The 56,413-nt window shown below is 64.2% G+C and carries 55 protein-coding genes (2 of these 55 running past the window's edge); 27 read left to right on the top strand and 28 right to left on the bottom strand.

Features of this window, described 5'->3' with window-relative positions:
- The 3 genes from RLDS_RS49930 to RLDS_RS49920 all read right to left on the bottom strand — a co-directional run.
- A protein-coding gene (locus RLDS_RS49930) for a DsbA family protein (RefSeq protein ID WP_021227953.1) crosses the window boundary here: on the bottom strand, window positions 1–48 show its 5' end (the start). The gene continues 720 nt to the left of window position 1, outside the view; the window shows 48 of its 768 coding nt (coding positions 1–48); it begins with the start codon at window positions 46–48; its stop codon lies off the left edge, out of view.
- A gap of 2 nt (window positions 49–50) precedes the next feature.
- Complete coding sequence (locus RLDS_RS49925; protein ID WP_021227952.1) at window positions 51–1,400, bottom strand: M48 family metalloprotease; 1,350 nt, start codon at window positions 1,398–1,400, stop codon at window positions 51–53.
- 124 nt (window positions 1,401–1,524) lie between these two features.
- Window positions 1,525–4,248, bottom strand: a complete 2,724-nt coding sequence (locus RLDS_RS49920) for an Rne/Rng family ribonuclease (RefSeq protein WP_236616913.1) — start codon at window positions 4,246–4,248, stop codon at window positions 1,525–1,527.
- A 509-nt stretch (window positions 4,249–4,757) separates the two neighbouring features.
- Between RLDS_RS49920 and RLDS_RS49915 the strand changes: the two genes are divergently transcribed.
- Window positions 4,758–6,035, top strand: a complete 1,278-nt coding sequence (locus RLDS_RS49915; RefSeq protein WP_031298909.1) for an N-acetylmuramoyl-L-alanine amidase — start codon at window positions 4,758–4,760, stop codon at window positions 6,033–6,035.
- 62 nt (window positions 6,036–6,097) lie between these two features.
- Complete coding sequence (locus RLDS_RS49910) at window positions 6,098–8,641, top strand: penicillin-binding protein 1A (RefSeq protein WP_021227948.1); 2,544 nt, start codon at window positions 6,098–6,100, stop codon at window positions 8,639–8,641.
- A 28-nt stretch (window positions 8,642–8,669) separates the two neighbouring features.
- Here the strand turns inward: RLDS_RS49910 and RLDS_RS49905 are convergent, their stop codons facing one another.
- Window positions 8,670–9,545 carry a class I SAM-dependent methyltransferase gene (locus tag RLDS_RS49905; protein ID WP_021227947.1) on the bottom strand — a complete coding sequence of 292 codons (876 nt, stop codon included), beginning with the start codon at window positions 9,543–9,545 and terminating at the stop codon, window positions 8,670–8,672.
- A gap of 104 nt (window positions 9,546–9,649) precedes the next feature.
- Between RLDS_RS49905 and RLDS_RS49900 the strand changes: the two genes are divergently transcribed.
- The 3 genes from RLDS_RS49900 to RLDS_RS49890 all read left to right on the top strand — a co-directional run bounded on the left by RLDS_RS49900 (window position 9,650) and on the right by RLDS_RS49890 (window position 12,356).
- Complete coding sequence (locus RLDS_RS49900) at window positions 9,650–10,057, top strand: DoxX family protein (protein WP_021227946.1); 408 nt, start codon at window positions 9,650–9,652, stop codon at window positions 10,055–10,057.
- Window positions 10,058–10,125: 68 nt separating this feature from the next.
- Window positions 10,126–12,174 carry a carbon starvation CstA family protein gene (locus RLDS_RS49895; protein WP_031298907.1) on the top strand — a complete coding sequence of 683 codons (2,049 nt, stop codon included), beginning with the start codon at window positions 10,126–10,128 and terminating at the stop codon, window positions 12,172–12,174.
- Complete coding sequence (locus RLDS_RS49890; protein WP_021227944.1) at window positions 12,171–12,356, top strand: YbdD/YjiX family protein; 186 nt, start codon at window positions 12,171–12,173, stop codon at window positions 12,354–12,356. Before RLDS_RS49895 ends, RLDS_RS49890 begins: the two co-directional genes overlap by 4 nt.
- 170 nt (window positions 12,357–12,526) lie before the next feature.
- On the opposite strand, the gene RLDS_RS49885 is transcribed toward RLDS_RS49890, so the two are convergent.
- Window positions 12,527–13,444 carry an XdhC family protein gene (locus RLDS_RS49885; protein ID WP_031298905.1) on the bottom strand — a complete coding sequence of 306 codons (918 nt, stop codon included), beginning with the start codon at window positions 13,442–13,444 and terminating at the stop codon, window positions 12,527–12,529.
- Between the two features lie 64 nt (window positions 13,445–13,508).
- Window positions 13,509–14,177 carry a S24 family peptidase gene (locus RLDS_RS49880; protein ID WP_021227942.1) on the bottom strand — a complete coding sequence of 223 codons (669 nt, stop codon included), beginning with the start codon at window positions 14,175–14,177 and terminating at the stop codon, window positions 13,509–13,511.
- A 119-nt stretch (window positions 14,178–14,296) separates the two neighbouring features.
- On the opposite strand from RLDS_RS49880, the gene RLDS_RS49875 reads away from it, so the two are divergent.
- Window positions 14,297–14,482 carry a hypothetical protein gene (locus RLDS_RS49875; RefSeq protein WP_021227941.1) on the top strand — a complete coding sequence of 62 codons (186 nt, stop codon included), beginning with the start codon at window positions 14,297–14,299 and terminating at the stop codon, window positions 14,480–14,482.
- Window positions 14,483–14,614: 132 nt separating this feature from the next.
- A complete protein-coding gene (locus tag RLDS_RS57315) occupies window positions 14,615–14,851 on the top strand; it encodes a hypothetical protein (protein ID WP_021227940.1) in 237 nt (78 codons plus the stop codon).
- 9 nt (window positions 14,852–14,860) lie between these two features.
- Here RLDS_RS57315 and RLDS_RS49865 read toward each other — a convergent pair whose 3' ends face one another.
- Together RLDS_RS49865 and RLDS_RS49860 are read right to left on the bottom strand one after the other, a co-directional pair.
- The gene (locus tag RLDS_RS49865; RefSeq protein ID WP_021227939.1) at window positions 14,861–15,772 is read right to left on the bottom strand and encodes a hypothetical protein; all 912 of its coding nucleotides are present in this window, start codon (window positions 15,770–15,772) and stop codon (window positions 14,861–14,863) included.
- A gap of 54 nt (window positions 15,773–15,826) precedes the next feature.
- On the bottom strand, window positions 15,827–17,053 hold the full coding sequence (locus RLDS_RS49860) for a TIGR04063 family PEP-CTERM/XrtA system glycosyltransferase (protein WP_021227938.1): 1,227 nt from the start codon (window positions 17,051–17,053) through the stop codon (window positions 15,827–15,829).
- A gap of 89 nt (window positions 17,054–17,142) precedes the next feature.
- On the opposite strand from RLDS_RS49860, the gene RLDS_RS57230 reads away from it, so the two are divergent.
- From RLDS_RS57230 to RLDS_RS49850, 3 genes are read left to right on the top strand one after another with little or no spacing between them, the layout of a single operon-like run.
- Window positions 17,143–17,265 carry a hypothetical protein gene (locus tag RLDS_RS57230; RefSeq protein ID WP_269078223.1) on the top strand — a complete coding sequence of 41 codons (123 nt, stop codon included), beginning with the start codon at window positions 17,143–17,145 and terminating at the stop codon, window positions 17,263–17,265.
- Window positions 17,258–18,622: a putative O-glycosylation ligase, exosortase A system-associated gene (locus RLDS_RS49855; protein WP_031298903.1), complete on the top strand. Its 1,365-nt coding sequence runs from the start codon at window positions 17,258–17,260 to the stop codon at window positions 18,620–18,622. The genes RLDS_RS57230 and RLDS_RS49855 overlap by 8 nt, the downstream gene beginning before the upstream one ends.
- Window positions 18,619–19,338 (top strand): hypothetical protein, encoded by a 720-nt coding sequence (locus tag RLDS_RS49850; RefSeq protein WP_031298901.1) that lies wholly within the window; start codon window positions 18,619–18,621, stop codon window positions 19,336–19,338. Before RLDS_RS49855 ends, RLDS_RS49850 begins: the two co-directional genes overlap by 4 nt.
- Here RLDS_RS49850 and RLDS_RS49845 read toward each other — a convergent pair.
- Window positions 19,298–19,852: a type 1 glutamine amidotransferase domain-containing protein gene (locus tag RLDS_RS49845; RefSeq protein ID WP_021227934.1), complete on the bottom strand. Its 555-nt coding sequence runs from the start codon at window positions 19,850–19,852 to the stop codon at window positions 19,298–19,300. The two genes, RLDS_RS49850 and RLDS_RS49845, sit on opposite strands and share 41 nt — an antisense overlap.
- Before the next feature lie 105 nt (window positions 19,853–19,957).
- On the opposite strand from RLDS_RS49845, the gene RLDS_RS49840 reads away from it, so the two are divergent.
- The 5 genes from RLDS_RS49840 (at window position 19,958) to RLDS_RS49820 (ending at window position 25,941) form a co-directional block, all read left to right on the top strand.
- Entirely contained in the window at window positions 19,958–20,965 is a 1,008-nt protein-coding gene (locus RLDS_RS49840) for a DNA topoisomerase IB (RefSeq protein ID WP_021227933.1), read from the top strand.
- Window positions 20,966–21,055: 90 nt separating this feature from the next.
- A complete protein-coding gene (locus RLDS_RS49835; protein WP_031298899.1) occupies window positions 21,056–22,222 on the top strand; it encodes a mechanosensitive ion channel family protein in 1,167 nt (388 codons plus the stop codon).
- A 79-nt stretch (window positions 22,223–22,301) separates the two neighbouring features.
- Window positions 22,302–22,691 carry a hypothetical protein gene (locus RLDS_RS49830; protein WP_021227931.1) on the top strand — a complete coding sequence of 130 codons (390 nt, stop codon included), beginning with the start codon at window positions 22,302–22,304 and terminating at the stop codon, window positions 22,689–22,691.
- Between the two features lie 135 nt (window positions 22,692–22,826).
- A complete protein-coding gene (locus RLDS_RS49825; protein ID WP_021227930.1) occupies window positions 22,827–24,119 on the top strand; it encodes a class I SAM-dependent methyltransferase in 1,293 nt (430 codons plus the stop codon).
- A gap of 43 nt (window positions 24,120–24,162) precedes the next feature.
- Complete coding sequence (locus RLDS_RS49820; RefSeq protein WP_021227929.1) at window positions 24,163–25,941, top strand: ABC transporter transmembrane domain-containing protein; 1,779 nt, start codon at window positions 24,163–24,165, stop codon at window positions 25,939–25,941.
- A 10-nt stretch (window positions 25,942–25,951) separates the two neighbouring features.
- On the opposite strand, the gene RLDS_RS49815 is transcribed toward RLDS_RS49820, so the two are convergent.
- The 5 genes from RLDS_RS49815 to RLDS_RS49795 all read right to left on the bottom strand — a co-directional run bounded on the left by RLDS_RS49815 (window position 25,952) and on the right by RLDS_RS49795 (window position 29,039).
- Entirely contained in the window at window positions 25,952–26,281 is a 330-nt protein-coding gene (locus RLDS_RS49815; protein ID WP_021227928.1) for a PilZ domain-containing protein, read from the bottom strand.
- A 201-nt stretch (window positions 26,282–26,482) separates the two neighbouring features.
- Window positions 26,483–26,905, bottom strand: a complete 423-nt coding sequence (locus RLDS_RS49810) for an ExbD/TolR family protein (RefSeq protein ID WP_021227927.1) — start codon at window positions 26,903–26,905, stop codon at window positions 26,483–26,485.
- Window positions 26,906–26,929: 24 nt separating this feature from the next.
- On the bottom strand, window positions 26,930–27,418 hold the full coding sequence (locus RLDS_RS49805) for an ExbD/TolR family protein (protein ID WP_021227926.1): 489 nt from the start codon (window positions 27,416–27,418) through the stop codon (window positions 26,930–26,932).
- Window positions 27,419–27,548: 130 nt separating this feature from the next.
- Window positions 27,549–28,304: a MotA/TolQ/ExbB proton channel family protein gene (locus RLDS_RS49800; RefSeq protein WP_031298898.1), complete on the bottom strand. Its 756-nt coding sequence runs from the start codon at window positions 28,302–28,304 to the stop codon at window positions 27,549–27,551.
- A gap of 72 nt (window positions 28,305–28,376) precedes the next feature.
- On the bottom strand, window positions 28,377–29,039 hold the full coding sequence (locus tag RLDS_RS49795; protein WP_021227924.1) for an energy transducer TonB: 663 nt from the start codon (window positions 29,037–29,039) through the stop codon (window positions 28,377–28,379).
- 254 nt (window positions 29,040–29,293) lie between these two features.
- Here RLDS_RS49795 and RLDS_RS49790 point away from each other — a divergent pair, with 254 nt between their 5' ends.
- Window positions 29,294–30,178 carry a hypothetical protein gene (locus tag RLDS_RS49790; protein ID WP_031298897.1) on the top strand — a complete coding sequence of 295 codons (885 nt, stop codon included), beginning with the start codon at window positions 29,294–29,296 and terminating at the stop codon, window positions 30,176–30,178.
- Between the two features lie 75 nt (window positions 30,179–30,253).
- The gene (locus RLDS_RS49785) at window positions 30,254–31,573 is read left to right on the top strand and encodes a homoserine dehydrogenase (protein ID WP_021227922.1); all 1,320 of its coding nucleotides are present in this window, start codon (window positions 30,254–30,256) and stop codon (window positions 31,571–31,573) included.
- A gap of 7 nt (window positions 31,574–31,580) precedes the next feature.
- Here RLDS_RS49785 and RLDS_RS49780 read toward each other — a convergent pair whose 3' ends face one another.
- A complete protein-coding gene (locus tag RLDS_RS49780; RefSeq protein ID WP_021227921.1) occupies window positions 31,581–32,015 on the bottom strand; it encodes a hypothetical protein in 435 nt (144 codons plus the stop codon).
- 101 nt (window positions 32,016–32,116) lie between these two features.
- On the opposite strand from RLDS_RS49780, the gene glpX reads away from it, so the two are divergent.
- Window positions 32,117–33,106 (top strand): class II fructose-bisphosphatase, encoded by a 990-nt coding sequence (gene glpX / locus RLDS_RS49775; protein WP_021227920.1) that lies wholly within the window; start codon window positions 32,117–32,119, stop codon window positions 33,104–33,106.
- A 27-nt stretch (window positions 33,107–33,133) separates the two neighbouring features.
- Here glpX and RLDS_RS49770 read toward each other — a convergent pair whose 3' ends face one another.
- The 7 genes from RLDS_RS49770 to RLDS_RS49740 form a co-directional block, all read right to left on the bottom strand.
- Complete coding sequence (locus RLDS_RS49770; protein ID WP_021227919.1) at window positions 33,134–33,511, bottom strand: MerC domain-containing protein; 378 nt, start codon at window positions 33,509–33,511, stop codon at window positions 33,134–33,136.
- A 76-nt stretch (window positions 33,512–33,587) separates the two neighbouring features.
- The gene (locus RLDS_RS49765) at window positions 33,588–35,372 is read right to left on the bottom strand and encodes a sensor domain-containing diguanylate cyclase (RefSeq protein ID WP_021227918.1); all 1,785 of its coding nucleotides are present in this window, start codon (window positions 35,370–35,372) and stop codon (window positions 33,588–33,590) included.
- Window positions 35,373–35,411: 39 nt separating this feature from the next.
- On the bottom strand, window positions 35,412–36,887 hold the full coding sequence (locus tag RLDS_RS49760; protein WP_021227917.1) for a glycerol kinase: 1,476 nt from the start codon (window positions 36,885–36,887) through the stop codon (window positions 35,412–35,414).
- Window positions 36,884–38,398 (bottom strand): glycerol-3-phosphate dehydrogenase, encoded by a 1,515-nt coding sequence (locus tag RLDS_RS49755; protein WP_031298895.1) that lies wholly within the window; start codon window positions 38,396–38,398, stop codon window positions 36,884–36,886. Before RLDS_RS49755 ends, RLDS_RS49760 begins: the two co-directional genes overlap by 4 nt.
- 90 nt (window positions 38,399–38,488) lie before the next feature.
- A complete protein-coding gene (gene clpS / locus RLDS_RS49750; RefSeq protein ID WP_009822770.1) occupies window positions 38,489–38,863 on the bottom strand; it encodes an ATP-dependent Clp protease adapter ClpS in 375 nt (124 codons plus the stop codon).
- A 149-nt stretch (window positions 38,864–39,012) separates the two neighbouring features.
- Window positions 39,013–39,813: a phasin family protein gene (locus tag RLDS_RS49745; protein ID WP_031298894.1), complete on the bottom strand. Its 801-nt coding sequence runs from the start codon at window positions 39,811–39,813 to the stop codon at window positions 39,013–39,015.
- Window positions 39,814–39,953: 140 nt separating this feature from the next.
- Window positions 39,954–41,693 carry a PHA/PHB synthase family protein gene (locus RLDS_RS49740; protein WP_031298892.1) on the bottom strand — a complete coding sequence of 580 codons (1,740 nt, stop codon included), beginning with the start codon at window positions 41,691–41,693 and terminating at the stop codon, window positions 39,954–39,956.
- A 142-nt stretch (window positions 41,694–41,835) separates the two neighbouring features.
- Between RLDS_RS49740 and RLDS_RS49735 the strand changes: the two genes are divergently transcribed.
- The 3 genes from RLDS_RS49735 to RLDS_RS49725 are packed head-to-tail and all read left to right on the top strand — an operon-like array spanning window position 41,836 to window position 44,130.
- Entirely contained in the window at window positions 41,836–43,047 is a 1,212-nt protein-coding gene (locus tag RLDS_RS49735) for an LL-diaminopimelate aminotransferase (protein WP_021227912.1), read from the top strand.
- A 31-nt stretch (window positions 43,048–43,078) separates the two neighbouring features.
- Window positions 43,079–43,573 carry a DUF2721 domain-containing protein gene (locus RLDS_RS49730; protein ID WP_031298891.1) on the top strand — a complete coding sequence of 165 codons (495 nt, stop codon included), beginning with the start codon at window positions 43,079–43,081 and terminating at the stop codon, window positions 43,571–43,573.
- Complete coding sequence (locus RLDS_RS49725) at window positions 43,570–44,130, top strand: (2Fe-2S)-binding protein (protein ID WP_021227910.1); 561 nt, start codon at window positions 43,570–43,572, stop codon at window positions 44,128–44,130. The genes RLDS_RS49730 and RLDS_RS49725 overlap by 4 nt, the downstream gene beginning before the upstream one ends.
- Window positions 44,131–44,154: 24 nt before the next feature.
- On the opposite strand, the gene RLDS_RS49720 is transcribed toward RLDS_RS49725, so the two are convergent.
- Both RLDS_RS49720 and RLDS_RS49715 read right to left on the bottom strand, forming a co-directional pair.
- Window positions 44,155–46,731, bottom strand: a complete 2,577-nt coding sequence (locus RLDS_RS49720) for an HWE histidine kinase domain-containing protein (RefSeq protein WP_021227909.1) — start codon at window positions 46,729–46,731, stop codon at window positions 44,155–44,157.
- Entirely contained in the window at window positions 46,724–47,263 is a 540-nt protein-coding gene (locus RLDS_RS49715) for a biliverdin-producing heme oxygenase (RefSeq protein ID WP_031298890.1), read from the bottom strand. Before RLDS_RS49715 ends, RLDS_RS49720 begins: the two co-directional genes overlap by 8 nt.
- A 240-nt stretch (window positions 47,264–47,503) precedes the next feature.
- On the opposite strand from RLDS_RS49715, the gene RLDS_RS49710 reads away from it, so the two are divergent.
- The 3 genes from RLDS_RS49710 to RLDS_RS49700 all read left to right on the top strand — a co-directional run bounded on the left by RLDS_RS49710 (window position 47,504) and on the right by RLDS_RS49700 (window position 49,858).
- Window positions 47,504–48,430 (top strand): RcnB family protein, encoded by a 927-nt coding sequence (locus RLDS_RS49710; protein ID WP_021227907.1) that lies wholly within the window; start codon window positions 47,504–47,506, stop codon window positions 48,428–48,430.
- A gap of 116 nt (window positions 48,431–48,546) precedes the next feature.
- Complete coding sequence (locus RLDS_RS49705) at window positions 48,547–49,236, top strand: prolyl hydroxylase family protein (protein WP_021227906.1); 690 nt, start codon at window positions 48,547–48,549, stop codon at window positions 49,234–49,236.
- 151 nt (window positions 49,237–49,387) lie between these two features.
- The gene (locus tag RLDS_RS49700) at window positions 49,388–49,858 is read left to right on the top strand and encodes an RcnB family protein (protein ID WP_021227905.1); all 471 of its coding nucleotides are present in this window, start codon (window positions 49,388–49,390) and stop codon (window positions 49,856–49,858) included.
- A gap of 218 nt (window positions 49,859–50,076) precedes the next feature.
- On the opposite strand, the gene RLDS_RS49695 is transcribed toward RLDS_RS49700, so the two are convergent.
- Window positions 50,077–51,657, bottom strand: a complete 1,581-nt coding sequence (locus RLDS_RS49695; RefSeq protein WP_031298887.1) for a lysine--tRNA ligase — start codon at window positions 51,655–51,657, stop codon at window positions 50,077–50,079.
- Window positions 51,658–51,785: 128 nt separating this feature from the next.
- On the opposite strand from RLDS_RS49695, the gene RLDS_RS49690 reads away from it, so the two are divergent.
- Genes RLDS_RS49690 through RLDS_RS49680 form a run of 3 tightly spaced genes read left to right on the top strand, consistent with a single transcriptional unit; the run spans window position 51,786 to window position 55,467 of the window.
- Window positions 51,786–52,133 (top strand): PilZ domain-containing protein, encoded by a 348-nt coding sequence (locus RLDS_RS49690; protein ID WP_031298886.1) that lies wholly within the window; start codon window positions 51,786–51,788, stop codon window positions 52,131–52,133.
- Window positions 52,134–52,174: 41 nt separating this feature from the next.
- Window positions 52,175–54,922 carry an ATP-dependent DNA helicase gene (locus RLDS_RS49685; RefSeq protein WP_021227902.1) on the top strand — a complete coding sequence of 916 codons (2,748 nt, stop codon included), beginning with the start codon at window positions 52,175–52,177 and terminating at the stop codon, window positions 54,920–54,922.
- Window positions 54,923–54,924: 2 nt separating this feature from the next.
- A complete protein-coding gene (locus RLDS_RS49680; protein ID WP_021227901.1) occupies window positions 54,925–55,467 on the top strand; it encodes a SixA phosphatase family protein in 543 nt (180 codons plus the stop codon).
- 17 nt (window positions 55,468–55,484) lie between these two features.
- Here the strand turns inward: RLDS_RS49680 and RLDS_RS49675 are convergent, their stop codons facing one another.
- The 3 genes from RLDS_RS49675 to RLDS_RS49670 all read right to left on the bottom strand — a co-directional run.
- On the bottom strand, window positions 55,485–55,826 hold the full coding sequence (locus RLDS_RS49675) for a MerR family transcriptional regulator (RefSeq protein ID WP_021227900.1): 342 nt from the start codon (window positions 55,824–55,826) through the stop codon (window positions 55,485–55,487).
- Between the two features lie 88 nt (window positions 55,827–55,914).
- Window positions 55,915–56,205 carry an integration host factor subunit alpha gene (locus tag RLDS_RS0128860; protein WP_031298885.1) on the bottom strand — a complete coding sequence of 97 codons (291 nt, stop codon included), beginning with the start codon at window positions 56,203–56,205 and terminating at the stop codon, window positions 55,915–55,917.
- A 94-nt stretch (window positions 56,206–56,299) separates the two neighbouring features.
- Window positions 56,300–56,413, bottom strand: partial view of a beta-ketoacyl-ACP synthase III gene (locus tag RLDS_RS49670; RefSeq protein WP_021227898.1) — the final stretch only. 867 nt of this gene lie beyond the right edge of the window; only the last 114 of its 981 coding nucleotides appear in the window; its start codon lies off the right edge, out of view; its stop codon occupies window positions 56,300–56,302.

The raw sequence follows: 56,413 nt of genomic DNA, 5'->3' as shown, positions 1-56,413 counted from the left end.
CCTGTTGGAAAGGGCGGCGCGAAAGCTCGGCCGGGTTTGATCTGTCATTGCTATCTTTTCTTCCGCTGCTGCTCGACCGCGGCACGCGACGTCATGGCGATATCCTGCGCGCGCAGATAGTCAACCGTGCCGGGCTGCAATCCCTGCACCGCAACGTCGGCGCTGCGCAGCGCCAGATTATGATCGCCCATCATCGCGTAGCGTTCCGCCGTGGCGAGCGCGGCGCGCGGCGTGTCGCCGCGCCGCTCATAAACGACGCCCAGCTGATACCAGGCGAAGGGATTTTCGCGGTCACGCTGTACCGCCACGCGCAACACCTGTTCGGCCTCCGCGAAATTGGCCGGGTCTTCGGTCGCGATGAGCGCATGGGACAGGAGGACGGAAATCAGCGGCTGATTGGTGATCTTCACCGCTTCGCGCAGCGGCGCGATGGCGTCGGCCGGCCGGCCGCTTTCCAGCAGGATCTGGCCCTTGAGTTCCAGGAAATAGGGATCATGCGGTTCCGCGGCGAGCAGCGCATCGGCCTCGGCCAGCGCCTTTTGCGGATAGGCGCTTTTGTGCCAGGCATAGGCGCGGGCATAATGGGCGGGCAGCGACTGGTCGCTTTCAGGATATTTGATGAGCGTCTGCTGCGGTTCGGACACGAAACCGATCAGTTTCGCCTTGATCCGTTCGAACCGCGCTTCCAGCTGTGGATCGACCGGCCTGTCCCAGGCGGGGTCGACTTCATAAACCTCCCGCAGGACGCTGATGCGCTCGCCCGATAGCGGGTGGGTGCGCCCGTAGCTATTGTCCTGCGGAATGGCGAGGCGATATTCCTGATTCTGCAGCTTCTTGAAAAACTCCAGGCTCCCGCGGCCGCTGATCCCGGCGGTGTGGAGATAGCGCGCGCCGGCAAGGTCGGCGGAGCTTTCCTGCGCACGGGAGAAAGCGAGAAACTTGCTCATCGCCGCCTGCTGGCCAAGGCCCATGATGCCCATGCCCGCTTCCGCGCCGCCTGCCGCGATCGCCGCCGCGCCAAGCACGAGGCTGAGCAGGGTGACGCTGGTCGCGTCCTTGATCCCCTCGCCCGAGCGGATGATGTGGCCGCCCTCGATATGGCCCAGTTCGTGCGCGACCACGCCTTGCAACTGGTTCACATTGTCCGCTTGGGCGATCAGGCCGCTATGCACCCAGACATATTGGCCGCCCGCGACGAAGGCGTTGATTTCCGGGTCGTTGATGACGAGAACTTGGACGTTCTTGGGCGTCATGCCCGCCGCCTTGACCAGCGGCGCGGACATGTCGGCCATGAAGGCTTCGGTCTCGGCGTCGCGCAAAATCTGCTGCGCGAGCGCCGGGCGCGACATCAGCGCAAACGACGCCAGCGCAAGGGCCAGGAACTGGAGCAAACGGGCCATGGATGCCAGCCCTTGCCATGGGCGTCCTGAACGCGCCGTGAAGCGCATTCCATGGAAAAGCGCCGCTGCGCACCGGTAAGGACCGGACGGGCAGCGGCGCTTCATCATTCAACCCTTCGCGTGCTTACTGACCGAAGGTGCGCTGCCACCAGCCGCGCCGGGGCGTGCCATCGGCATCCTCGCCGCCTGCGTCGTCGGCAGCGCCGGCTTCGGCTGGAACCGGGTCTGGCGAACCGGTCGGTTCGGACGGCGCGAAAGGCGCAGCGTCAACTGGGGCCTCCGGTGCGGCTTCGGCGGCTGGGTCTGCCGCTTCCGCTTCGGCAGCCACCACCTTCTTGCGACGCGTGCGCTTGGGCTTGGCGGGCGCGGCGTCCGCCTCGGCTGCTGGCGCATCTGCTTCAGCCGCCTCGCCCTCGCTCGCCACCGCCTTCTTGCGACGCGTGCGCTTGGGCTTGGCCGGTGCGGCGTCCGCTTCGGCTGCTGGCGCAGGCTCTTCGGTCGCGGCCGCGGCGACATCGGCCGGAGCCTCGGTCGCAGCCTCAGCCGTGTCAGCCTCCGCTTTCTTCCGGGCGCGCGGACGCCGACGCGTCTTGGGCGCGGGCTCGGCCGCTTCCTCGCTCACCGGCTCGGCGACAGGCGTTTCTACGGCAGCCGGCTCTTCAACCGGCGCCTCAGCATCGGCCGCAGCCGTTGCATCGTCCTGCTCGATCGCAGCGGTTTCGCCCGCTTCGCGCCGACGGCGGCCTCCGCGACGACCACGACGCCCGCGACGACGCGAGCCGCCTTCGTCACCGTAAGCGTTGCTTGCAGGCTCAGCGCCTTCGCGATCGTCGGCTTCTGCGCCTTCATCCGTATCGGTGTCGTCACCGGGCTCGGCGTCGCCAGCCTCGGCTTCGGACCCGGCATCGCGCGGCTCGTCGCGCTGGCCACCGCGGCGGCGGCGACGGCGACGGCGACGGCGGCCGCCTTCGCGATCCTCGTCCCCCCTATCGCCCCGCTCCTCCCGCTCGGCGCTGTCTTGGGCGTCCTCGACCTCTTCGATGTCGTCTTCGTCCTCTGGCAGGTCGATATCGTCATCATCCTCGACCAGCGGCGCATAGGTGACGACACGTTCCGGGCGCGGCCCGCTGGCTTCGACCGACATGCGCGCGCCTTCGATCTCGCCATCGGGCAGGATTTCGATACGCACGCCATAGCGCTGCTCGATCTCGTCGAGTTCGCGACGCTTGTTGTTGAGGACGTAGAAGGCCGCTTCCTGGCTGGCACGCAGGGTGATGAGGTTGCCGCGACCGCGCGCCGCTTCCTCTTCTAGCATACGAAGCGCGCTGAGGCCCGCCGACGACGCGGTGCGGACAAGGCCGGTGCCCTCGCAATGCGGGCATTGGCGCGTCGACGCTTCCAGCACGCCGGTGCGCAGACGCTGGCGGCTCATTTCCATAAGGCCAAAGCCTGAAATCCGGCCGACCTGAATGCGGGCGCGATCGTCCTTGAGCGCCTCCTTCATCGCCTTTTCGACCTTACGGATGTTGGAATTCATCTCCATGTCGATAAAGTCGATGACGACGAGGCCCGCCATGTCGCGCAGACGCAACTGGCGCGCGATTTCGCGCGCCGCTTCCAGATTGGTGGCGACGGCGGTCTGTTCGATGCCATGTTCGCGCGTCGACCGGCCAGAGTTGATGTCGATCGACACCAGCGCCTCGGTCGGGTTGATGACCAGATAGCCGCCCGATTTCAGCTGCACGACCGGATTGTACATCGCGGCCAGCTGATCTTCGACGCTAGCGCGCTGGAACAGCGATACCGCGTCGGCATATTGCTTCACGCGCCGGGCATGGCTCGGCATCAGCAGCTTCATGAAGTCCTTGGCGGCCTTGTAGCCATCCTCGCCCTCGACGATGACTTCCTCGATATCCTTGTTGTAGATGTCGCGGATGGCGCGCTTGATGAGGTCGCTGTCATTGTGGATCAGTTCGGGCGCAGACGCCTGGAGCGTCTTTTCGCGAATCTCGTCCCACAGCCGCGCGAGATAATCGAAGTCGCGTTTGATTTCCGGCTTGGTCCGCTGAAGCCCCGCCGTGCGGACGATGCACCCCATGGACGAGGGCAGGTTCATTTCCGCGATGATGGTCTTCAACCGCTTGCGATCGGCCGCGTTGCTGATCTTGCGGCTGATGCCGCCGCCATGCGACGTGTTGGGCATGAGCACGCAATAGCGGCCCGCCAGCGACAAATAGGTGGTCAGCGCCGCGCCCTTGTTGCCGCGCTCTTCCTTCACGACCTGCACCAGCAGCACCTGCCGGCGCTTGATGACGTCCTGAATCTTGTAGCGGCGACGCAGCGCCATGCGCTTGCGGCGCAGTTCGTCGGCGGCCTCATCGCCATTCTTCCCGCGCTTGCGGCGGCCACCCTTGGCGGCTTCAGGCGCTTCGTTCTCGGCGTCCGCCTCGGGCGCTTCCTCATCCTCATGATGATGGGTCGCCTCGACCAGTTCGACGCCGTCCTCACCCGCGTCCTCGTCATCCTCGATCTCGGCGCGCAATGCGGCCTCTTCCTCGGCATGGGCGCGCTCTTCCTGGAGCAGCGCCTCACGGTCCTCGCGCGGAATCTGATAATAATCGGGGTGGATTTCGCTGAAAGCCAGGAAGCCGTGGCGGTTGCCTCCATAATCGACGAAGGCGGCCTGAAGCGAAGGCTCCACGCGCGTCACCTTGGCCAGATAGATATTGCCTTTGAGCTGCTTGTGCTCGGCCGATTCGAAATCGAACTCCTCGATCCGGTTACCTTTGACGACCGCGACCCGGGTCTCTTCCCGGTGGCGCGCATCGATCAGCATACGCATTGTCATTTATAAGTCTCCGGCGTGCGCGGGCTGCGGCATGACGCCGCGCCGCCACGCGATAAGAAAAGAATATCTGCCTGCGCGCGCCATCGGGCGCGGCGCAGGCAGATATCCGGTTTTGAAGGAAAATCTGCGCGTCTGCTGCATCGGCAGGGCCGGATAAGGCGCCGGGCCGCACCATCCACGCCGCCATGCCCGTCACCGGGGCAAGCGTGGATGGAAATTCATGCCTCATGCAGCGTCAACCTGTTCTGTCTTACCCGCATAGCAGCGGGCGCTCGTTTCACCTGAAGACCGGTCGCAAAAACGACAATTCTTTCAGGAATGGGGATGGTTAGCAGTCAATAGCGCGGGCGGCAACGGCTGGTCGAAATATTATGTCCCGGCGCGCACCCGACGTTCGGACCATGGCCGGTCATGGTGAAAATGACGTTAACCAGCTCATTTTACCGGGTTAAAAGAGGGCGATGCTTAATCGGGTGTTCAGCGTGGGGACGCTGGACGGGTCAACGTCGATGATATTTGGCTGGACGGCCGACAGGCCTGCGGTGCACAAGCGGCGCATGTTGCAAAGCCTTGCCCTGGCAAGCATTCTTCTTTCCTCCCCCGGCCAGGCGGGCGGCATCGCCGGCGTCGATGTGCAGGGGGACCGGGTGGTGGTGCGTTTCGATGAGCGGGTGGAGGGCGCGTCCGCCTTCCTGCTCGACGGGCCGCAGCGCATTGCCCTTGATATCGATGGCGCGCAGACGGGCCGCTTTCCCTTTTCACCAGGCAATGGCACGGTCGCGGGCGTGCGGCAGGGGCAATTGAGCCCGGAGCGCGCGCGTGTCGTGCTGGACCTGGCAAGCCCGGCGACGCTGGCCGACGCGCGCATTGCACCGGACGGCAAATCGCTGAGCTTCGCGATCCAGGGCGTGAGCGACAGCCGCTTTCGCAGTGAATTGGGTCGCGGGCGCATGGCGTTCGATGCGCCGGCGGACATGGCCGCACGGCCGCAAAAGCGGTTGCATTCGATCACCGTGCCGATCCCACCCGCCGCGCGCGGCGTCGCCCTGCCGCCGGTGCAGGGCGTCAATGACGGCGCGCGGCCGCTGGTGGTGATCGATGCGGGCCATGGCGGCCATGATCCCGGCGCCATCAACAAGGACAATGGCAAACGCGAAAAGGACGTGACACTGGCGATCGCGCAGGCGATCCGCGACCAACTGGTCAGGGGCGGTCGGGTGCGCGTTGCGCTGACGCGGGACGATGATCGCTTTCTGGTGTTGCAGGAACGCTATGGCATCGCGCGCAAGATGGGTGCGGACCTCTTCATTTCGATCCATGCCGATGCGGCCGAAAATACCGATGCCCATGGCGCGACGGTCTACACCTTGTCGGAAACCGCGTCGGACCGGGAAGCCGCGCGTCTCGCCGCGCGCGAAAACAAGGCCGACATCATCAACGGCGTCAATCTGGGCGGCCAGTCGGGCGATGTGTCGTCAATCCTGATCGACCTGACGCAACGCGAATCGCTCAACATATCGTCCAGTTTCGCGCGGCTGCTCCAGCGTGAGGCTTCACCCTATGTGCCCTTCCGCAGCGCCTATCATCGCTTCGCTTCGCTGATGGTGCTCAAGGCCCCGGATACGCCGTCGATCCTGTTCGAAACCGGCTATATTAGCAATGAGTCGGACTCCGCCTTCCTGTCCTCGCGCGAGGGGCAGCAGAAGATCGCGCGCGGCGTTGCCAAGGCGATCGAGGTGCATTTCGCGCGCAAGCTGGCGATGAGCGGGGTTGCGGCGGGCGGCTGATGGCGCGGCCCGTCGAAACGCCACTGGCCTTGGCCGCGATTTGATCCTAGAGCCTCTTCCCCATGGAAGAGGCCCGTTCCGATACCGCCCCGACATCCTTCGCCTATCGCCTGCGCCGTGACGCGGGCGGCGTCATGGACCGGATACGTCCACTATGGGGCCGGAGGCTGTTTCGCTGGCTGACTATCCTGCTGGGCGGGTTTCTGCTGGCGATCTTCCTGTTCTGGCTGATTTTCGCGCGCGGCCTGCCCGATGCGGCGACCTTGCTGGAATATGAGCCGCCGCTCCCCACCATGGTGCGCGACATCAACGGGCAGCCGGTGCACAGCTATGCTCGAGAACGGCGGGTGCAGTTGCAATATAGCGATTATCCCCCGTTGCTGATCCGCGCCTATCTGGCGGCGGAGGACAAGACGTTTTTCGAGCATCATGGTGTCGATTTCCCCGGCTTTGCCGGCGCAGTCGCGGACTATGTCAGCAAGCTGGGGTCGGGCCAGCGCGCGCGCGGCGGGTCGACCATCACGCAGCAGGTGGCCAAGAACCTGCTGATCGGCGACGAATATTCGCCCACACGCAAGGTCAAGGAGATGATCCTGGCCTGGCGCATGGAAAATGTGCTGTCGAAACAGCAGATACTGGAGCTTTACCTCAACCAGATTTTCCTCGGTCGCAACGCCTATGGCGTGCAGGCGGCCTCGCGCGCTTATTTTGACAAGGATGTCGCTGACCTCAGCCTGCCTGAAATGGCCTATCTGGCGATCCTGCCCAAGGGGCCGGCCAATTACCGCCCCGAAAGCGAAACCGGTCACGCCCGCGCGATCGAGCGGCGCAACTGGGCGCTGGGCGAGATGGAGCGCAATGGCTGGATCACCGCCGCGCAGCGCGCGCAGGCGCAGGCGCAGCCTCTGGGCACCGTCACCGTGCGCGGTTCCAGCTTCGATGCGCGCGCGGGCGGCTATTATATGGAAGAGGTGCGCCGCCGCCTGATCGACCGGTTCGGCGAAAAGGCGGCGGACGGCCCCAACAGCGTCTATGCCGGCGGCCTGTGGGTGCGCAGCCCTTATGACCCGGTGGCGCAGGAACGCACCAAGGATGCGCTGCGAAACGGATTGCTGCGCTTCGGCGCGGGCCGCGGCTGGTCGGGTCCGGTCGGCCATATCGACCCCGATCGAGGCTGGGCGCGCGAACTGGCCGCCAGCTATGTCGGTGTCGATTATGAAGGCTGGCGCGTCGCCGTCGTCATCGATCGATCATCGTCTGAGGCGCAGATCGGCTTTTCCGACGGCAGCACCGGCACCCTGCCTGCGTCGATGGCGCAGACACCCTATCGCCGCACCGGTGGTCCCGCCTTTGCCGCGCTCAAGTCCGGCGACCTGATCGTCGTCGCAAAGAATGGCGCCGACTGGGCGCTGCGGACCATTCCCGAAGTGTCGGGCGGCATGGTGGTGCAGGAAGTGCATTCAGGCCGCATCCGCGCGATGCAGGGCGGGTTCGATTCGCGCCTCTCCTCCTATAACCGCGCGACCCAGGCCCAGCGCCAGCCCGGCTCCACGATCAAGCCCTTCGTCTACGCCGCCGCGCTGGACAATGGCATGACGCCCGCATCGATCATCGTCGATGGGCCGCTCTGCGTCTATCAGGGCGCGGGATTGGGGCAGAAATGCTTCCGCAACTTCTCAGGCGGCAGCGCCGGGCCGCAGACGATGCGCTGGGGTGTGGAACAGTCCCGCAACCTGATGACGGTGCGCGCCGCCAGCCAGACCGGCATGGACCGGGTCGTGCGCACGATCAAGGCGATGGGCATCGGCGATTATCAGCCCTACCTCTCCTTCGCGCTGGGTGCGGGCGAAACGACGGTGGAGCGGATGGTCAATGCCTATGCGACGCTGGCGAACCAGGGAAAACAAAATCCGTCCAAGGTCATGGACTATGTGCAGGACCGGCGCGGCAAGGTGATCTGGCCCGAACGCTGGCGCCCGTGCGACGGGTGCAACATGGCCAATTGGGACGGCAAGCCGATGCCGCGCTTTGGCTTTGAAGGGCGGCAGGTGATGAACCCGATGACCGCCTATCAGGTCGTGCATATCGCCGAGGGCGTGGTGCTGCGCGGCACCGCCACCGTGCTGGCCGATCTCAAGCGCCCGCTGTTTGGCAAGACCGGCACCACCAACGGCCCCACCAATGTCTGGTTCGTGGGCGGATCGCCCGATTTGGTGGCAGGTGTTTATGTCGGCTATGACAAGCCCCGGAGCCTGGGCGGATGGGCGCAGGGCGGCCGCATCGCCGCCCCGATCTGGAAGGCGGCGATGGCGCCGATCCTGGAAACCATGCCCAAGACGCCCTTCGTCGCACCGGCGGGCATCCGCATGGTCACGATCGACCGTCGTTCGGGCAAGCGCGTCTATGGCGTGTGGCCGACCAACGATCCCAAGCCCGCGGTAATCTGGGAAGCGTTCAAGCCCGAAACCGAGCCGCGCCGGTCGATCCGCAAGGAAGAGGCCGAGGCGCAGGCGAAGGCTGCCGATGCCAAGGCCGCGGCCGCCGTGGCGCGCGGGCGGCAGCGCACTGACGCCGACTTCCTGCAGGACCAGGGCGGGATTTACTGACGGGCGCCTTCGTGCGGTGGCGCCCGCTTCATTTGTACAGGATGGTGTCGGAACCGGACACCATCAACTGGGACAGTTCATATCCCGGCGGCGCATCCGTCAGGTCATGCTGGCGGCTGATGAGCGTCCATATGTCGCGCGAAAAGCCCGCGGCCTTGACGTCGCGATAGAACATATCGGCCGAATAGCGGTTCAGCGTCAGATATTCCTTCCACATATGGTTGAGGATCATGTCGGGATGAACGACGGTCTGCTCATGCGCCGTTCTTTCGATGATGGCGCGCATCGCTGCCTGGTCATGCGTCAGATGCGCGAAAGGCACAGGCACGAAGTCCGACAGATGACTACCGAAATAGGAATGAAACCAGGGAAAAACCTTGATGAAGGCGATGCCGCCTGTCTTGAGCACGCGCTTGATTTCGGCCAGCACGGCCGGGACATCGGCGACATGCTCCATCACGCCCCAGCAGAATATGATATCGAAATGCTCGTCCGGAAATGGCATGGATTTGCCGTCATAGACTGCGGCTGAAACGCGATCCCGATACTTAGCGGCGTCCGGGAAACCGCCATCGACCAGGGTCTTGAGGCTTTTGTCCGGATCCAGCTTGGTAATATCGAGACCGACAACCTCCTCTGCGCCGCGCGAGGCGAGGCCATAGGTCATCAGCATCTCGCCGCACCCCAGATCCAGGATGCGTTTCCCCTCGAGACTGCCGATGGCCGCCACGAATTCATCGACGACGCCGACATAATGGGTGCGGACCCATTCGTTCATGTCCGGCAGAAAACTGATATCGTCGTCGTTGCTCTTTGGCTGGCCGGAGACGGGCAGTTGCTCCGTTTTCGCTTCACCGCCCTTGAATTTGCGCGCAATATGCCGCCGTATTGATGATAGTCGCAAGTCGTCAGTTCCTTCGTGGCGCGCCAAAGACAGTCGGATACTCTAAATATGTCTCTGCCAGCCCCAGCATGATGAAGGATAGACCTTTTTTCGATCGGGATGGGATGATCGCTGATAGCCGCCCCCGCCGGATCGCCCGCGCCTTCCTGGCATTGGCCTATCTGATCGCAGGGGTGGCGCATTTGCGGACGCCGGGCGGGTTCATCGCGATCACGCCGGGTTGGGTGCCCTATCCCGCCACCGTTATCTGGCTGACTGGCATCGCCGAAATTGCCGGGTCGATAGGCCTCATGCTGCCGCCCTTTCGCCGCGCCGCGGGCATCGGGCTGGCGCTCTATGCGCTGTGCGTATGGCCGGCCAATATCCATCATGCGCTCAGCGACGTTCCGCTGGGCGGCGTGCACTTGAGTTGGTGGTATCATGGACCACGGCTGGCGCTGCAACCGGTCATCATCTGGTGGGCGCTGTGGGCGAGCGGCGTCATCGACTGGCCTTTTGCGCCGCGACGCTAAGGCGGTTGTCTTTGCCGCCCGCCCCCCTAGGGTGACGGCAAATCTGTGAACAAGCGGAGCGAGGCGGCGTGACCCGGCATATTCCCTGGATAGTGACAGCCATTATCGGCGTCGTGGCCCTGACCGTCGTGGCGATATCACGGGGGGAAAGCGTCAACGCGCTGTGGATCGTTGTCGCAGCGGTCAGCTGCTTCCTGGTCGCCTATCGCTATTATGCGCTGTTCATCGCCCGGCATGTCATGGGACTAGACCCTGCGCGACCGACGCCTGCCGTGCGCCGCGCGGACGGCCTGGATTATGTCGCGATCGACCGCAGCGTCCTGTTCGGCCATCATTTCGCGGCGATCGCGGGTGCAGGGCCACTGGTCGGACCCGTGCTCGCCGCGCAGATGGGCTATCTGCCCGGAACAGTGTGGATCATCTTCGGCGTGGTGCTGGCCGGGGCAGTGCAGGATTTCATGGTCCTGTTCATTTCCATGCGCCGCGACGGCAAGTCGCTGGGCGAACTCATCCGCATGGAAATGGGCCAGGTCGCCGGTACGATCGCCCTGTTCGGCGCGTTCATGATCATGGTCATCATCCTGGCGGTGCTGGCGCTGATCGTGGTCAAGGCGCTGGCCGAAAGCCCCTGGGGCATGTTCACCGTCGCGGCGACCGTGCCGCTCGCCATGGCGATGGGGGCCTATACGCGCTGGATCAGGCCGGGGCGGATCGGCGAGGTGTCGGTGCTGGGCCTCATCGGCCTGATCGCGGCGATTGTCTACGGGCAGGCCGTGGCGCAGTCCCCCATCTGGGGGCCGGCCTTCACCTTCACCCCGGTGCAGCTTTGCTGGATCCTGATCGGCTACGGCGCGGTGGCGTCGGTGCTCCCGGTCTGGCTGTTGCTCGCGCCGCGCGACTATCTGTCGACCTTTCTCAAGATCGGGGCGATCGCCGCGCTCGCCATCGGCATCGTCATCATGGCGCCGCCGCTCCAAATGCCGGCGCTGACGCGATTTGTCGCGGGCGACGGACCAGTCTGGGCCGGTAGCTTGTTCCCCTTCCTGTTCATCACCATCGCCTGCGGCGCGGTGTCGGGGTTCCATGCACTGATTTCCAGCGGGACCACGCCCAAGCTGATCGCCAGCGAAGCGCATGCGCCGCTGATCGGCTATGGCGCGATGCTGATGGAGGCATTCGTGGCGATCATGGCGCTGGTGGGCGCGTCGATCCTGGACCCGGGCATCTATTTCACGATGAACAGCCCGACGGCCCTGATCGGCACGGACGCGGCCAGCGCGTCCGCCGCCGTCACCGCCATGGGCTTTCCCATTTCAGCCGATAGCATCGCCCGGACGGCGCGGGATGTGGGCGAACATACTATCATCAGCCGCGCGGGCGGCGCGCCCACGCTGGCCGTCGCCATGGCGGAGATTTTCAGCCATGTCGTGGGCGGGCCTGCGATGAAGGCCTTTTGGTATCATTTCGCCATCCTCTTTGAGGCGCTGTTCATCCTGACCGCCGTCGATGCGGGCACGCGCGCGGGTCGTTTCATGCTGCAGGACCTGATCGCCCTTGTCGTCCCAGCCTTCAAGCAGAGCGAGAGCCACATGCCCGGCATCATCGCCACCGCCCTGTGCGTCGCGGCCTGGGGCTTTTTCCTCTATCAGGGCGTCACTGATCCGCTGGGCGGGGTGAATACGCTGTGGCCGGTGTTTGGCATTTCCAATCAGATGCTGGCGGCGATCGCGCTGATGCTGGGCACGGTCGTGCTGTTCCGCATGAAGCAGGACCGGTTCGCGTGGGTGACGATGCTGCCCACGGCCTGGCTGCTGATCTGCACCCTGTCGGCGGGCTGGCTCAAATTATTTTCCGCCGATCCCAAGGTCGGCTTCCTGGCGCACGCAGCCAAATTCAGCGAGGCGGCAGAGGCTGGCTCGCTGCTTGGCCCCGCAAAAACCATGGACGAAATGCAGCGCATCATCTTCAACGACCGGGTCGACGCCGCGCTGGTTGGCCTGTTCCTCGCGGTCGTTCTTGCCATTTTGTTTTTCGCCATCCGCAGTTGCACTGCCGCGCGCCGCAACGCCGTCCCTACGGCATGCGAGATTCCCACCAGTCTAGTTGCAGCGCAATGACGGATTTGTTCAGAAAGCTGCGCCAGGCGGCGCATATGATGGTTGGCATCCCCGACTATGACGCTTATTTGCGCCATATGGCCGATCATCATCCCGCCCAGCCGGTGATGGACCGCACCAGCTTTTTCCGTGATCGCCAACAGGCCCGCTATGGCGGCCGCAACGGCGGGCGTTGCTGCTGATCTTGCAATTATATTACAATATTTTGCAGTTTTACGCTCATAAAGTTTAATATCGTCGGCATTTTGCTATTGCTGTTTCCTGGCGCTCTGCTACGGGGCGGCCGTCTCTGGTGCCCGACAGCTTCAGAACATGCCCCCTGCCCACCCCTTGCGGCGGGGGGCATCCCCGATCATTTCCCAGCGTTGAACCCCGCGATCATGCCCGCCGTGATCGACAGGGCGATTTCCGCAGGCCCGATCGCGCCGATATCCAGACCCGCCGGGCCGTCGATCCGCGCCAGCGCATCCGCGTCAAACCCCTCGGCCGTCAACCGATCAAGCCGCGCCGCATGGCTGCGTCGCGATCCCAAAGCGGCGATATAGCCGGTCGGCGCGTTCAGCGCGGCGATCAACGCGGGATCGTCAATCTTGATGTCATGGCTCAGCGTCACGACCGCGGTCGATTCGCCCGGGTGGTGTGCGGCGATCGCCTCATCGGGCCAGCGGTCGTCCAACTCGGCGTTCGGGAAGCGCTCCGCCGTCAGGAAGCGGCCGCGTGGATCAATGACGATGGGCGTCACGCCGATCGCCTGCGCCAGGGGAACCAGCGACTGGGCGATCTGCACCGCGCCGACGATCAGCAACCGGCGCGGCGGATCATAGCGGTTGAGGAATGCGCCCTCCGCCTCCCCCTCGCGGGTTTGGCCAGTGGCAAGGTCGGTGGACAGTGTGACGGCCCGCCCCGCTTCGTTGGCCTTCGAGACCAGATCGAACAGGTGAGGTGGAAAGCCCGTTTCCGATATGGGCTGCACCAGCACGGCGATCTCGCCGCCACAGGGCAGCCCGACCTCCCACGCGTCACCATCGGCGACGCCATAGCGGTGCATATGGGCTGGCCGTCCAGCGATGACCTCTGCCGCGCGTTGCAGCACATCGGTTTCCACGCAACCGCCCGAAATGCTGCCTTCCAGCCGGCCGTCCTGATGCACCAGCATGTGGCTGCCGCGCGGGCGCGGGGCGGAACCCCAGGTGGAAATCACCGTGGCCAGCGCCATCGGCGCGCCCTGCCATTCGATTGCCTTGCGGATCACCGCGCCATTGTCGTTCAAAACATCATGCTCCCGGTTTGCGCCCATTGTCGCGCTACCGGCAAGCAATGGGGATGAAAGACGCCTAGTGCAAGCGGCGCCCCGTCCACACGACGCGCCCGACGATGTCGACCAGCGCCGGGTCGATATCTGTCCAGTCGGGATAATGCGCATTGTCGCTCAGCACGCTGAACCGGCCCCGCAGCGGTCCCATGGCGATGCGCTTCACCATCAGCACACCGTCCAGCCGGAGCACATAGACGCCGTCGCGCAACCGGTCGGCGTCATCATCATGATCCACCATGATGTCGTCACCGTCGCTCAGCGTCGGCGCCATCGATTCGCCATCGACGCGGATGATCGACACGCGCTGTGGCCGCACCCCCAGATGGCGCAGCCAGTGCGCATCGAAAGCCATCACGCCAGCCGCGCGTTCATCCTCATCCAACGTGCCGCCCCCGGCCGACGCGCCCAGCGCAAGTCGCGGAACGGAGACGACGGCGGGCAGGCCACGGTTGCGCGCAGGCGGCGGGGCGAGTGACGCAACGCCCCCCAGCATATCTTCCGAAACGCCGAAATAGCGCGCCAGCACGCGCCGGTCGTCCTCGTCCAATTTGCGCGGCGTGCCGCGTTTGATGAATTGCTGAATATAGGCGGCGTTGCGGCCGATCAGGCGGGACAGATCGGCATAATTGTCCCCTCGCTCGGCAATCAGCCGATCCAGCGTGGCGCGGGCATCCTGCGATTGGTCCATCATCTATCCATTATCGATAAGATTTTTCATAGACAAGTAGGAAAATAGGGGGAAGTAGATAGGAATATTCACATCGACTCGCATTGGGTGAGTCGCCTTCAACGGGGAGATACGGGCTAATGCTGCTGCCATTGATCGAAACTTTCCTGCGTCAAAATGACATGCCGCCTACGCGCTTTGGTCGCAGTAGCGCCCGCGATCCGCGGCTGGTGTTCGACCTGCGGCGCGGCCGCGAACCGGGAGCGCGACTGACGAAGCGCGTGGAACATTTCATGAACACTTATCGCAGGAGCCAAGGCCAATGACAAGCATGGATGCACATTTTGGCCGCGCCAATCTGCTCCGAAATAAAGCGATCGAGCGGCGCGGAACGGATCCCCTGCCGCTTCTGCTAGCGCAATTGCTGCTGCGGGCGGGCCGCCCGACGGTGGTCGACCGTGCAACCAGTCGCCCCTTGGGCCAGCGCCCTGTTCGAGGGGCGGCGGCATGCAATTCGCCTTCGCTTCAGCGGCCCCAAGGCGCAGGATCAGAAGGATCGATTGATCGCTGGCCTTGACGAAGCGGAATGGGCCTTGCCCGGCCATTTTGTCGCCGACATCACCGTCGATGCGCATGGTAATGTGGACGACGAACCATGGGTTCAGTTGTCGGCTTTGACCATCCGCGACTGGTAGGAACGTGGATCAGCGGCGGCGTGCGGCCATCGTGCGCAAGGTGCCAAGCGCCGCCCGCAATGCCTCGTCCGCATCGGGCGCCACGCTGTCGCGGACCGGCACGGCTGGCGCGACCGGCATGTCGGCCAGTACCGGCGCAGTGGTGGCGCGGCGGCGCGAGGCCAGCCCCCGTTCCAGTCGATCAGTCAGTTCGGCAACGGACAAGCCATGGGTAGGCAGCGGGGGCGGCGAAGGACGGACGACGTTAGCCGCCTCCTGCTCAACGCACCGTTCAGCCTCATCGCCTGCAATCTCTTCGACATCAGCCTCAAACGCCACCGGATCGGCGCTCGGCCCGCCTTTGTCGGCGGGGCGCGCAAAGGACGGTGTCGGCTGATCCGCTTCGCGCGCATGATCCGGCGACGGCCTGGCAACACCCTGCATCGGCACCACCGATTGCGATTCGGGTTCGGGCGCAACGATCAGGGGGCGCCGCTTGGCGTCAGGACGGGCGAAAATTTCCACGCCATCGAAATCCCGGCTGGCAAAGATCGGCGGACGCGGCGGTGCGTCGGGATGCGCATCGGCACGGCGAAGCGCCGGAGCGTCCGGGATTCTAATTGGTGCAGCGCGACCCCGCGCCAGGGCTGTCAGCTTGGAAAAGGCGAAACCCATCTGTCTTGCTCCCTGGGCGCTACGCTGTCGCCCGTCCATATCCTGTTCGTCATCCGCCCGGCGCGGATCGCGGACGCTTGCCGCCACTGCACCGGCTATCAACACACCTACAAACACCGCCATCGTCAGCCGGGCGGTCAAACCCAAAGGCGGGGCGGCGGCTGGCAAGGCTTCGCTCAGGCCACTCGACGCCACCAGCATTTCCAGCAGGCCGACCGGCGTAGCCAGCAAGGCCACGGCGGCCGCGACGCCCGCCAGCGCCGCCATGGCCGTTCCCCGTCTGGCGCTCGCCCTGTTCACCCTCTCGACCTTCGCTTCCGTTCACGCCGCCGCGCGACTCTCACGCGACCGTGCTAACAACAGTTGGTAAACAGGTTCGTAACGCAGTATGTTCGATGACCAGGTGCGTTCACGCTCGACATAGGCCCGCGCAACCTGGCGGCGCTCGTCCCATATCGTGCGATCGGCAAACAGCGTGGCAAGCGACCGCGCGATCGCCGCCGGATCGTCGGGCGCGAACAAGGCGCCCGTCACTCCATCCTCGATCAGTTCGCGATGACCGCCGACGTTCGATGCCGCCACCAGCCTGCCCTGCGCCATCGCCTCCAGCGGCTTGAGCGGGGTCACGAGATCGGTCAACCGCATCGCCTTGCGCGGATAGGCCAGCACATCGACCTGCGCATAATAATGTTCGACCTCATCATGCGGCACGCGACCGACGAAGACGATATGATCGGCAAAGGGCGACGCCATCGCCTGTGCCCGCAGCGCCTGCTCCATCGGTCCGCCCCCCACCAGCAGCAGCTTGGCCCGCGGCCGGGCGCGCACGAGTCGCGGCATGGCGGCGATCAGGTCGTCCAGCCCCTCATAATCATAGAAGCTGCCGATGAAACCGACCACGTCGGCTCCCGCCAGCCCCAGCTTCGCCGTCAATTCCGGATCGCGCGGCACCGGCGCGCCGAACTGATCCATGTCGACGCCATTGGGCGACACGATGATCTTGGCCGGATCAATGCCCCGCGCGACCAGATCGCCGCGCAGCCCTTCGCATATCACCGCGACCGCATCCGCCTCGCGCACGGCGCGGGTTTCCAGTTGCCGCGTCAGCCAATAACGGGGGCTGCCTTCGCGCCCCGTACCGTTGCCGACCGCCGCATCCTCCCAGAAAGCGCGGATTTCGTAGATCAGAGGAATGCCGTGCCGCCGCGCGACGCGCTGTGCGGCCATCGCGTTCAGCACCGGCGAATGGGCATGGATCACATCCGGCCGCCACCGCCGCACCAATGCCTCGATCGCGTCCGCATGCGCGGCGATATCGCGCCATTCACGCACAAGCGCATTGCCGGTCGCCGGCGGTCCGGCCGTGCGGTGAAAAATCAGACCGTCCACCATTTGCTCGTCCGGCCCGGCCGCGCTGTGCCGCCGCCCGGTAATGCCACGCACATCCCACCCCTTGCCAATCTGCGCACGCAGAATCGCCCGGGTCCGGAACGTATAGCCGCTGTGCATCGGCAGACTGTGGTCCAGCACATGAAGAATGCGAGTCATAGCCAGCCCTTTTTGCGGCAAAAGGTTTAACGCCCCGTCAACTCTGTCAGGCTAGGACATAAGTTCCGAAGCGATAGTCCAAGCGAGCCATGATAGACACTTTGTCCCTGCTGATCAGCCATGGCGTGATCCTGCTCGCTGCGTGGCGGCTGTTGCCGCGCGCCGGTCTGGATCGCGATCCGCCGGCGCAGGAGCCGCATGGCGATGCGTGACCTGTTCTTCATCGCGTTTCTCGGCCTGTTCGGGTTGATGGGACTACGGCGGCCGTTCCTGCTGGTCGCGGTCTATGCCTATATCGACATCGTTTCGCCGCAGCGACTTTCCTATTTCCTGCTCAATTCGATCCCGATTTCCGCGATCGCCTTTGCCATGATGGTGGGCGCGTGGCTGCTGGTCGATGACAAGAAGGATTGCCGCTTTTCCGCGCGACAGGGGCTGATGCTGCTGCTGCTCGCCTGGTGCGGCTATACCACGCTGACGGCCGATTTCCCGGTTGAAGCGCTGACCAAATGGAATTGGGTGTGGAAGGCGATCATCGCGGGCGTCTTCTTGCCGCTGGTGCTGCGCACAAGACTGCGAATCGAAGCGCTGGCGCTGTTCATGGTGCTGTGCGCCAGCACGATCATCATCAATGGCGGCATGAAGACGGCCCTGTCGGGCGGCGGCTATGGCGTGCTCAACCTGATGGTGGAAAACAACAGCGGTCTCTACGAAGGCAGCATCATATCCTGCGTTGCGATCTCGCTGATACCGCTGATCCTGTGGCTGTCGAAACATGGCACGGTCTTTCCGCCCGACTGGAAGGTGAAGACGTTTTGCTATTGCCTGTGCCTCGCCTGCCTGCTGATGCCTGTGGGCACCGAAGCGCGTACCGGCCTCGTCTGCATCGTCATACTGGCGGGGCTGATGCTGATGCGCTCGAAGCGCAAATTCGTTTACGGCCCACTGATGCTGCTGGCGGCACTCATCTCCATCCCCTTCCTGCCGGCCAGCTTCACCCAGCGGATGCAGACGATCGAGAATCACCAGGGCGACGAAAGCGCCTCCACGCGTGTCGCGGTCTGGATGTGGACGCTCGACTATGTGAAGGAGCATCCGGGCGGGGGCGGCTTCGACAATTACCTCCAGAACAGCTTCACCTATTTTGCCCAGAGCACCGTCACGGACGGCGGTGGCACGCGGGTCGAGCGCCGGCTGGTGACGGACCGGGGGCGCGCCTATCACAGTGCCTATTTCGAGCTGCTGGGCGAACAGGGCTATTTCGGCTTTGCCGTCTGGGCGCTGCTGCACCTCATCTGCTTCATTCGTACAGAGGCTATCCGCCGCGCCTATCGCAAGCGCGACGGCTCGGACGAGGCGTGGGTCGCGCCCTTTGCGCTGGCCCTGCAACAGGGACATATCATCTACATGATCGGATCGCTGTTCGTCGGCATCGCCTACCAGCCCTTCATCTTCATGATGCTGGCATTGCAGATCGGGCTCGATACCTATCTGACGCGCAAGCGCAAGACAGCCGCCAAACAGCAATTGGACAGGGCCATCGCCTTGGGCAATGGGGCCATCGCATGAAGAGGGAGATGGCGCCGCTCAATGTGACGCATGGACTGGTGCTAGGGCTGTTTTTGGCGCTGCCATGGCTGGGGCGGAGCGAATGGCTGCCATGGGGCGCGGAGGCGCTGTTCCTGATCGGAGGGTTCCAGTTGCGGCTGGCGGATCGGCGATGGAACGCGCGGAACGGCGCGCTGGACTGGATCAGTCATATCCGCATGGCGCCGGCGCGGCTGATGCCCTGGGGCGCCATGGTGATCGTCGCGATCATCGCGCACCGGCCGCAGGATGCGCAAGCGATAGGCCTTGCAGCAATTGTCAGCGAGCTGCTGCTCTATCCGGCATCCGTTCGCCTGATGCGCCAGACGACCCGTCCCGTGACCGCAGCTTTTCTGTTGATGCTGGTGGGGGCGCTCGGCGTTATCGATACCGGCGATGCCCGCTTGGCCTTCGCATTCATGGCGGGGATTGCGACCGGCATTCTCTGGCTTCGAGGGCCGGACGGCGACATCCGCATGACCGTTTCGGCCGTCATAAGCGTCGCCTTCGCTATCGGATCGACAATCGCGTTTCCTCAGATACTGCCCTTTGCATTACCGTTGATCGCCGTCGGCGCCACAATGGCTTTGGCGCATCTGTCGACGCTGCGCCGCCGCCCCATGCCCTGGCAATGGGACGGCGCCGTCAGCAGCCGGTTCAGGCGGGCACCGCGGCCGCTTGCGTCACCGCCTTCTTGAAGGCGTCGACAAAGGCGGGGATGTCATCCGGATTGCGGCTGGTGATGAGATTGCCGTCAACGACCACCTCCTGATCGACCACCCGCGCACCCGCATTGGCCAGATCGGTGCGCACCGACGGCCAGGATGTGACGGTCTTGCCATCCACGCAATCGGCCTCGACCAGCAGCCAGGGACCATGGCAGATGGCGGCGACCGGCTTGCTCGAAGCCACGAAGTCGCGCACGATGCGCACGGCGCGTTCGTTGGTCCGCAGCGTGTCGGGATTGGCGACACCGCCGGGCAGTATCAGACCGTCATAATCCTCGATCTTCACGGACTCCAAAGTTATGTCGGGCGTGATCGTGTCGCCCTTTTCATCATGCTGCATGCCCTGGATCGGATCGGTGGCGGGCGACGCGAGCGTGACTTTCGCGCCGGCGTCGATCAGCTTCTGGCGTGGCTGGAACAGTTCTGACTGTTCGAACCCGTCGGTGGCGACGATGAGGATGCGGCTCTGCTCAATGGCTGGCATGAAATATTCCTTCGCTTGGGGGTGAGGCCCTTTCAACGGGTGAGCAGCGACGGAGTTGCGGAACGAAGCGATGAACGGCGGGTTTTGCGGCACGAGAAGGAAAATATGGCCCAGCCCGCACTCGTCCACACCAACGACACCAGCCCCGGCATCACGCGACGCGCGCTCAAACGCGGATGGGCCTATTATGATGGCGACGGGCAGCGGATTACCGACCGTGACGAGATCGATCGGCTGAACGCCATCGCTTTGCCCCCCGCCTACCGTGACTGCTGGTTCTGCGCGTCGCCCTACGGCCATATCCAGGCGACCGGATATGACGACAAGGGACGCAAGCAATATCGCTATCATCCCGATTTTCGCGCTGCGCAGGAAGCGGCCAAATATGCCGGTTGCCCGGACTTCGGCCGCGCCTTGCCCAAGCTGCGCGCCCGGCTGGACAGCGACTTGTCGAAGCGCGGCCTGCGCAAGGACCGCACACTGGCCGCCGTCGTCCGCCTGCTCGACCTTGCCAAGCTGCGCGTGGGCAATGAACATTATGCCACCACGAACAAAAGTTTCGGGGCCACCACCCTGCGGCGACGGCATTTCGACATCAGCGGACGCAAGATCATGCTGCGCTATCGCGCCAAATCGGGCAAGGAGCGGGAACTGGCGGTGACGGACACCCGGCTGCTGCGCTTTGTGCGGCAGGTGCAGGATCTGCCCGGCCAGCATCTTTTCCAATATCTCGACGAAGATGGCGACGCGCGTCCGATCAATTCGTCCGACGTCAACGCCTATATTGCCGAGGCCATGGGCGCGCCCTTTACGGCCAAGCATTTCCGCACCTGGGGCGCGTCGGTCATCGCGTTCGAACAGTTGGCGACCGGCCCGGTATCGCTCAAGGCGATGATCGCCCCGGTCGCGCAGGCGCTTGGCAACACGCCGGCGATCAGCCGCAAATCCTATATTCATCCCGCCCTCATTGCCCTCTGCAAGGATGGACAGGAAGAGTGGCGCGACACGGTCCGATTGCCGCGCAGGACGCGCTATCTTTCGCGGATGGAGCGGGGCCTGATCGCCTTCCTGGACGACATCGCCGATTGCACGCCTCTGGCTGCGGCGGCTTGAACCCGACCGGGTTCATGCTCTACCCCCCGGTGCAGAAGCGGCGGGCCGGTAGTCCGCCTTGCCCCCCCTTAGACAACAGACAGGACAGGCATGGCCGACACAAAAGACCCCGCCCTCCCAACAAAACCCCTTCGCGCGCCGGACATTCAGGCGATGTGGAGGGACACGTCAGATTGGTTGTCCGCTCATTATATTCAGATCCTGATTGCGATCGGCGCCGGGATCGTCATCTATCTGCTGCTCGCCACATTGAAGGGAGTGGGCAAGCGGTACAAGGGCACGCGCGGCGACACGATCGGCTATACCAATGTGCTCGGCCGCACGGTCGCCAAGACCACGCACTTCTTCATGGTGATGGTGTCCGCCCGCCTGGTGGTGGGCTATGCCGACGCGCCGCCCGCCTTGTATCGCACCGTCATATTCCTGTTCACCATCGCCACCGTGTTGCAGGGCGCGATCTGGGCGCGCGAAGTCATATTGGGCCTGATCGAACGGCGCACACTGGCGGAGGATGGCCAGGGCGAAACACTGGCCAACGCGATGGGCCTGATCCGCGTGCTGGTGACGGTGGCCCTGTTCGCGGTCGCAGCCATCATGGTGCTCGACAATCTGGGCGTCAACGTCACCGGCCTGGTTGCGGGCCTTGGCATCGGCGGCATCGCCATCGGCCTTGCCGCGCAGGGTATTTTCTCAGACCTGTTCGCCGCGCTGTCGATCATTTTCGACAAGCCATTTCGTCGGGGCGAATCCATTTCCTATGACACGACCACCGCGACGGTGGAGAAGATCGGCCTGAAATCCACCCGCCTGCGCGCGTTGACGGGCGAGAAGAAGGTGATTTCCAACGCCAATCTGCTGCAAAAGGAAATCACCAGCTACCATACGCTGGACCATCGCCGGCTGAAATTCGCCATTGGCGTCATCTATCAGACACCCCCGGACGTCGCGGAACAGATTCCTGATATCCTCAAAGGCATCGTCGACGACCTGGGCGGCACGTTCGTCCGGTCGGGTTTTGTCGGGTTCGGCGCGTCCAGCCTCGACTTTGAACTGGAGTTCGAGGTCTATCTGCCGGGATGGGACGACATCTACAAAATCCGCCACAATATCGGCCTCGCCATCCTGCGCCAGTTCAACGAGCGCGGCATCGAATTTGCCTATCCGACGCAGACGACCTTCACGGCCGCGCCCGACGGCCGGATGATCATGCCCTATGCCGAAGTGCAGCCCGTCAAGCGGGTCGACGTCGAAGGGTGACGGCGGACTGGCGCGCGGGCGACTCCATTCGTCGGCGCGCGCTTGTCGTGATCGGGCCGCTCACCTAGCGGCCTCAACCATGAAGATCATGCCGCTCCTGCTCGCCGCCGCCGCTTTCGCCGCGCCTCAAGCCGCATTCGCCCAAGGGCTAGGTGCCGAGATCAACTATGGGCGCGCTGACGGCCATTGGGGCACCGAAATCGGCGCGGGCTATGCCTTTGGCATGGCGGGCTTCAGCCTGACGCCCGGCGGCGGCGTTTACCTGCGCGATGGCGATACCAAGCTTTATGGGCGCGTGGAGGCGGCCTACACCATTCCCCTGTCGGCAAGGATCGGCGCTGGCGCGCGAATCAGCGGCAATGACATCCGCCCTTACGCAACGGTCGCCATGCCATTGCTGCCCAAGGTAAGGGCGAAGGCCAATGTCGGGCCGAAATATTATGCCCTGGGCCTGACGCTGGGCTATTGAAAGACGACCGCTAAGACATTGTCACAGGCCGGTTATTGTGCCGTAATTGCGTGCCGGGTCATCGTGCACCCTATGCGCGCGCCGCATGAACGGGCATAGAGTCGCCGCCTTGCCCGCATCAGGAGATGATTGTCCGTGACGTCCCGTGAGCTTACCGGTTTCCTGCCCCTGGACGACAGGCATGGGACGGACGCGCAATGGTCGCGCCGGCTGTCCGATATGGCGTGGCGCATCGGTTTCGGGGCGATCGGCTGGCCGTGGCTGCTCGCCAGCCTGTCGGGCGGTCGCAAGGCGGACAAGCGGGCCTTGCTTGACGATCTGGGTCTTGCCCATGACGCCTTGCCGCATCTGGGAAGCTGGAAGGCGGATGTCGGCTTTCTGCGGCATATCGTCCGGGAAATTGCCCGGCTGCGTCCGGCCCATGTGGTGGAACTCGGCGCGGGCGCGTCATCGCTGGTGGCTGCGCGCGCTTTGCAACTGCATGGCGGCGGGCAATTGCACAGTTTCGACCAGCATGGTGGTTTCGTCGATGCGACGCGGCAATGGCTGAGCGACCATGGCCTGTCGGTCGACATTCGCCACGCCCCGCTGACGCAGGACAGCGGCGACTGGCCGGGGCGGTGGTATGCGCTGGACGGGGTGCCGGAACAGATCGACCTCATCATCATCGACGGTCCGCCCTGGAGCGTGCATCCACTCGTGCGCGGCGCGGCGGACAGCCTGTTCGCACGATTGTCGCCCCAGGGCGTGGTGTTGCTAGACGATGCGGCGCGACCCGGCGAGCGGATGGTCGCACGTCGGTGGCGGCAACGCTGGCCCCATATCGACTTTCGGTTGGTGAAGGACGGGACCAAGGGCACACTGGTCGGCCGTCGGCGCGACATCTCCGTGCCGGTCGCCAATGATAATGACCGCGGCCGGACCTGGCGTCATATCCAGCGCGCCGCGGGGATTGCGGCGTTGATCGGGGCGGGATGGATCGCGCGCGGCGAACTGGGCGAATTTCCGCAGGTTGCGCAAGCGAGCAGTTTCCTTGACGAAGCGGCCGCTTCTCGCCGCGCGGGACTGCTGCGTCAGGCGATGGCGTCGCAGGTGGAAAGCGCCACCCTCAATCCCCAGGAAATCGAAGCCGCGACGGGCATCGTCCTGCCCGACCTTCCACGCGACTGGCGCATCACCGACGTGCAACTATTTCCCACGTCCGACAGCCCCGCCATCGCCATGTCACTGGAAACGCCGCGCGGCGAACATCTGTCCTTCTTTGCCGACCGTGCCGAGACGCCGGCCGAGGCCAAGCCTCTGATCGAGCGCCGCGCCGCCGACGTCGTTGCCTATTGGGAGGTCGGCACCATGGCCTATGCCCTGACCGGACAGGCCGCACCGGCGCGGATCATGGAGCTGGCCGGGTCCGTCGCGCCAGCGGGCTGAAGGAGCCATTGAGGGCGACAAGGCAGGCTGCTAAGCGCCCGTCATGGCGGATGACAGCAGCACTCCCAACACGCGGCCGGCGCTTGGCAATCTGGCGATGCTCTGGCGGTTCGCCCGCCGCTATCCCGGCAGGATCGCGGGCGCGCTGATCGCCCTTATCGTGTCGTCGGCGGCGACCCTCGCCATTCCCAACGGCTTTCGCCTGGTCATCGACAAGGGCTTCATGGGCGGCGGCGATATTGGCCGCTGGTTCGAATATCTGTTGATGATCGTGGTGGTGCTGGCGCTCGCCAGCGCGCTACGCTTCTATTTCGTATCGTGGCTGGGCGAGCGCGTGGTGGCCGACATACGCTGCGCGACGCAGGCCAATCTGCTGCGGCAGGCGCCTCGTTTCTTCGAGGAAAACCGCCCGTCGGAAATCGCGTCGCGGATGACGGCGGATACCGCAATTGTGGAGCAGGTCGTCGGCTCCACCGTCTCGGTAGCGCTGCGCAACATGGTGACGGCGATCGGCGGTCTGGTCTATCTGTTTGCGCTGGCCCCCAAGCTGGCCGGACTGTTGCTTCTGGGCATTCCGATCGTCCTGCTGGTGCTGATCGGCCTTGCGCGCAAAGTCCGCGCCTTGTCGCGCGCCAGCCAGGATCGGCTCGCCGACATCGGCAGTGCCGCGACCGAGGTGCTAGGCGCGATGAAGATCGTCCAGGCCTTTGGTCAGGAAGAGCGGGAGGCAGCACGGTTTCGCGCCGCCGTCGAGCGTGGCTTTGCGACGGCACGGCAACGCATCCGGCTGCGGGCGATGATGACGGCCGTCGCATTTGCGCTGATCTTCGGGGCGATTACCGGCGTCATGTGGCTGGGCGCGATCGACGTGGCTGCCGGGCGACTGTCTGGGGGCAGCATCGCCGCCTTCGTTCTGACCGGCGGGCTGGTCGCCGGCGCGTTCGGTTCATTATCGGAAAGCTGGGGCGACTTGCTGCGCGGCGCGGGCGCGGCGAGCCGGCTGGGCGAACTCATGACGGCGTTGCCCGACATCAGCCCCCCTGCCCGCACCCACATGCTTCCCGCCATGGAGCGGGGCGCGCGCCTGACCTTCGATCAGGTTCGGTTTCATTACCCGACGCGGCCCGATCAGGCAGCGCTAAACGGGATCGATCTCGACATAAATCCGGGGGAGACGGTGGCGGTGGTTGGCCCTTCGGGCGCAGGCAAATCGACCCTGTTCCAGCTGGCGCTGCGCTTTTACGATCCCGATGCAGGGACCGTCCGTTTAAACGACGTTGCCCTGCCGGATCTCGACCCGGCACAACTCCGTGCGATGATGGCGATGGTGCCGCAGGACAGCGTCATATTTGCCGCATCCGCGCGCGACAATCTGCGCTATGGGCGCTGGGACGCAAGCGACGCGCAAATATGGGATGCGGCGCGGGCAGCCAATGCGGACGCCTTCCTGCGGGATCTACCACAAGGGCTGGACAGTTTCCTGGGCGAAGGCGGGGCGCGCCTGTCCGGTGGCCAGCGCCAGCGGATCGCCATTGCGCGCGCCCTGCTGCGCGATGCGCCCATCCTGCTGCTGGACGAGGCGACATCGGCGCTGGATGCCGAATCCGAACGACTGGTGCAGGACGCGCTGGCGAGGTTGATGCAGGGGCGTACGACTATCGTGATCGCCCACCGACTGGCGACGGTGCGCGCGGCCGATCGGATTATCGTGCTGGATGAGGGGCGCATCGTCGAACAAGGCGATCATGCGACACTGATCGCGCGTGACGGCCTTTATGCCCGCCTGGCGCGGTTGCAGTTTCAGGATGGCGTCGGCGATTGAATGATGGCGGTCAGGCGTCCGCCTGCCGCCGGCCGATCTGCACCACATGATCCAGTATCGCCGGGTGTAATGGCCGCTCAAAGCTGCAGCCTGATTCATGGCCGCGTGTCCACAAAACGCGCGCACGCCGCCCTTCAAAGCCCGGTAACATGAGCCACAGGTCGTCGCCGGGGCGTAATTTCATAAAGCTTTGCAGCCGGAAGCCCGTGATCGACAGGTCCGCGATATGACTGCTGAACCAAGTCTCGCCAGGACGACGGACCTTGATGCCGATCTGGACGGCCCGTCGATCGGCATTGCGGCGTTTGCGATCCTGTTCAAATTGCGGTTCGGCGCTCATGATCAGTCCTTTGCGAGACAATCGCGCAAATGAGTAAGCAAAATATTAAACCGCTACGCAGGCGCAACGGCTTAGTGCGCTGACGAAAAAAAGGGCCGCCATTGGCGACCCTTGATCCGTGCAATAATTCACAGGCAATTTCAGACAATAAGCGCGAAGGGGAAGTCCTCGTAAATGCGCGTCAGGTCTAAAAAACAGCCTTCAGAAATTGCCATATTGTTCGTTGCCGACGAAACCCAGCTTGGTGACGCCTGCGCGCTTGATTTCCGCAAGCACCGAATCAACGACCACATAACGGGTCTGCGCATCCGGCTGGAACTGAAGTTCCGGTTCGACCGGCAGGCGCAGCGACTGCTGCAGATACTGACGCAGGGTCAGCAGGTCGATCGGCGAACCGTTCCAGGTGATGACGCCACCGGCGTCGATCGCGACCTTGTTCTTGACCGGGTCAATCACGCTGTCAGACGGCGGCGCATTTTGCGGCAGGTCGATCTTCACCGCGTGGGTCTGGATCGGAATGGTGATGATGAACATGATGAGCAGAACGAGCATGACGTCGATCAACGGCGTCGTGTTCATTTCCACCATCGGTTCGCCATCTTCGGAGCCGGCACTCATTGCCATGGGGATTTCTCCTTCTTCAACCGATCAGAGGCGGACGGTGCCCGAACCGGGTTCCGGTTCGGAGATGAAGCCCACGCGGGGGAAACCGGCGCGCTGCATCGTGTAGATGGTGCCGCCAATGCACCGATAGGGTGTATTGATGTCGCCGCGGATATGCACTTCTGGCAGATCTTCGGGCTTCAGATTTTCAACGCCACCCGCCTTCTTGATGTCCGCCTCAAGCTTGGCGACGGCGCGGTCGAGCAGTTCGCTCGACGTCACCGGCGTCATGCCCCAGAAAACCGCACAGCTGCCGTCGGCGGCCTGCGTGATCGACAGGGAGACATTTTCCGGCTTCGTCGTGGTCGGCTCGAACTCAACCTTGGGAAGCTGCAGCTCAACCGTCTGGACGACGACCGGGACCGCGATGAGAAAGATGATGAGCAACACCAGCATGACGTCGACGAGCGGCGTCGTGTTGATGTCGGACATCGGCTTGTCGTCACCGCCGTCGGAGCCAACACTCATTGCCATTGATATTATCCTAACCTTGGTGTCGATGGCCGCCCATCAGTCTGGGTGACGGAGTTGGGAGCCATGGTCGGCGGGGAACCGGGCGGTCGCAGCCGCCACCCGATTCCCGCAACCGTCGTCTTGAGACCGATCAGGCCTTGGTCGGCGCGGCGGCCGGCTTGGCGACCGGAGCGCCCGGAGCGGGAGCAACGGTCGGCTTCACGGCGCCGTCCGAAACCAGATAAGCCAGCAGGTCGACGGTAAAGCCGTTCAGCTGCTCGGCGATCGCCTTGTTGCGGCGCTGCAGGAAGTTGTAAGCAAGCACCGCGGGAACGGCGACGGCCAGACCCAGAGCGGTCATGATCAGCGCTTCACCGACCGGGCCGGCAACGGCGTCGATCGAAGCCTGACCGGCAGCGCCGATCTTGATGAGCGCGCGGTAGATGCCGATAACGGTACCGAACAGACCGATGAACGGCGAGGTCGAACCGACGGTTGCGAGGAACGCCAGGCCGCCATTCAGCGACGAGTTGATCGCGCCTTCCGAACGGGCGAGCGAGCCGTGCAGCCAGTCATGCGCTTCGACCGGATCCTTCAGCTTGCCATGCTCTTCCTGCGCCTTGATGCCGTCGTCGACGATCTGCTTGTAGGCGGAGTTCTTTTCGAGCTTGGCCGAGGCTTCGCGCAGCGAGGCCGAACGCCAGAAGGTCGCGCGGATCTTCTTGCCCTGGTTGATCACCTTCTGCTGTTCGATCAGCTTGGTGAACAGAATGTAGAAAGTGCCGACCGACATGCCGCACAGGATGATGAATACGGTCCAGGCGATGGTGCCGCCCTGTTCAAGGGCTTCCATCAGGCCATACGGATTTTCGGCCTGGGGAGCCGCAGCTGCGAGATACATCAACATGTTCAAGACTTCCCTCTCAATGAGATCAAGCGGGGGAAAGGCGGCGCCGGGCGCGCGCCTTGCCCATTTGGATTATTCAGGCAGACGCCATTGGATACGCGTCGAAAATGTCGATGCGATCTTGTTTCCGCCGGTGTCTTCGGCAGGATTGAAGCGAGCGCGGCGGCTCACGACCCTGCATGCCGTTTCATCAAGCTCGGGCGAGCCGCTGGACGACGTCACGGTGCAATCGGTGACCCTGCCATCAGCGCCGACCTGAAGGCGAATGCCAGTCGTGCCCTGCTTTTCTTCACGCAGAGCGCGCGAAGGATAATCATCTGGACCTGCCCAAGTGCCCGGGTTGCCACGGGGCGAAACGCCCTTTGCAACAGCAGGCGGCGGCGGCGGTGCCGGCGGCGGTGGCGGCGGAGCAGCGACCGGAACCGGGTTGAACACCGGGGGCGGCGTCCGCACGGTCTGGATCGGCGGCGCAGGCGCCGGGGTCCGAACGATTGGCGGCGGGGCAACGACCGGCGGCGGCTCGACCGGCTGGTCTGGCGGCGGCGGCGGCGGTTCCTCGTCAGGTGGCGGGGGCTCCTCCTTCACGTCGATCACGTTCAGCTGTTCCGCCGCCTTTTTGACATATTTCATGCCAAGACCGGTGACGAAGGCATAGCCGAGAACAGCGTGAATCAGGGCGACGATGACGATCGATATCGTGCGACTCGATCCTTGCGAGTGGTCAGCATAGGCCATTCGGCAACGACACTCCTTAACTCATCTTACCAGTGGTTTATACAAATCAGCCAAAAACGACCCAAGCTGTCCGGGCTTATCCCGGCCACCTTTGGCCCCTGTCCGTTCATTTGCTACCGAGCGAACTCCTATCGCGACGCATCGTGGCACGCAAACGCTTTATCGTTATCTTCATTTGCGTTTACCATTTCCTATCAGAAACACTTGCCTGTGACATTCGCGCCACGGGCTGAAAATACAGGACGAAGCAGTAGATGAAACCCGCCACTTACCGTTGCAGCCTGATGCTGGCCTGCCTCATTTCCGCCGCACCTTCCGGGATTTCTCCGACATTTGCACAGCACACTCCGATGGTAACGTCATCATCGGAGGCGTCAATACGCGATGTCGGGGGTCTGACTTACGCGGACGTGGTGGACCTTGCCGAACAGGCGCCGCTGGTCGCCCATGTGCGGATTCGCAACAGCATCGCGCTAAAGCCGGATCGGGCAACGGGCGTGCGGCAGGGGCATCGGCGCGTCTATATCGAAGCGGAAACCCTTGGCCTGATTCGCGGCGAAGGCGGCATCAGCCCTAGCGTCACCTATCTCTATGACGCCCCGCTCGACGGGCGTGGCAAGCTGCCCAAGCTCAAGAAGGACGAGGTAATCATCTTCGCCCGCGCCGGGGGAAAGCCCGGTGAAGTCCAGTTGGTGACGCCCGACGCCCAGCTTCCGGCGACACCCCAGGCTGTCGCGCGCATTCGAACGATCCTGTCCGCACTGGTAGCCCCCGATGCGCCGCCGCGTATCCTGGGCCCCGGCGAGGCTTTCCATGTCGCGGGGACCATCGCCGGAGAAGGCGAGACGCAGATATTCCTGCGGACGGAGACAGGCGATCCTGTGTCGCTTTCCATCCTGCGACGGCCGGGACAGGCGCCGCGCTGGGCCGTGGCGCTGGGCGAGATCGTGGACGAGGCCGCCCGCCCGCCCGAGGAGGGCAGCCTGCTCTGGTATCGCCTCGCCTGCGGATTGCCCCCTGTCCTGCCGCCCCAGTCGGTCCGCACCCTCTCGCCCCCCGATGCCCAGGCCGCGCGCGCGGATTATCAGTTGGTGATTGCCGCGCTCGGCTCCTGCCGCAGGAACCGCAGCGTCGGATAGGGGCGCTTTTCCTTGGACAGGCGGGCAGACATGGCTATCAGCGCGGCATTGGGAACCAGAAGGAAAGCCGCCGCCATGACCAATCTGCACCGCCACGCCCCGTTGCGCGTCGCGCTCGTCGGCCTCGGGACGGTGGGTGGCGGCGTTATCCGGCTGCTGGAAACAAATGGCGACCTGATCGCGCGCCGCGCGGGCTGTCCGATCCAGATCGTTGCCATATCCGCGCGCGACCGAAGCAAGGATCGCGGCGTTGATCTATCACCCTATGAGTGGGTGGATGACATGACCACGCTGGCGGCGCGCGACGATGTCGATGTCGTGGTGGAATTGATCGGCGGCGCGGATGGCCCGGCGCTGACCCTGGCGCGCCAGTGCCTCAACGCAGGCAAGCCGTTCGTGACCGCCAACAAGGCGATGCTGGCGCATCATGGCCTGGACCTTGCCCGGCTGGCCGAAACGGGCGGTATCGCGCTCAAATATGAAGCCGCGGTCGCGGGCGGCATTCCGGTCATCAAGGGCATGCGCGAAGGCGCGGCAGCCAATGAGATCAGCCGCGTCTACGGCATTTTGAACGGAACCTGCAATTACATCCTGACCACGATGGAAAAGGAGGGGCGCAGTTTCGACGATGTGCTCAAGGAAGCGCAGGACCTTGGCTTTGCAGAGGCCGATCCCGGCATCGACATTGATGGGGTGGACGCCGCGCACAAGTTGTCGATCCTGGCCAGCCTGGCGTTCGGCACCGAACTGGATTTCGATGCGGTGGCCACTACGGGCATCCGCCACGTCATCGCCGCCGACATCGCAGAAGCCGCCGCGCTGGGCTATCGCATTCGCCTGGTCGGCATGGCGCAGAACGCGCCGGACGATGGCCCGGATGGCGGCCTGTTTCAGCGCGTCCATCCCATGCTGGTGCCGCTCGATCATCCGCTCGCCCATGTCGACGGATCGCTGAACGCGGTAGTGGCGGAGGGTAATTTCGTCGGCCGCCTTTTCTTCCAGGGACGTGGGGCTGGCGATGGTCCCACCGCATCGGCCGTCGTCGCGGACCTGATCGACGTGGCGCGCGACGAATATGGCGACGCCTTCGCCATGCCGGTCGCCGCGCTGGCCCCCCATAAGACGGCCAATGCCGGCGCGCGCGTGGGCCGCGCCTATCTGCGGTTCCGGGTCAAGGATCGTCCCGGCGTGCTGGCGGAAATCGCGGCGGCGACGCGCGACGCGGGCGTGTCGATCGAAAGCATGATCCAGCGCGGCGCCAATCAGGAAGATGGCGTGCTGGTGGCGATCGTCACCCATGCGGGCGCGGAACAATGTGTACGCGACACGCTGGAGCGATTGAGCGGATCGGACAGCCTGCTCGAAGAGCCGATGGTGATGCATATATTGGACTAAGCGCAGGTCAGCGCGGCGTCGCGCTGCGGAACCTTTCGGGCAAGGGCGGCGGCGACGCGAGATCCGCATCGGGATCAATAAGGAGCGTTGCACCCTTGCCGAGCACGTCGATGACCTTGATCGCGTTCAACCCGCCAGCACAGCCCGCTCCCTGCCCGCCGACCACGCCGCACGCTCCCTGCCGCACCGGCGCGGCCGATGCGCGCGGTGCGTCGCCAGCAACGATGCGGCCCTCGTCAGTCTCCCTGGGTAATGGCAAGCGCTGACGCGCGTTGCGCTCTGCGCGATTGCCGCACACCACGATGCCACCGCCGCTGCGATCGCAGGGTTTAACCACCTGCGTCTTGGCGCGATAGGCTGCCATTGGATCGGGATCGTCCTGCGCCTGCCCCCTGCCCGGCGACAGCAGCATCAAAGTGAAAAGAAGAGCCGCTGGGCGCATGCGATCACAGGATCATCCGATCATGGCCGAATGATGGCCATGCTCGACAAGGCGGCAGCGAGCGCCTATCGGCGGGGCAATAGAAAAGAGAAGAGGATGTGATGGAACAGGCAGGCGCGAACCTGGACCGGGTATTGGTGCTGGAGATGGTCCGCGTGACCGAAGCTGCGGCGATCGCAGCGTCCCGGCTGATCGGGCGCGGCGACGAAAAGGCCGCCGACGCCGCCGCAGTCGAAGCCATGCGCCTGGCTTTCAACGATCTCTACATGGATGGCACCGTCGTGATCGGCGAAGGCGAGCGAGACGAAGCGCCGATGCTCTATATTGGCGAGAAGGTCGGCAGCGCGATCGGCAAGGGACCACGGATCGACATTGCGCTGGACCCGCTGGAGGGCACCACCATCACTGCCAAGGCGGGGCCCAATGCGCTTGCCGTGCTGGCCATCGCAGAGGAAGGCGGGCTGCTCAACGCGCCGGACGTCTATATGGACAAGCTGGCCGTGGGTCCGGGCTATCCCGACGGGGTCATCGACCTGGATCGGTCCGTCCGCGACAATGTTTCGGCGGTGGCGACGGCCAAGGGCGTCGAGCCCCATGAGATCATCGTGTGCGTGCTCGATCGCCCGCGTCATGAAAAGCTGATCACCGAATTACGCGCGATCGGGTGCGGCATCATGCTGATCCCCGATGGCGACGTGGCTGGCGTCATCGCGACGACCGACCCGGAAACCACGATAGACATCTATATGGGATCAGGCGGTGCGCCCGAGGGTGTGCTTGCCTGCGCCGCGCTGCGCTGTGTCGGGGGCCAGTTCAAGGGCCGCCTGCTCTTCCGCAACGACGATGAACGGCAACGCGCGCGCAAGTGGGGCATCACCGATTTTGACAAAATCTACGATCTCAAGGATCTGGCCAAGGGCGATTGCATCTTTGCCGCGACGGGCGTGACCGACGGGTCGCTGCTCGACGGGGTCAAGCGGCTCCCCGGCGGCAAGCTGACGACGGAGAGCGTGGTGATGCGCGCCAGTACCGGCACCGTGCGCTGGGTAAAGGGCGAACATCGCACGCGCGGGCCGTCAGAAAAAGGCTGAACCAGCGCCCATTGTGCCGATGAGCGTCTAGTGGCTGGCCCGGTGATTGAGATCATGGCCAAGCGCCAGGATGCCGACGCCGATCAATGTGTAGACGCTTTCCTGCAACCCATGATCCATCGTCAGCGCGCCCGTCATGACGCCGAGGCCCAGCGATCCGACAGCGGCCGGCATCATGAAGCCATGAACGATCGCCCCATGCCCCAATGCAATCGCGCCGAGCGCTATGGCGATCACCAGACCGGCCTCATGAAAGATCGGGCTTTCGAAAATCCCGCCGGCCGACGCAAGCAACCCAAGCACGACGGCGGTCGCGAAACAATGGGCGACGCACAGGCCCGATACCGCGATCGCGAGGCGATCGAGTCGTCCGGAGACGAGGGCTTGGCGGAGGCTTTGCGACATGGTCCCGGCTACATAGGCCAGCCCGGATCAAGTTACAACATATCATTGCGAATTAAACGAGGTTGCCAATATTGGGCTAGGCAGCCAGGCGAAGGCAATTGCGGCCACTATGTTTCGCGTCATACAGGGCGCGGTCCGCGGCCTCCAGCATCGCCGATCGTGTCGACCCGCCATTCAGCTGCACCAATCCGGCGCTGAAGGTCACGGCGATTGTGTCGGCCTGGTCGTTGACGCTGATCGGCGCCGCAAGCCGCTGGCGCAGCCGGTCGCACAATTGACTGGCATCGCGCCGGTCGCAATCGGCGAGCAGGATCGCGAACTCTTCGCCCCCCAGGCGCCCGATGCTGTCCCCGTCCCGCAATTCGGGCAGGATGCGCTGCACGAAACCGGTCAGGACACGGTCGCCCCCGCCATGGCCGTAGCGATCATTGACCGACTTGAAATGATCTAGGTCGATCAGCAGCAGGCAGGACCGCGCGCCGTCCGCGGCGCGCAGCATTTCAGCGTCCAGCTTGTCCAGAAAGGCGCGTCGGCTGTCCGCGCCGGTCAGCGCGTCATGCGCAGCCACCTGTTGCAGCGCGCGCTGGCGGGCTTTGTGCCGGGATATGTCGCGGATCATGCTGACGACGCCAACCGGCTGGCCGCGCTCGTCCACGACCGCTCGGCTGACCATTTCGCAACAATCCAGATCGCTCAACGCCGTCAGCGGACGGAATTCCGCCTGCTGGACACTGCCGGGCTGCGCCAGCGCCTGCGCATGGATTGTCCGCACGGCTTCCCGGTCCTGCGCATCGGCGAGTTCGGTCACGCTCTGCCCCACCAAAAGCGCGGGGGCGCAACCAATCATGTCCTGCGCCGATGGAGACGCATATTCGACCGTGCCAGCCAGACTGATATTCAGCACGACATCGCCGCTATGTTCGGCGATGGCGCGAAAGCGCGACTCGCTTTCCTGCAACATCTGGAACAAACGGCGACGCCCGTTCAGTTCGGCCGCGACAGGCATCGACAGCAGGAAACTGAGCGCCAGATAGAATTGAAACGCCAGCACCCGCTCGCCCGTCGACAGCGGAATCAGCATCAGTGGGCCGGTGTCCGACATCGTCGCCACCCCGCCGATCACCGCCAGGATGACGATGGACGCAGCCGCTCCGATATGCCCCACGCGAAAGGCGATCAGCACCAGCGGCAGCATCGGCGCGAACAGCATGGGATAACGCGCCCAGTAAAAGACATGCACCGTCACCAGCGTGAACAGGGCAAGCAGGATGATCGCCTCGATCTTAACCGCCTTGGGCGTATCGCGCAGCCAGCGCGACCATTCGCCCTGAAGCAACAATATGACGACCGGCGTGCAGGTCAGGCCGCCCAGCGCATGACCCGAATACCATTGCAGCCAGGATGCACTGAAGCCGACCGGCGTGGTCGCCGACGCGACCGCCGCAGCGGCCACACCCGTGACGATGTCCGCCACTCCGCACAGCGCGAGGATGAACACGACCAAGGGCTTGAAGGACCCCGTGACGACATCCTCCTTAAGCAAAGATCGGCAGATCACCGCCACGATCAGCGATTCGCTGACGTTGATCAGGGCCATCGGCGCCGCTGCGACAGGGCCGATGCCGAACAAGGCAGTCGCGATGGCGCTTGCAATGGCGCAGGCAACGACCGCCCTTGGCCAATAGGATGTGCGGGTGGTCAGCAATTCCGCCATGAGGAACGCATTGGCGATCCAGATGAAAGCCAGCCCCCCTTCGAAGCGTGAAATCGACACGGTGAAGCTCGCCGCCGCGAAATAGACGCAGCCGGTGATGACGGGCGCAAAAGGCGATTGGGGGCTACGAAGAGAAAACCGCGACATGGTGCGCGGAACGATAGGGCGGCATCCTTAATTTTTCGCTCACGATGCCGTCTTCGCCGCCTGTAAAAGCGCGCCCCAAGTCGCAAGTCTCCCCGCTCGCAACTGCGCGTCCATGCCGGGTTGAAACAGCCGCCGGTCGGGCATGATGGCCGCCGCGTCCTCCAATGTGACGTGCAGCCCCGCCCCGACCGCCGCCAACATCGCGGCGCCCCGTGCGGTGGTTTCGACATCGGCGGGACGCTCGACAGGCAGGTTCAGCATGTCGGCCAGATCCTGCGCGATCCAGTCATTGGCGCTCATGCCCCCATCAATGCGCAAATCCGTCCATGGCGCATCGTCGGCGGCGAAGGCCGTGGCCAGATCGTGCAACTGATGCGCCAACGATTCGAGCGCGGCCCGCACGATGTGCGCGCGGGTCGTGCCTTGGGTCAGGCCAGCGATCACCCCACGCGCATCGGGCCGCCAGTGTGGCGCGCCAAGGCCCGACAAGGCGGGCAACATGGACACGCCGCCATTATCCGGGACGGAGCGGGCCAAGGCATCGGTTTCTTCCGCTGTTCGGATCAGCCCCAATTCGTCCCGCAGCCATTTGATGAGGCTGCCCGCAACGAAAATCGACCCTTCGAGCGCATAGCGGCGCTGACCGCCCAGCTGGCACAAGATGGTGCCGAGCAGCCGGTTTTCCGATCGGGGCGGGACCGTACCGGTCGGCGTCAGCATGAAGGCGCCGGTGCCCAGCGTCGCCTTGGCCTGTCCCGGCGACAGGCAGCCTTGCCCGATCGTTGCTGACTGCTGATCGCCGGCGAGGCCGCAGATCGGAATCGATCCGCCGAGCAGGGCAAGGCTGGTGGCGCCGAAATGACCGGCATTGTCGACGATGGCGGGAAGCGCTGCGATCGCCACGCCAAAGAGGTCGCATAATTCCCGATCCCAGCTTGCGCCATCAAGCGCCAGCAATTGCGTGCGGCTGGCGTTGCTCGCGTCGCTGATATGCAGGCCGCCGGTCAGGTTCCAGACCAGCCAGCTTTCGACCGTGCCGAACGCCAGAGCATCCCCGGCCTGCGCGACCGCTGGTTCATGATCCATCAGCCAGCGCATCTTGGTGGCGGAAAAATAAGGGTCGATGACCAAGCCTGTCCGTCTCTGGACCATCTCTTCATGCCCCGCCTCCCGCAAAGCCTGGCATTGGTCGGCAGTGCGACGATCCTGCCAGACGATTGCCGGGGCGAGCGGCCGGCCGTTGCGCTTGTCCCAGGCGATGACCGTTTCCCGCTGGTTGGTGATGCCGATGGCGGCAATGCGGTCCGCGCCCCCCGCCCTGGCCACCATGTCGCGTGCGCATGCTAGGCTTAGCGCCCATATTTCGGCGGCATCCTGCTCGACCCAGCCGGGCCGGGGAAAGGATTGGCTCAGCGCGCGCTGCGCCGTCGCGATGCGGTTGCCATCGGGAGTGTAGAGCATCGCGCGGGTCGATGTGGTGCCCGCATCCAGCACCAGCAATCCGGCCTCCGTCATCGCCTCTCCCTTATCCAGCGTTCCAGCCCGGCCACCTGATCCGGCGTAAAGCACAGGCCGAGCTTGGTGCGCCGCCAGAGCATATCTTCAGTCGTGCGCGCCCACTCCCGCTCAATCTGCCATACCGCCTCCGCCTCGGTAAAGCCGACGCCGAAAGCGACGCCAAGATCGGTCCATTCGCGCGCCCTCCCGAGCCAGGTCCAGGCGTCGGTTCCATAAGCGCGACCAATGCGGTCGACGCTGGCGGCGTCGAGAAACGGATAATCCTGCGCCAGCCTGTCCAGCAGCGCGGGCAATCCCATCATCGCGAAATCACCGCCGGGCAATGGCGCATCCGCGGTCCAGTCGCCACCACGGAGCATGGGGAGCAGCGGCTGGAGTCTCTCGACAGCCTCGGCCGCCAGATGCCGGTAGGTGGTGATCTTTCCACCCAGCACATGCAGCGCCGGGGCCTTGCCCTCCCCGCCTTCGTCAAGCTCCAGCTGATAGCCCCGCGTTGCCGCTTCCGGCCGATCGGAGCCATCGTCGATCAGCGGCCGGACGCCGGCATAGCTCCACACCACCTCGCCCGGTGTGACTGGTCGGGCGAAATAGCGGCTGGCGGCGTCACAAAGATAGGCAACCTCCTGCGCGCTTGCCGCGATCCTGTCGTTTTCGCTGTCATGATCCTGGTCGGTCGTGCCGATCAACGTGAAATCGCGCTCATAGGGGATGGCGAAGAAAATGCGGCGGTCGGGCAATTGGAAGAAATAGGCAAAATTATGATCGAACAGACGAGGCACGACGATATGCGACCCGCGCACCAGCCGCATTCTTCGGCCTGCCAGCCCTTCCTCCGCGCCCGGCAGAGCCAGAACCGATGGGCCGGTGGCGTTGACGATCGCGCGCGCATGAAAGGTCAGCGCTACGCCATCCGCCGTTCGCGCATCGATCGCCCACAGACCCTCCTCCCGCTTCAGCCCGACGACTTGAGTCCAAGTCCGGACGGACGCGCCACGATCCGCAGCGTCGCGCGCGTTGAGCAGCACCAGCCGGGCATCATCGACCCAGCCGTCGGAATAGCAATAGCCACTGGAAAAACCCGGTTTCAGTGGCTCCCCGGCGACATGGCGGCGCAGGTCGATACTTTGCGTCGCCGGCAAGGCCCGCCGCCCGCCAAGATGATCATAGACGAACAGACCCAGGCGCAGCAGCCAGCGCGGGCGCAGGCCTGGGGTCCAGGGAAGGACAAACCGCATCGGATGAATGATGTGCGGCGCGATCCGCCAAAGTCGTTCCCGCTCGGCCAGCGCCTCGCGGACCAGGCCGAATTCGCGATGTTCCAGATAACGCAGCCCGCCATGGATCAGCTTGGTGGAGGCGGACGAGGTGCCCTGCGCCAGATCGCCCTGCTCCAGCAGTAGCACCTTCGCGCCCCGGCCCGCCGCATCGCGCGCGATGCCGCAGCCATTCACCCCACCGCCGATCACGGCAAGGTCATAGGGGGTAACGGTTTGGCTCTCCTGCGTCACACCGCTGGGTGTAGGCAGACGCGACGGGCGTGGAAAGAGCGGAGCGTCAGTACCCCGTCAGCCCAAGATGCAGGCAATGCCGAAAGCGGTTCAGGCCTTTTCCAGCGTGCACTGGAGCGGATGCTGGTTTTGACGGGCGAAATCCATCACCTGGTTCACCTTAGTTTCGGCAACCTCATAGCTGAAGATGCCGCAAATGCCGACGCCGCGTTGATGGACATGCAGCATGACGCGCGTGGCTTCCTCCATGTCCATGCGAAAGAAGCTTTGAAGGACATGCACCACAAATTCCATCGGGGTGTAATCATCGTTGAGCATCAGCACCTTGTAGAGCGACGGCTTCTTGGTGCGGGTGCGCGTACGGGTGGCGATGCCGACATTGGGTCCGCCGGGGCCCTCGCCCTGATCGTCCTGGTCCCGGCCCGCCATGTTCACGGGCCATGATGCGGTGATGAGACTGTTCATGATGCGCAAGGATATGGCGATTCGCCTCGATATGGCAAGGGGGCGACGGGGCGTTTGCCGATCTACCCTCCCCCCAAAAAGACTAGGGCGCCCCCTTCCCTATGGAAGAGGACGCCCTCGATCTGATATTTTCAGGCGGATCGCGCCGATCAGGCGGCGATCGACTTCACCTTGTCGGTGACCAGCGACATGCGCGCGGTCAGCGGCTGGGCGACGTCGCCGGCCAGCTTCATCATCGCTTCGCTGTTCTTCGCAGCTTCCTTGGTGAAGTCATCGAAGCTGCTGGAGAAAAGCTGGCTCTGCAGCTGGAAAAATTCGGTCGGCGTCTTGGCGGTGGCCAGGCTCTTGAACGAAGCGGTCGCCTTTTCGAAATTCTTGCGGGTGAAATCGACGGCTTCCTGGCCCATCATTTCCATGCCCTTGGCGGCGATCTTGCCGGATTCGACCATGGCTTCCATATTGCCCTTGGCCATATCGCTCATTTCCTCGACCGCCTTGGTCGACTTTTCGACATGGGCCTTGGCCTTGTCGTTGAAGTCCGCATAAGCGGTTTCAAACTTCGCCTTGGCATCTTCGGCGAACTTCTTTCCGGTTTCCATAACGTCGTTCATCATCTTGGTTCCTTCTGTCGCGGGCAGCGGATCGGTGGTGGCGGTTGCGGCCATTTCTGTCGGGCTCTTGATCATGGTGGAGGCGGGCGCGGTTGGCGGCGGCGGGGGTGCAGGAGGCGGCGCAGGCTTTGGCGCAGGTTCCGACTGCGGATTGGTTTCAACCGGCTTGAGCGCACCTTCCGGCGCCTCCTTGGCCATTTTGCGCGGCGCCGGCTTCTTACGCGCCGGTTCCGCGCCGATCGCGGCTTCTGCCGCCATCAAGGCTTCGGCAGCCGACATAGTGGTCGACCCGGCTTTCGCGCGCGCTGTAGTCCTCGGTCCCTTGGGGGTATCGGCCATGACCATCCTCCGTTTGTTGCACTGCACAATAGAGAATGAAGTCGGGCTTTGCAAGGCTTATTGTGCGGTGCAGCAAAATTGGATCAACGGTTCGTCGCATTTTTGACGAAAGATGATCCGACGTTACGAAATGCTGGCGCTCAGCGCGATTTCACGTAGCGACCCGGTGCATCCTCAATTGGCTTAAAAGGACCCTTGCCGGGTATGCGCGCGCCCTTGGCCGGCACCATCCTTGAATGGATCTCGCCCAGCCAGGCGCGCCAGTCCGGCCACCAGCTACCCTTGGTCTCGACCGCCTTTTCCAAAAATTGCGCAAGTGTGGGCTGGGCCTCCTCGCACGCCCAATATTGATATTTGCCAGTCGCCGGGGGATTGACCACGCCCGCGATATGACCAGATCCGGCCAGCAGAAAACGCATCGGGCCGCCAAAATGCTCGGTCAGCTTCCACACGCTTTCCAGCGGCGCGATATGATCCTCCTTGCCCGCCTGAACATAGGCCGGGGTGCGGATGGCGCGCAGGTCGATCGGCGTGCCCGCGACGCTGATGGCGCCGGGTGTGACCAGCAAATTGTCGCGATACAGCTGTGTCAGATAATCCTTGTGCCAGCGCGCGGGCAGGTTGGTGGTGTCGCCATTCCAATAGAGCAGGTCGAACGGCGGATAATCCATGCCCAGCAGATAATTGTTGACGACATAGTTCCAGATGAGATCGCGCCCGCGCAACAGGTTGAATGTCGCCGCCATGTAGCGCCCGTCGAGAAAGCCTTGCGCCGACAATTGGTCGACCAGTTTCATCTGCTCATCATCGACGAACAGGCTGAGATCGCCGGCCTGGCTGAAATCCACCTGCGCCGTGAAGAAGGTCGCGCTTGCCACCTTGTCCGCTTCGCCCCTTGCGGCGAGCAGCGCCAGCGTCGCGGCCAGCGTCGTGCCCGCCACGCAATAGCCGATCGTATGCACGCTCTCCACGGCCAGCAGGTCGCGCACGGTATCGATCGCGTCGATCTGGCCGCCCAGGATATAATCGTCCCAGATCAGGTCCTTCATCGACGCGTCGGCCGATTTCCAGGACACGAGGAACACGCTGATCCCCTGATCCACCGCCCATTTGACGAAACTTTTTTCGGGCGAAAGGTCGAGAATATAGAAGCGGTTGATCCATGGCGGGAAGATGATGAGCGGGGTTTCCAGCACCTCTTCAGTCGAAGGCGCATAATGGATCAGCTGGTAGAGCGGGGTTTCATGGATCACCTTGCCCGGCGTCGCGGCGATATTGCGGCCGAGCTCGAACTTCGTGCCGTCGGTGTGCGTGAGCTGTCCCTTCTCCATGTCGGCCAGCATATGCTTAAGGCCGGTGAGCAGATTTTCGCCGCCGCTTTCGATCGTCTTGCGCATGACCTGTGGATTGGTGAGCGGGAAATTGCTGGGCGCCATGGCGTCGAGCAGACCGGTCGTGGCAAAGCGCAGCTTGGCCTTTTGCTTGGGATCGACGCCGTCGACCGCATCGGCCATCTTCATCAGATAATCGGACAGCAGCAGATAGCTTTGGCGAATGAGGTCATAGAAGGGATGCTCGGTCCAGGCCGGGTCGGAAAAGCGCCGGTCCTTGGCGGCGGCCGGACTGGTCTCCGGCGCGGGATCGGGCCGTTCGCGCAGCCGGCCGCCGGCATCCAGAAAACGCTGCCACAGCGCCAGGCCTTCGTCCGCGAAGCTGGTCTGGATGCGTGCGACCAGCGCTGGATCGAACGGCAGCGCATGGCCGGTCGATCCTGCCGCCTGCTCCAGCATCAATTGCTGGGCACGGCCCAGCACCTGCGTCCATTGCTGCATCTCTTCGAGGGTCGGCAGGCGGGGCTCCATGACGTTGCTTTTTTCCATGGCCACCATCCTCTTCCTGGCATTGCACGCGTCGCGGCTTTCGCTGGCATGTCCCGATCCGGCCGGTTATAGCCCGATTATGACACGCCAGAGGCGCGTCACGCACTATTCCCTACAGGATGCTTTCAGGAAAGCCCCAATAATGTCCGAAGAATTCTACCGCATGAAGCGCCTGCCGCCCTATGTCATCGCAGAAGTCAATGCGATGCGGGCCGCGGCGCGCGCGGCGGGGGAGGATATTATCGACCTTGGCATGGGCAATCCTGACCTGCCGCCGCCCGATCATGTCATCGACAAGCTGGTCGAAGTGGCGCGCAAGCCAAGCGCCCATGGCTATAGCCAGTCGCGCGGCATCCCTGGCCTTCGCAAGGCGCAGGCCAATTATTACGGCCGGCGCTTTGGCGTCGACATCGACCCGGAAACCGAGGTCGTCGTCACCATGGGATCGAAGGAGGGGCTGGCGAGCCTCGCCACCGCGATCACCGAGCCAGGCGACGTCGTGCTGGCCCCCAATCCCAGTTATCCGATCCATACCTTCGGCTTCATCATCGCGGGCGCGACGATCCGCTCGGTGCCCACGACGCCGGACGAAAATTATTTCCGGTCGCTCGACCGCGCCATGGCCTTCACCGTGCCGCGCCCCTCGATCCTGGTGGTCAATTACCCCTCCAACCCGACGGCGGAGACGGTGGACCTCGCCTTTTACGAGCGCCTTGTCGCTTGGGCCAAGGAGAACAAGGTCTGGATCCTGTCCGACCTTGCCTATTCCGAGCTTTATTATGACGGCAATCCCACGCCGTCGATCCTGCAAGTGCCCGGCGCGAAGGACGTGGCGATCGAGTTTACATCGCTGTCCAAGACCTATTCCATGGCCGGATGGCGCATGGGCTTTGCCGTGGGCAACGCCAAGCTGATTGCGGCGATGACGCGGGTGAAATCCTATCTCGACTATGGCGCCTTCACGCCCATCCAGGCGGCCGCCTGCGCCGCGCTCAACGGCCCGCAGGATATTGTCGAGAAGAACCGCCTGCTCTACCACAAGCGCCGCGACGTGCTGGTTGAAAGCTTCGGCCGCGCCGGATGGGACATTCCCGCCGCGCGCGCGTCGATGTTCTGCTGGGCGCCCTTGCCGCCGGCGCTGAAGGACATGGGGAGCCTGGAATTTTCCAAGCAGCTGCTTACCCACGCCAAGGTCGCGGTTGCGCCGGGCGTGGGCTATGGCGAGGACGGCGAGGGTTTCGTGCGCATTGCAATGGTGGAAAATGAACAGCGACTGCGACAGGCGGCGCGCAACATCAAAGCCTATCTGAAGTCGATGGGAATCAACACGCCGTCGTCGAAAGGCGCGGCCTGACCCGAGGCGGTGGAGTGACGGCATGAGCGGCATGATCCTGCTTCCCCAGGTCAGCCAGGTGGCGGCAACCATCCAACTGGCGGTCGCGCCGGTGTTCATGCTGGCGGGCCTGGGCGCGTTCCTCAATGTCTGCGCCGGGCGGCTGGCGCGGGTGATCGACCGGGCGCGCAAGGTCGAACAAAGCGTGCTGGTGACACGCGGAGGTGAACATGACCGACTGGTCGCGGAAATCCGCGTGCTCGACAAGCGGATGAGCGTGGTCAACGGCGCGATCTTCCTGTCGGTGGCGTCTGGCTGCGCCATTTGTCTGGTTGTCATGCTGCTGTTCGCCGCAGAACTGTTCAACGCGCATCTGGGCACCGCGATCGCGCTGATCTTCATCTTCGCGATGCTGCTTCAGACCGCCGCCTTTGCCACCTTCATCCAGGAAATAAGGCTCGCGTCTCGCACCATTCACATCCGCAACGAAGTGCTGTTCCACCAGGTCGAGGATGAGGATGATAGCGAGGCCCCGACCGGCGCATGACGAAATTTACCGTCAACGATCGCCCGGTCCAATATCGCATGGACCCCGACACGCCGTTGCTATGGGCGCTGCGCGACGCATCGAACCTCACCGGCACGAAATATGGGTGCGGCACGGGCGACTGCGGCGCCTGCACGGTCGATATTGACGGGGAAGCGGTGCGATCCTGCCAGATCAGCATCGCCAATGCCGAAGGACGGTTCGTCACCACCATCGAGGCGCTGTCACCCGATCGCGGCCACCCGCTGCAACAGGCCTTTGCCGCCGACAATGTGTCGCAATGCGGCTATTGCGTGCCGGGCGTCATCATGGCGGCTTCGGTCCTGCTGCGGCGAAACAGCAATCCGACCGACGAGCAGATCGACACTGCGATCACCAATATCTGCCGCTGCGGCATCTATCCCCGGCTGCGGGGCGCGATCAAGCGCGCGGGCCGGATCATGCGGGGGGAGGAACGGATCGCCGCAGCCCCGCCGCCGGGCATCACGCCGGAGGAAGCAGCGCGCACCGTGCCAGCGCTGGGTCGATCGGCCAGTCCGGCCAAGCAGCAGCCTTAGCCCGTCGCCGGGCCGCGCGGCAGATCAATCCCGCTTGCCGATCACCGGCTCCAGCGCCTGCGCCAGCGTCGCGCCCGAATAGGGTTTCTTGACCAGCGTCACATGCTGAAAACGTGGCGGCAATTCCAGCCCGTCGCCATAGCCGGTGGCAAAGATGAAGGGCACGCCCCTCTCCACCAGAAGGTCCGCAATGGCCAGGCTGTTCTCATGGCCCAGGTTGAAGTCCAGCACGGCCAGATCGACGGGCTGGAGCGCAATCGCTTCGCGCGCGCGTCCGACGCTGGCGGCGGTGAAGACTTCCGCGCCCAGGTCGCGCAGCGCATCCTCGCCATCCATGGCGATGATCATATTATCCTCGACCAGCAGCACATGGCGATTGCGCAGCAAACCCGGTGTGGCGGCGACAATCGGCGCCGCGCGATCGCGCCCGACACTGTCGGGCAGCACCGACACGACATGGCGCGAGGGGATGCAGAAATGCGCCTCTATCCCCGCGAGCCGGTAATTGATTTCGGCATTCCCGCCCAGATCATAGGGGATGGACCGCTCGATCACGGTCGAGCCGAACCCGCGCCGGGTTGGCGCGACGACGGGCGGACCGCCGCTTTCGGTCCAGTCGATCAGCAGGCTGCCATCTTCGTCCACTCGCCAGTCGATCGCAACGATGCCGCCATCGGACAGCGCGCCATATTTGGCGGCGTTGGTCAGCATTTCGTGGATGACGAGCGCCAGGACGGTGAAGCATCCGGGCGTCAGGAGCACATTGGGACCTGTCAGCCGCACGCGATCGCTGCGTTCGGCCAGATAGGCGCCGGCTTCCACCTCAATAAGGTCGATCAGCCGCGCCGGGCTCCAGCGATCGGCGGTGATTTGGTCGTGGGCGCGGGCCAATGCGTGCACGCGGCTTTCCAATGTGCCGATAAAATCGTCGACCGACTGAGCACTCTCGCGCGTCTGGGAGATCAGCCCGCGAATGAGCGACAGGATGTTTCGGACGCGGTGATTGAGTTCGGCGATCAGCAATTCCTGCTTTTCGTTTGCCCGCTGCCGTTCGGCGTCGGCCGAATCGGACAGGCGCAGGATCACCTCCAAAAGCGCGGTGCGCATCGCTTCGGCCACCCGCAATTCGGCAGGAGCGAACGGCCGCGCCGTGCCCTTTACCAGTTCCGACCATTCCTCGAAACTCTTGCGCGGCGTCAGACGCGGGCCGTTGGGGCCATATTCGATATGCTTGTCCTGTTTGCCCGCCCACCGCACGGATCGCAGCTGTTCGGCGCGAAACAGCACGACATAGTCGCGCGGCCGCCGCGAAATCGGAATGGCGAGCAGCCCCGCAGCCCGGTCGGCATGACGGGCCGCATCGGGAATGAGGCGCGTCAGATTGTCGGTGGTGAATATCTGGCTGGCCGCCGTCCGGTTGAGCATCGACACGATCGCGGCGAAGGCTGTCTCATCCGGCGTCAGACCCGACAGGCTGATATGCCCGTCGATATAGACGCCCACGCCATCGGCGGGGATGGTGTCGAACATGATGTCGCCCAGCCAGCGCGCGTTGGACAATAGTTCATGATCCTGCGCCACCGCCGACAGCAGCCGGTCGGCCACCTGCCGCGCCATCCCTTCATAATGCGCCGTTTCCGCGCGCTCGCGGCTTTCGAGCATCATCGAGAATATCTGGCCGAACAGTTCAGCGGCGCTGCGCTGAGCAAAGGTCGGCAGCCGCGGCGCATAATGATGGCAGGCGAACAGCCCCCAAAGCTTGCCACCGACGATGATGGAAGTCGACAGCGACGCGCCGACGCCCATGTTGCGCAGATATTCGATATGGATGGGCGACACTGCGCGCGTCAGGCACAGCGACATGTCGAGCGCCGCGCCATGAGGGTCGAGCGCCGGCATGACCGGCACCGGATCCGCCTGCACATCGGCGATAATGCGGAAGATATTGCGCAAATAGAGGGCACGCGCCTGCGCCGGGATGTCGGAGGCGGGATAATGGAGGCCAAAGAAGCTTTCGATACCCGGCCGCAAGGCTTCTGCGACCACTTCGCCATCACCGCCATCGGCGAAGCGATAGACCATGACGCGGTCGAAACCGGTCAAGGCGCGCACCTGCCGCGCGCCATCGCGCAGGAAGGCGGACATGGTTTCGGCTTGCGCCAGACGCGACACCATGGAGCGGACGGTGCTGCTCGCCTCCATTTCGTCATGGCTGGCCGGTTCCGCTTCGACGATGACCGACTGGCCGGAAAAATGAACGGCCACGTCAAATTCGGGCCCGTCCTTGATCAGCGGAATGGAAAAGAGCCGCTCGACCGAGTCCGGCCCGCGCAACAGGGTGATGCGGTTGCGCAGCGCGTGGATGGCATCGGTTTCGAATATGTCCGCGATCGGGCGGCCCAGCATTTCGTCGGGCGACAGGCCGATAAATTGCGCGCTGTTGGCCGACACTCGCGCCACCAACCAATCGGCCGTCAGCGCGATGAGAAAACCGAACGGCTGCACCGCGCCCAGAATATGGATCGGCTCACGGTCGCAATTGCCCAGATCGACCGCGAAGTCGGGACCGGTCGCCTTGTCGCCAGGATCGCCTTCAGCCATGCGCCACCGCCTTCTGCGCTGTCGCGCCTTCGGCAAAAAGGGCGAAGGCGGCGAGCGCGCCCTGCACGGCATCGTTCAGCCAGCCTTCGCCGCCCTCCGCCGCAGCACCGTCAAGCGCGCGCTGGAAGGCCAACCAGTCGCCCTTGCCATGGGTCGCGGACAGATAGGCGCTGGGCAGCCCGGCCCCTACCCGACGCGCAAGGAACGCGCCGCCCAATCGCGACCCTTCCAGCGCATAGAGCAAGCCCCAGCGATAGCCGTCACTTGGTTCAGCCGTCAGGCTGAGCGGTTGCGGCTGCGTAACGCCCAAGGCCGCAAGGTCCTGCGCCAGCAACGGCATACGCGCCTGATCCGGACGCGCGACCGGCTCCAGCGCCGACAGGGCGCGGCTGTGCGCACTTAAAAAATCGGCATAATCATCAGGCTGATCGAGGGAAAAACCGGCGAACAGAGAATCGACCCGGTCGTGGCTCGCCATCGTCGCGTCTCGCAAGGCCTGACGGGTGCGGCCAGCATCGGGGGATTTCGTCACTCGGCAGTCCTAAGGGGGATGGGAAACAATGTCTTTAATCTGAATCAGGCACAGCAAAGCCGTGCAGGCCGTTTCGACACACTAGCCCTTCGTTTTAAGCGTTACCTGCCCCAAAAGCCATATTGGGGAGCGAGATTCTTTCATATTGCTGACATCAAGGTTCAGCCGTCGCTCACTGTATCCCGGATATAGACCGATCATCAGGGGCAAAGTGTCCCTTTAGAAGAAAGTGCTGGACCCATGTTCAAGAAGATCATGCTGGCAGGATTGATGAGCGCCACGGTGCTGGGCGGCATTGCGCCCGCTTATGCGCAGGAGCGTGCCCCACGTGGCGAACGGGGTGTTCGCAATGAGGATGGCGCCGCCATGTCGCGGGGAAATCGCATGAGCCAGCCGCGCGGCGACGCAAACCGCGCGCCCAGAGCGCAACCGCGGGCCGAACAGCCGCGTCAGATGGCGCCGGTCAGGCCCGACAATCGCCTGCGCGGCGACGCCGCCCGTGCCGTCGATCAGGCGCGCGAGCGGCGCGATCAGTGGCAGGCCGGGCGTGCCGAACGCCGCGCGGACCTCGACAACCGGCGCGAGGATCGTCGGGACTGGCGTTCGGATCAACGGGATCAACGTCGCGACGACCGGCAGGACTGGCGCGCGGATCGTCGCGATGACCGGCAGGATCGCCGTGACGATCGCCGCGACTGGCGCTCCGACCGACGCGATGATCGGGCCGATTGGCGCAGTGATCGCCGCGACGCTCGACCAGGTGACTCTCGTCCGGGTGACTGGCGCTGGACGGGCGGGCGTGAGCGCGTCGACGTGCGCCGTTACGACAATCGCACGCGGTGGACCAACCAGCGCCGCTGGGACAATGGCTGGCGTCAGGACCGTCGTTACGACTGGCGCAGCTATCGCAACCGCTATGGCGATCGCTACCGGGTCGGTCGCTATTATGCGCCGCGCGGGTGGTCCTATGGCTATCGGTCTTTCTCAGTCGGTTTTTTCCTGAACGATCTGCTCTACGCCAATAATTACTGGATCAACGATCCCTACGCCTATCGTCTGCCACCAGCATATGGCTCGCTGCGCTGGATCCGCTATTATGACGATGCGCTGCTGGTCGATATTCGCGACGGCTATGTCGTTGATGTCATTCGCGACTTCTTCTGGTGAGGCTCTGTTGGTGTGAACATACGGCTTCCTGAACTGGCCTTCAGGAGTCCCTGACCCCGGCGCGGTGACGCGTCGGGGTCTTTTCATGGCCCGCCTCCCTGTGGCAGGGAAAAGGCATGACCGCCTCATTTAACGCAGACCCCGCCGATGATGGCGGTATCGCTTCCCCAACGCGTGCAGCCATAGGCGATGCCGTGCGTGCACGGCTGGAACGCAATCCGATGGTGAGCCGTATCGAAACGCCGCATCTCGACATATTCGGCCGACAGGATTTTCTCAGCCAAGACGAATGCGCGGGGCTGCGCAGCCTGATCGACGCCCATGCGCAGCCCTCGACGCTGTTTTCCGGCAGCGCCAATGCCGACTATCGCACCAGCCACAGCGGTAACTTGTCGCCATGGGACCCGCTGGTCGAAACCATCACCGCGCGGATCTGCGCCCTCACGGGCCTGCCCGCCGCCCATGGCGAAACCTTGCAGGGCCAGCGCTACACCCAGGGCCAGGAATATAAGGTCCATTGCGACTATTTCCCGGTCGCGGCGGATTATTGGCAGAGGATGCGTGGCACCGGGGGGCAACGGACTTGGACGGCGATGATCTATCTGTCCGCGGTGGACGCCGGGGGAGAAACCCATTTTCCGCAATGCGAATTCATGGTGCCGCCGGTCGAGGGCATGATCCTGATCTGGAACAATATGGACAGGGACGGCGCCCCCAATCGCTTCAGCCTGCACGCCGCCCGGCCCGTGGAGCGCGGGACCAAATATGTCGTCACCAAATGGTTTCGCGAGCGGCCATGGCGCTGATCGCCTGATACATATTGCGACATAAATGACTGGAATCTGACGGCACCATTCCCGATCCGTTCAGCCGCGCGGGGCCATATCTCTCCTTACTGGCGCAGGAACCGGCAAGCCAAGCCAAGGGTTCGACGCCAAGCTGAATGGGAGACCAAAGATGCGTAAACTGATTCTATTGGGCCTGCTGGCCGCCACCGTCGCCCCCAGTGTCGCTTCGGCCCAGTCCTATGGCGAAGCGCGCCGCAGCGAGCGGCAATTGCGCGAGGAAAAGCGCGATCTGCGCCAGGCGCAGCGTTATGGCGATCGCCGCGACGTGCGCGAACAGCGCCGCGACGTGCGCGAAGCCCGTCGCGAAGTGCGCGAGGACTGGCGCGACTATCGCCGCAGCCATCGCAACGTCTATCGCGGCGGCAACTGGCGCGCGCCCTTCCGCTACACCGCCTGGAACACCGGCGCGCGGCTGCGTCCGGCTTATTACAGCTCACGCTATTATATCGCCGACCCCTATCGCTATCGCCTGCCCCGCCCGGGCGCGAACCTGCGCTGGGTCCGCCACTATAACGACGTGCTGCTGGTGAACGTCCGCACCGGACGGGTGATGCAGGTGCATCGCGGCTTCTTCTGGTAAGCCGGCAGACCAATAGCAAAGCGGCCCCGCTCCATATGGAGCGGGGCCGCTTTGCTGCGCATATTATTCAGATTGGCATCATTCCGCCCTTGGCCGCGCCGCCCGTTGCCGGGCGCACGCGGCCGATAATGCGCGCGAAGCGCATCATCAGTCCGAAAGGGGGGTGGACCACAGGGGCAAACGCCGTTTTGCGGCCATTGTTCCCCCATGTTGCCGGATCAGGCGGCCAGCGCCTCCGCGATCAGCTTGCGGCTGTTTTCGATGCCGTAAAGGGCGATGAAACTGCCCATGCGCGGCCCCTGATCCGCGCCCAGCAGCGTCTGATACAGCGCCTTGAACCAGTCACGCAGTTCGGCAAATCCGAATGCGTCGTCCTTACCGATAGCGTAGACGATATTCTGGATGTCTTCCGCAGATGCGTCGGCGGGCAGCGCCGCCAATTCCTCGTCGAGCCGCTTGAGCGCCACCGCCTCATGCGCTTCGGGCGCGCGGCGCCGGAGCGTCGGCGCAACGAAATCGCGATGATAGGCGAGTGCATGACCGATCAGCGCATCGAGTTCGGGATAGGTATCGACGCTGGCGCCCGGCACATAATTTTGCAGATAGCCCCAGACCTGTTCGCGGCTCGCATCGCCCATGACGCCGACCAGGTTCAGCAGCAGGCCAAAGGTTACGGGCAGCTCGCCCTGCGGCAGCTTGCCGTCATGGATATGATGCACCGGGTTGCCGAGTTGCTGATCGATCGTCTGGCGCGGATAATTGCCGCGGAACTGCCAATATTCGTCCACAGCGCGCGGGATCACGCCCATGTGCAGCTGCTTGGCCTTTTTGGGTTCGCGATAAGCGTAGAAGGCAAGGCTTTCCTGCGGGCCATAGGTCAGCCATTGCTCAAGGCTGAGGCCATTGCCCTTTGACTTGGAAATCTTCTCGCCCTTTTCGTCGAGGAACATCTCGTAGTTGAAGCCTTCGGGCGGGCGTCCGCCGAGCGCGCGACAAATCTTGGACGATTGCGTGACAGAATCGATCAGGTCCTTGCCCGCCATTTCATAGTCGACGCCCAGCGCATACCAGCGCATCGCCCAGTCGACCTTCCATTGCAGCTTGGCGCCGCCCGACAGGATAGACTGTTCGATCGTCTCGCCATCATCCTCGAAGCGCACCAGGCCCGCTTCTGCGTCGATCACCTCGACGGGCACCTGAAGGACGATGCCGCTCCTGGGGCTGATCGGCAGGACGGGCGAATAGGTCGCCTGCCGCTCCTTGCGCAGCGTCGGCAACATGATGTCCATGATCGCCTGGTAGCGCCGCAGCACCTGCCGCAGCGCGCCGTCGAAAGCGCCCGCGCGATATTGCTCGGTCGCCGACACGAACTCGTAATCGAAACCGAAGCGGTCGAGAAATTCCCGCAGCATCGCATTATTATGATGGGCGAAACTTTCGAACTTTTCGAACGGATCGGGCACCTGCGTCAGCGGCTTTCCCAGATGCGCATTGAGCATCGCCTGGTTGGGCACATTGTCGGGCACCTTGCGCAGCCCGTCCATGTCGTCACTGAACGCCACCAGGCGCGTCGGAATATCCGACAGCGCGTGATAGGCATTGCGCACCATCGTCGTGCGCAGCACTTCGTTAAATGTGCCGATATGCGGCAGACCCGATGGACCATAGCCGGTTTCGAACAGGATATGCCCTTTGTCCGGCGCGCCATTGGGATAGCGCTTCAGCAGCTTGCGCGCTTCTTCATAGGGCCAGGCCTTGGACGCCTGAGCGGCGATACGGAGCGGATCGGGCATAGTCATGATGGACAGCCCCTAGTCCCGACGGCAAGGAAAGAAAACGCCTTTTGATGACAAAGGTCGACAGGAAGCATGCGCCGCTTTGCGTCGTCGATGTACAATATGCTATAGTTGCGCGAAGTGGAGGCGATATGCACGTACAACGCGGCCATCAACGCGTGTCTGTCGAGATACCTGTTATCGTGACGACCGTTCTGGATTGTCAGGACGGAGTGGTCATCGATCTGAGTGAGGGCGGCGCGCAGGTGTCGGGATGTTCCCTGCCTGCGGGGACATCCTGCCAGCTGGATCTGGATGGTCATATCACCTTCGGACTGGTGCGCTGGTCCGAAGAGGATCGCATGGGCATCCGTTTCCCTTATCCGCTTGTCGAAGGCCCCTTGTTCGACAAGCTGATGCTGGCGCGCGCGGCGCGCACCGAGGCGATGAGCGTGCCGCCGCGCGTGCAGGGCGTCGGTTTTGGCCGCCGCATGGGCTGAAACAGGTTTTCCTTTTGTTCCCGCTGCTCTAAGCCAGCGGGGTGATTGATCCCGCCTCCCTGCCAGCGCTCCACGCCAGCCATGGCGGCATCTGGCTTCGCGAAGACGGCCGCACCATGGGCCTTGCCAAGGGGCAGGCCATCGCCCGCGCGGCCGAAACACCGGTTCTACTGCTCAATGCCCCGTTGACCGGCCAGCGACTGGGCTATCCTGAACTCAATGGCCTTGACCTGCTGGAGCTTTGGGCCTTCCTCCACCCCGCCCGCTTCCTGGTGCCAACGCCCAAGGGGCTGGCGGCGGCGCTGAATCTGCCCGCGCCGGCGCAGGAAGGCGAGATCCCCGGCTTGCTGCAACAGGCCGCGACGCTGCTGCTGGAACGGCTGGAGGCATCCGACTGGCCGGAGCGGGAAGGCGGCTGGACCGCGGCGCAGGCGCTGCATCGGCTGCGCTGGCCCTGGTCGCCACTGGTTGTGCCGCGCATCCCGCGCCCCAAGGATGCGGATCGCTGGCTTTTTTCCAAATTGCCCGAATGGGAGGAGGCGCAGCCCCGCCCTGCCCCGCGCACCATCACCCTGAACGAGAATCAGGTGCTGGCCCGGCTCGACGCGCTGACCGGCGCTGCGGCCGAGCCACGCCCCGGCCAGCGCGCCTATGCCGCCGCCGCCAGCGCAGCCTTCACCCCCAAACGCCATCGCGATCAGCCCAATATGCTGCTGGCCGAAGCGGGCACGGGCATCGGCAAGACCCTGGGCTATCTCGCGCCCGCGTCGCTATGGGCCAGCGAAGCGCAGGGGACGGTATGGGTGTCGACCTATACCAAGGCGCTGCAACGCCAGCTTGATCGCGAATCCCTGCGGCTGTTTCCCGATCCGGCACTGGCGGCGAGGCGCGTCGTCGTCCGCAAGGGACGCGAAAATTATCTCTGCCTCCTCAATCTGGAGGATGCGTTGCAAGGCGGCTTTGCCGGGCGCGCGGCGATCTTGGCGCAACTGGTGGCGCGATGGGCGGCGTTTACCAAGGATGGCGACATGGTGGGCGGCGATCTTCCCGGCTGGCTGCCGACGCTGTTCCGCCGCAACGGCTCCACCGCGCTCACCGACCGGCGCGGCGAGTGCATTTATGCCGGCTGTCCGCACTATCGCAAATGCTTCATCGAGCGCTCGGCCCGGGCGAGCGCGGACGCGGACATCGTCATCGCCAATCATGCGCTGGTCATGATCAACGCCGCGCGCGGGCGCGAAACGGGACAGCGGCCGCAGCGCATCGTCTTCGACGAAGGCCATCATCTGTTCGACGCAGCCGATTCGACCTTTTCGGTGGCGCTGTCGGGCCAGGAAGCGATCGAGCTGCGCCGGTGGATCATGGGGCCTGAGGGCGGATCGCGTGGCCGCAGGCGGGGCCTTGCCGCGCGCCTGTCCGATCTTGCCAGCTATGATGAGGAAGGCGGTCAGGCGATCCGCGCCGCCATCGACGCGGCGCAGGCGCTGCCCGCCGATGACTGGTTGAAACGGGTGGTGGCGGGCGAGCCATTCGGGCCATTGGAGGCGCTGCTCGCGGCGGTGCGCGGCACCGTCTACACCCGCGCCGCCGATGCAGGCGAAGCGGACGCCGGCTACGGGCTGGAAACCGAACTGGCCGAACCCGACGGCGTATTGGTGGAAGCGGCGCAGGAAGCGGCGCTGGCGCTCGATGCGCTGATCAAGCCGCTGGTGCGCCTCGCCCGCCGGCTGGAAGCGGTCATCGAGGATGCGCCGGACTGGCTGGATGGCGCGGCGCGGGCGCGGGTCGAAGGCGCGATCGCATCGCTGGGCTGGCGGCGCGACCTGATCGCCGCCTGGCTGGCGCTGCTGGCACGGATCGGCGGCCCGGCCGATCCCGACTTTGTCGACTGGATGACCGTCGACCGGGTCGAAGGGCGCGAATATGATATCGGCATCCACCGCCATTGGCTGGACCCGACCCGCCCCCTCGCCGAAACCGTGCTGAAACCCGCGCAGGGCGTGCTCATCACCTCGGCCACGCTCAAGGGCGGGGGTGAATGGGACAATGCCGAAGCCCGCGCCGGCGCGATCCACTTGCCCCATGGCGCGCAACGGTTCGAGGCAAGCAGCCCGTTCGACTATCCCGAACGGGCCGAAGTGCTGATCGTCACCGACATCAAGCGCGGCGATATTGCGGGCCTGTCGGGCGCCTATGGCCGGTTGATCGAGGCGGCGGGCGGTGGGACGCTGGGCCTGTTCACGGCCATTCGCCGGCTGCGCGCGGTCCATGCCCGCATCGCCGACCGGCTCGCCCGCGCGGGCCTGCCGCTCTACGCCCAGCATGTCGATCCGATGGACACCGGCACGCTGGTCGACATTTTTCGTGACGACCCGCGTGCGTCGCTGCTGGGCACGGACGCCTTGCGGGACGGGGTCGATGTGCCGGGCCATTCGCTGCGGCTGGTGGTGATGGAGGGCGTGCCATGGTCCAAGCCCACGGTGCTGCATGCCGCGCGACGGCTGGCGGGCGGGGGCAGCGCCTATGACGATCGGCTGATCCGCGCCCGGCTGGCGCAGGCCTTTGGCCGCCTGATCCGCCGGGCCGAAGATCGGGGCAGCTTCGTCATTCTGTCCGCCGCCATGCCCAGCCGCCTGCTCTCCGCCTTTCCGCCCGGAACACCCGTGCGCCGGCTGACCCTGGACGAAGCGATTATCGCCGTCAGCCGATCGGCCCGAAGCGAAAGCCTTGGCGAACGCGCCGCCATCGGGCATCAGGGGCACGAATCCGGCTTGCCCCGACAGGAGTGATAATGAAGCGGCTGACCCTGTTGCGCCACGCAAAGTCCGATTGGGACGATCCGGTCGCGCGCGATTTCGATCGCCCGCTCAACGAGCGTGGCGAAAAGGCCGCACGACTGATGGGGCAGTTCGCCGCCCGCCAGTCGATGCGTTTCGACCTGCTGGTAGCCTCCCCCGCGGAACGCGTGGTGCAGACGCTGGACGCTTTTTTCACCGGCTATGGCGAAACGCTGGAGGCGCGCTGGGACCGGCGCATCTATCTGGCCTCGTCCGCGACGCTGTTCGATGTGGTCCGCGACCTGCCGGAGACGGTCGAGGCCGCGCTCATGTCAGGTCACAATCCCGGCTTTGAGGAACTGATCCTCGATCTGGTGCCCGACGATGGTGACAGCGCGCTACGCGATGATGTGGAGGTCAAATTCCCCACCGCCAGCCTGGCCGTCATGGAACTGGCGATCGACCGCTGGACCGATGCGCGGCCCGGCGTCGCCACGCTCAAGAGCTTCACGCGGCCGCGGGACCTTGATCCTGCGCTGGGGCCAGAGACACGCTGAGCCAGCGCGCCGGTCGGTCAGACACCAAGCGCCCGCGCCAGCATGGCGCGCACCATTTCCAACTGGCTGAGCAGGGTTTCGGGTGCAACATCATTTGGCGGAGGCGGCGGCGTGCGCCCCTCCCCCTCGCTTAGCGCCTTTTGCGCGCCCTTGACCGTGAAGCCCTCGACGCTCAACAGATGATGGATGCGCCGTGCCAGTTGCACGTCGTCGGGTCGGTAATAGCGGCGGTTGCCCGCGCGTTGCAGCGGCCGTAACGCGGGGAAACGCGTTTCCCAATAGCGCAGGATATGTTGGGGCACGTCGAGTTCAGCGGACAACTCGCTGATCGTCAGAAATGCCCCCTCCGCCTTTTCCATGCCGGCAATGGTGCACCCAACCACGCAGGGGCGTCAACTGCAACCGACGGCGTCTGGCAGGGAAAAGCGGCGGATAATCCTGCGCTTGTCAGGCGACGCGGTCGCGCATGGTCTGACTGGCGCGGAACGTCAGCACCCGGCGCGGCTCGATCGGCACTTCGACACCGGTCTTGGGATTGCGGCCCATGCGCTGGGTCTTGTCCCGCAGCACGAACGTGCCAAAGCTGGAAATCTTCACATTTTCGCCGCGCTCCAGCGCGTCAGACATATGGTCCAGGATGGATTCGACCAACGCCGCCGCTTCCGCGCGCGACAATCCGACATGGCGATTGAGGCTTTCCGCCAGATCCGCCCGCGTCAATGTGCTTGTTTCGCCCATATTGGTCCCCTCTCGACCGATTGCATCAGTCACCCCCCGATGACCAGCGGCAAATTTGACCGATTCCCGCTGATTCGGCAAGCCGCACCAATGGTCATAGGCGAAGGACGCAGGCACCCCAGGTAAAGCCGCCGCCCATGGCTTCCAGCACGACAAGGTCACCCGCCTTGATCCGCCCGTCGCGCATAGCCAGGTCAAGCGCCAGCGG

This window comes from Sphingobium lactosutens DS20 (assembly GCF_000445105.1).
Taxonomy (GTDB): domain Bacteria; phylum Pseudomonadota; class Alphaproteobacteria; order Sphingomonadales; family Sphingomonadaceae; genus Sphingobium; species Sphingobium lactosutens.
This window is presented reverse-complemented; position numbering and strand designations above follow the sequence as displayed.

Coding starts and splice junctions, on each gene's coding strand:
- RLDS_RS49925 (WP_021227952.1), bottom strand. CDS start 1,400: ATGGCCCGTTTGCTCCAGTTCCTGGCCCTTGCGCTGGCGTCGTTTGCG.
- RLDS_RS49920 (WP_236616913.1), bottom strand. CDS start 4,248: ATGACAATGCGTATGCTGATCGATGCGCGCCACCGGGAAGAGACCCGG.
- RLDS_RS49915 (WP_031298909.1), top strand. CDS start 4,758: ATGATATTTGGCTGGACGGCCGACAGGCCTGCGGTGCACAAGCGGCGC.
- RLDS_RS49910 (WP_021227948.1), top strand. CDS start 6,098: ATGGAAGAGGCCCGTTCCGATACCGCCCCGACATCCTTCGCCTATCGC.
- RLDS_RS49900 (WP_021227946.1), top strand. CDS start 9,650: ATGATCGCTGATAGCCGCCCCCGCCGGATCGCCCGCGCCTTCCTGGCA.
- RLDS_RS49890 (WP_021227944.1), top strand. CDS start 12,171: ATGACGGATTTGTTCAGAAAGCTGCGCCAGGCGGCGCATATGATGGTT.
- RLDS_RS49880 (WP_021227942.1), bottom strand. CDS start 14,177: ATGGACCAATCGCAGGATGCCCGCGCCACGCTGGATCGGCTGATTGCC.
- RLDS_RS49875 (WP_021227941.1), top strand. CDS start 14,297: ATGCTGCTGCCATTGATCGAAACTTTCCTGCGTCAAAATGACATGCCG.
- RLDS_RS49865 (WP_021227939.1), bottom strand. CDS start 15,772: ATGGCGGCGCTGGCGGGCGTCGCGGCCGCCGTGGCCTTGCTGGCTACG.
- RLDS_RS49860 (WP_021227938.1), bottom strand. CDS start 17,053: ATGACTCGCATTCTTCATGTGCTGGACCACAGTCTGCCGATGCACAGC.
- RLDS_RS57230 (WP_269078223.1), top strand. CDS start 17,143: ATGATAGACACTTTGTCCCTGCTGATCAGCCATGGCGTGATCCTGCTC.
- RLDS_RS49855 (WP_031298903.1), top strand. CDS start 17,258: ATGCGTGACCTGTTCTTCATCGCGTTTCTCGGCCTGTTCGGGTTGATG.
- RLDS_RS49850 (WP_031298901.1), top strand. CDS start 18,619: ATGAAGAGGGAGATGGCGCCGCTCAATGTGACGCATGGACTGGTGCTA.
- RLDS_RS49845 (WP_021227934.1), bottom strand. CDS start 19,852: ATGCCAGCCATTGAGCAGAGCCGCATCCTCATCGTCGCCACCGACGGG.
- RLDS_RS49840 (WP_021227933.1), top strand. CDS start 19,958: ATGGCCCAGCCCGCACTCGTCCACACCAACGACACCAGCCCCGGCATC.
- RLDS_RS49835 (WP_031298899.1), top strand. CDS start 21,056: ATGGCCGACACAAAAGACCCCGCCCTCCCAACAAAACCCCTTCGCGCG.
- RLDS_RS49830 (WP_021227931.1), top strand. CDS start 22,302: ATGAAGATCATGCCGCTCCTGCTCGCCGCCGCCGCTTTCGCCGCGCCT.
- RLDS_RS49820 (WP_021227929.1), top strand. CDS start 24,163: ATGGCGGATGACAGCAGCACTCCCAACACGCGGCCGGCGCTTGGCAAT.
- RLDS_RS49815 (WP_021227928.1), bottom strand. CDS start 26,281: ATGAGCGCCGAACCGCAATTTGAACAGGATCGCAAACGCCGCAATGCC.
- RLDS_RS49810 (WP_021227927.1), bottom strand. CDS start 26,905: ATGGCAATGAGTGCCGGCTCCGAAGATGGCGAACCGATGGTGGAAATG.
- RLDS_RS49805 (WP_021227926.1), bottom strand. CDS start 27,418: ATGGCAATGAGTGTTGGCTCCGACGGCGGTGACGACAAGCCGATGTCC.
- RLDS_RS49800 (WP_031298898.1), bottom strand. CDS start 28,304: ATGTTGATGTATCTCGCAGCTGCGGCTCCCCAGGCCGAAAATCCGTAT.
- RLDS_RS49795 (WP_021227924.1), bottom strand. CDS start 29,039: ATGGCCTATGCTGACCACTCGCAAGGATCGAGTCGCACGATATCGATC.
- RLDS_RS49790 (WP_031298897.1), top strand. CDS start 29,294: ATGAAACCCGCCACTTACCGTTGCAGCCTGATGCTGGCCTGCCTCATT.
- RLDS_RS49785 (WP_021227922.1), top strand. CDS start 30,254: ATGACCAATCTGCACCGCCACGCCCCGTTGCGCGTCGCGCTCGTCGGC.
- RLDS_RS49780 (WP_021227921.1), bottom strand. CDS start 32,015: ATGCGCCCAGCGGCTCTTCTTTTCACTTTGATGCTGCTGTCGCCGGGC.
- glpX (WP_021227920.1), top strand. CDS start 32,117: ATGGAACAGGCAGGCGCGAACCTGGACCGGGTATTGGTGCTGGAGATG.
- RLDS_RS49770 (WP_021227919.1), bottom strand. CDS start 33,511: ATGTCGCAAAGCCTCCGCCAAGCCCTCGTCTCCGGACGACTCGATCGC.
- RLDS_RS49765 (WP_021227918.1), bottom strand. CDS start 35,372: ATGTCGCGGTTTTCTCTTCGTAGCCCCCAATCGCCTTTTGCGCCCGTC.
- RLDS_RS49760 (WP_021227917.1), bottom strand. CDS start 36,887: ATGACGGAGGCCGGATTGCTGGTGCTGGATGCGGGCACCACATCGACC.
- clpS (WP_009822770.1), bottom strand. CDS start 38,863: ATGAACAGTCTCATCACCGCATCATGGCCCGTGAACATGGCGGGCCGG.
- RLDS_RS49745 (WP_031298894.1), bottom strand. CDS start 39,813: ATGGCCGATACCCCCAAGGGACCGAGGACTACAGCGCGCGCGAAAGCC.
- RLDS_RS49740 (WP_031298892.1), bottom strand. CDS start 41,693: ATGGAAAAAAGCAACGTCATGGAGCCCCGCCTGCCGACCCTCGAAGAG.
- RLDS_RS49735 (WP_021227912.1), top strand. CDS start 41,836: ATGTCCGAAGAATTCTACCGCATGAAGCGCCTGCCGCCCTATGTCATC.
- RLDS_RS49730 (WP_031298891.1), top strand. CDS start 43,079: ATGATCCTGCTTCCCCAGGTCAGCCAGGTGGCGGCAACCATCCAACTG.
- RLDS_RS49725 (WP_021227910.1), top strand. CDS start 43,570: ATGACGAAATTTACCGTCAACGATCGCCCGGTCCAATATCGCATGGAC.
- RLDS_RS49720 (WP_021227909.1), bottom strand. CDS start 46,731: ATGGCTGAAGGCGATCCTGGCGACAAGGCGACCGGTCCCGACTTCGCG.
- RLDS_RS49710 (WP_021227907.1), top strand. CDS start 47,504: ATGTTCAAGAAGATCATGCTGGCAGGATTGATGAGCGCCACGGTGCTG.
- RLDS_RS49705 (WP_021227906.1), top strand. CDS start 48,547: ATGACCGCCTCATTTAACGCAGACCCCGCCGATGATGGCGGTATCGCT.
- RLDS_RS49700 (WP_021227905.1), top strand. CDS start 49,388: ATGCGTAAACTGATTCTATTGGGCCTGCTGGCCGCCACCGTCGCCCCC.
- RLDS_RS49695 (WP_031298887.1), bottom strand. CDS start 51,657: ATGACTATGCCCGATCCGCTCCGTATCGCCGCTCAGGCGTCCAAGGCC.
- RLDS_RS49690 (WP_031298886.1), top strand. CDS start 51,786: ATGCACGTACAACGCGGCCATCAACGCGTGTCTGTCGAGATACCTGTT.
- RLDS_RS49680 (WP_021227901.1), top strand. CDS start 54,925: ATGAAGCGGCTGACCCTGTTGCGCCACGCAAAGTCCGATTGGGACGAT.
- RLDS_RS49675 (WP_021227900.1), bottom strand. CDS start 55,826: ATGGAAAAGGCGGAGGGGGCATTTCTGACGATCAGCGAGTTGTCCGCT.
- RLDS_RS0128860 (WP_031298885.1), bottom strand. CDS start 56,205: ATGGGCGAAACAAGCACATTGACGCGGGCGGATCTGGCGGAAAGCCTC.